Here is a 50106-nt window from a genome sequence, read left to right as displayed (position 1 = left end):
TGTTATTGTTACCAGCACCGACCCGAACAACCCATCATGTCCATCGGATCCGGTTACTTCTATTGTAGAAGGCCATACTGTTGGAACGATAGCGTCTTTAATTCCAAGTGTTGCGTTTGATGAAAACGGTTCGATCACGGTTGTGATGGCTGGAGGTACCGGAGGTTATTTGTATGCTTTGAGTCCAAGCGGTCCATGGCAGGAATCTAACGTGTTCACAAACTTGAATACTGGTAATACGTACACAGTATATGTTACGGACGAGAATGGATGTACCAGCGATAGCCAAAGTATTTACCTAATCGGTTATCCGCACTTCTTTACACCGAATGGAGATGGTGCTAACGATACTTGGAACATCTGGGATTTGGAAGACCAACCTAGTGCTGAAATTCATATCTTCGACCGTTACGGAAAACTGATCAAGCAGATCACTCCGGCAGGCGGCGGATGGGACGGAACTTTTAATGGGGAACCATTACCATCAACGGATTACTGGTTCACGGTGAAGTTTATTGATCCTACTGATCAGGCAGAAAGAGTTTTCAAGGCTCACTTCTCTATGAAGCGCTAGAAAATATAAAAGAGCAGATACAACAAAAGCCACTCATTTGAGTGGCTTTTTTATTTTTTTATAAAATTTTGTGGTAAAGTCATCATAAATTAAATTTTACAGAAACTAGTTTTTCTAACTTTTTGTTAGAATTGTATTTTAAAAAGCATAAAAAAATGATGATTATTTAATGCTAAGAATAATTTGAAGAAAATAAAGTAGCATAATTACGGTATTATATGAAAAAATGGTATAAAATCTATTTGTATAATTATTAATAAATTTGCATAGTGGTAATAACTCTTATTCAACGTATTATAGCTAAAGGAAAATGAGAAACCGATTAACGCAATTTTATTTTTTATTCCTTGTTGTTTTTTCTCAGATAGCCTCGGTAAATCAGGCTTTTTCGCAATCGGAGTCTAAACGAGAAGTCTTGTACAGTGAATCGGAAAAGTTGATGCTTTCCAAACCAAATGAAGCTTTAAAAGTAGGGGTGCATTTGTTGAAAAACAGTGATGAAGGAGAAGATAAAGCTAAAATTAACTTTCTTATTGCAAAAATCTATACCATAAAAGCAGATTATAACAATGCACTTATCTATCTTTTTGATGCAGTAAAACTCAGTAAAAACACAAAACTTATTACAGAGATAAATATTTATAAGGCAAGGGTTTTAAGACTTTTGTATCTGGACAAGCAATCGAAAATTTGTCTTGATGAGGCAGAAAAGGAATTGATTAATATAAAAGACGATGCTGCGTTTACATACTGTTACAGTTTGATTGTGCTGGAAAAAACTCTGATGGATTTAGATAGACAAAAGTACAAACTTGCATTAGCAACAATTGAAAGTACTGATGTGAAATTTCAAGCCGGATTAAAAATTGCTGAAATACAATTGTGGACTTCAATTATAAAGGGAAAAATTCATATTGGCTTGGGGAATTATACAGAGGCTCAAGAAAATTATACAGTCGCCGAAGAAATTCTAAATAAGTCAAATAGTACAAATTATTTTGCGAAATCGTATCTTTTGTTAGGGAAATCTACGGTGTTTTTCAATCAGAAAAAGCACGAAAAATCGCTTTCTGCTCTTTTGGAAGCTTATGATATATCAAGGCCTCTGGAAAATATGTATTTGGATGAGTCGATTGGTAATCAGATGGCTATTAATTATATAGCATTAAATGATCGGGAAAACTATAAAAAGTATACTGCTGATACAAAGAAAATTATTACCAGGATTGACAATGCGGAACAGGAATCTGTAAATACTGCATACAATCTTTTTTCACAACAATTTGAAACTAATTTTCAGCAGGCAAAGCAAAAAAGTGTGAAGCGATTTTACACTGTTTTAAGTCTTGCAGTTTTGTTGATTTTTGGATTTGTTGTATTTTGGTATCGATTCGTCTCAAAGAAAAAAAGGCTGAATGAAATTATTAAGTATTTGGAAGTTACCAGAAAAAGTATAATTATCCCTGTTGAGAAAAAAGAAGAAGGTAAGAAAATTTCAATACCACTGGAAACGGAACAAACGCTTTTGAACAAGTTGAAGCGTTTTGAAAATTCGGTGCGTTTTACCAATAATGATATTTCGCTTGCCGTTTTAGCAGGGCAGTTTGACACAAATACAAAATATCTTTCGGAGATTATCAATAAGCATTACAATGTGAATTTTAATACTTATATCAATAAGCTTCGCATTAATTTTATTGTTGAAAAATTAAAATCGGATCCTAATTTTATGAATTATAAGATTAGTTATCTGGCTGAAGTTTCTGGATTTTCCTCCCATAGTAGTTTTGCAACTGTCTTTAAATCCATAACAGGAATTACGCCAATTACCTTTATCGATTTATTGAAAAATGAAAGAGAAGCATTAATTCAAAAAAATGATGCTTATGAGAAATAATAGCAGCATATTATTGTTTTTAGTGACAGTATTGCTAACTGTTGCTGGTGATCTTTATGCCCAAAAAGAGCAAAATTTCGACAGTATTATTAAGGCGAATACCTTATTGATGTATAAAGATCCTGATAAGGCGATATTGGCCGGACAAAATATTGTGAAAGTTGCAGGAGCCAATATTGATGCTAAAATCCTTGCTTACAAGTTGATATCTGACGGATATTCCTCAAAAAGAGATTATGAAAAATCGTTGTTATATCTTATTAAAGCGAATGAAATACTATCACAAACAGATAATAAATTGCTGAAAATAAGTATTATAACGAAAGCAGGAATACAATACCATCAGCTTAAAATTTATGACAAGGCGATTAAATACCTCGATCAGGCCGAACAGCTTGCCATGGCATTTCCACAAAGAGATTCAGTACATGGCAGTTTAGGGGTTAATTATGTGGTTAGAGGTTTTATTTATAAGGATAAACTAAATTGCGACATTGCCATTAGTTTTTTTGATAAAGGCATTAAAGAATTGTTGACATCACAGGCTATTTTGAAAAGTCCTACCGCGAATGCCAGCAGTTTGAGTATTGCTAAATACAATAAAGGAAATTGTTATCTGATGATGTCCGATAATAAAAAGGCCATTAAAAGTTTTGAGGAATCCATTCAATATGCAAAGTATATTAAGGCTAACAGTCTTCAGGCTTTTGCTCAAAAAGGGCTTTCTCAGGTTTATTCTTCGGAAGGTGATTACAGAAAAGCCATAGCGATATTAAACGATGCTGTAAGACTTTCAAAAGATGTTGATGATTTAGTTTTAGATGAAGAACTCTACAGATTACTTTCTGAAAATTATCTGGCTGTAAATGAATGGGGGAATTATCAGATTGCACGATTTAAATACCATCAGACCCAGAATGATTTAAAGAAAAGAGAGCGTAAATCGGTTAGTGATTCTTTAGATGAAAAAGAAAATATAGAGAAAAAAAATATTGAAAATTGTATTTCTAAATTTTGGGGTGGTGTTACTTTGATTGTAATAGCTTTATTTATCGTTGTCGGGTTGTTAATCCTGTCTGTAAAGCGAATAAAAGTAAGTATTGAAAAACTTGAAGAAACAATCATCAATATTCAAAACGAAAAGCAGTAGATAACTTCATCATTAATGCTGTTTGTTTTAAAAATCATGAAATTTTCACCTGAAAATATATTTTCAATCCTTGTAATTTATGATTAAAAATCTTTTTATTGCATTGATTTTTAATGACTTGTGATTTTTGTAGTTTTTGAAATTCAGTAATTAACAAAGTGTTGTATTTTTTTAGTGTCTAACGAGTAGGTATATTTGCATTGTTAATCGTAAAAAAGGAATTTATAATTCTGTTATAAGTTCTACTTAACAATTTTAATTAATTCAATTTCATAATGTCTAGTCAATAATGGAAAGCTTTTCATTAATAGGATATAGAAAATTTAGGTAATTGTATTATGTTTGTTGGTACCTCCGTTTTTTAACGGAGGTTTTTTTTTGTCGAATTTAGCGAAAGTACCTGATAGGAAATAGTATCGGAAGTAATTTTTGTCCAGATGAATTCCAATAAAAACCTTCGGGAACTACTTGACGATTTAAACTAAAAAACATTAGGCTCATTCAATATACTTTGTTATTTTTGTGACACTTTTTATTAAAGAAACACAATCTATTATGAACTTACACGAGTATCAAGGGAAACAAATATTAGCAAGCTACGGAGTGCGTGTACAACGCGGTTATGTGGCTCATAATGCTGAAGAGGCGGTGGTTAAAGCAAAACAACTTACTGCAGAAACAGGAACAGGATGGCATGTAATTAAGGCACAAATTCACGCAGGTGGTCGCGGAAAAGGCGGTGGCGTTAAGTTGGCTAAAAACTTAGACCAGGTTCAGGAAATTGCAGGACAAATCATCGGTATGGATTTGATTACGCCTCAAACACCTCCAACAGGTAAAAGAGTTCACAAAGTTTTGGTTGCTGAGGATGTTTACTATCCTGGAGAAAGTGAAACAAAAGAGTTTTACATGTCGGTATTGTTAAACCGTGGTAAAGGTCGTAACATGATTATGTATTCTACTGAAGGTGGAATGGATATCGAGGAAGTAGCAGAGCACACTCCTGAAAAAATCTTCACCGAAGAAATCGATCCTGCTGTAGGACTACAAGGTTTCCAAGCAAGAAGAATTGCTTTCAACTTAGGTTTATCCGGTGAAGCATTCAAAGAAATGGTGAAATTCGTAGATTCATTATACAAAGCATATATCGGTTCTGATTCTTCAATGTTTGAAATCAACCCGGTATTGAAAACTTCGGATAATAAAATTATGGCTGTTGACGCTAAAGTTACTTTAGATGACAACGCTTTATACCGTCATGCAGATTTAGCAGAGATGAGAGACATCACAGAAGAGCGTCCAATCGAAGTTGAAGCTAAAGAAGCAGGGTTAAACTATGTAGACTTAGACGGAACAGTAGGGTGTATGGTAAACGGTGCTGGTTTAGCAATGGCTACTATGGACTTGATTAAATACGCAGGTTACGAGCCGGCTAACTTCTTAGACGTAGGTGGTACAGCAGATGCTAAACGTGTGGAAACAGCTTTCCGTATCATCTTAAAAGATCCGAACGTAAAAGCAATCTTAATCAACATCTTTGGAGGAATCGTTCGTTGTGACCGTGTGGCGCAAGGAGTTGTAGATGCTTACAAAAACATGGGTGATGCTATTAAAGTGCCAATCATTGTTCGTTTACAGGGAACTAATGCTGAAATCGCTAAAGAATTAATCGATAATTCCGGTATGCCGATTTTATCTGCAGTTCAGTTCCAGGAAGCTGCTGATCAAGTAAAAGTCGCTTTGAGTTAATTATAAGACGATTTTGTCAAAATATAGAAAAAGCCTTAGTAATTACTGAGGCTTTTTTTGTTAGTTAAATGTAAAGTTTAAGAAAATATGGCTTTTAATTTTACGCTAATGTTTTTTGAAAAAGGTATTATTTTTAAGAAAATTCCACCATTTTTATGTTTAATCGTAGAAGATTGACAATTGGTCGGGACATTTATTGCGATTTGTGAAATAGAGGTGGTTTAGAAGTTTAAATATCGGTTAAGTTATTGAGATTCAGTTTTTTGTAATGGTGTATTTTCTAATTTTGGAATGTAATCTTAAATCATAAAACATGAAAAATTTAATCGCATTAGTTGTTGTTTTAGTAATGAGTACAACAATTATGTCGGCAAAGAATTTTAATTCGGCTGAAGATTTACCTAAAGCCGTGAAAAAAGTGGTGAAGTTGTTGGAAGCAACACGTTTTGACGAGGAACTTGAAAAAGAGGTAGTGGTAAAAGTTGATATTAAGGTTAATACGGCTAATGAAATTGTGGTTCTTTGCGTAGGAACTGATAAGGTTAATATTAGAAGGTTTATTGCTAATAATCTTAATTACAAGAAAATTGATGCCGGTCAGTTAAAACAAGGCAGTGAGTATTCGTTCTATGTTACTTTCAAGCCTAATATTTAAAAGAAAGTTTTGAGAATAAAGAATCCCGAGGGCAAACCCGGGATTTTTATGTTTAATTGATTATGACTTTTTCAGTTTAAAATAATCAAGTAATGCTAAGTACGGATCACCTTTCAGGTTCAGCAAACGTGCAAAAGCAGGTTCGGTTTTTATGCCGTTCTGTTTTAAGCGAATAATCTCATTTTTGAAGTTTTCGTCATTCTCCTTCAAAATCTTTGCTTCGATTAGCATATGACGATAGCCCATTTGTTCTTTAACCGGAACATTCTGTCCGAAGATTTCGACTTCAAATCTATCAATAAAAAAGTTGGCCAACACAGTTTCGTTTTGATTTATGATAGTTTCAGAAATCGTAAAATTTAAATGGTGCGAAAAGCTGGATGTTACTGTTTTAATGAAATCATTTTTATTAGTCCAAAAACAAGCAATATCCAAATCACTGTTTTCAATAGCAATGTCAATGGGAATAGTGCCTACAAGTATAGGGGAAAAAGGAATAAGCGCATCAAATACTGCAAACCTGGTTAAAACTTCATAGCTTTTTTGCTGTAATGGATTTCCAAAGGCTAAATAGTCCAGGGTATCAAATTTGCTCAAAAGAATTCGTAATTAAGATTTCTTATTCTTTCCGTTTTTGAATTTAACATTCTGAACAACAGGTTCTTTTTTAGGAGCAGGTTTCCCTTTTCCGGCAGGTTTTTTAAAAGTATTTTTTGGTTTTTCGTTAGCTGTTTTCGCTTTTTCTGTATCGTTTTTTTGCGCTTCGGCTTTATGGCCTTTTAAAACATCCATCGGGTTTTTAGGATTTTCTTTCGTTCCGCGTAAGTGAAGAACCAACCCGTTAAGAAAGTTACGTAATACCTGATCCCCGCAATCCATGTATTTTGGGTGATCTTCATTGCGGAAAAAGTTGCCCAATTCGCCTTTTGAAATTCGAAAATCCACCAATTCTAAAATCTCCACAATCTGTTCGTCACGCAATTGAAGCGCAACACGTAATTTTTTTAAAATATCGTTGTTGTTCATAGCCTGTAAATTCTTAAACAAAGATACTGTTTTCAGGATTGGGAATTTAGTTTTATTTTAGCAAAAAATAATTCGATGGATACGTACGAAGAAAAAATAAGCCTACTTTCCGAAATGATAGCTTTTGCTGTAGTTGATGGAGAATTACACGACAGAGAGTACGATTTTCTTTGGATTGTGGCGCAAGAGCTGGATATACCTAAAGCGGTTTTTTTGGAACTGTTTGGTAAGCGCGATTCCGTTAAAGTTATTAAAGACGAGCTTCACCGCATCATGCAATTTTACCGCTTAGCGTTATTGATGCATTGTGATGATGTTCAGCATGAACGTGAAATTAAAGCAATAAACGAGATTGGCATCACCATGGGACTAAACCCAATGGGGATTAAAAAAACACTGAAAGCAATGGCACAATCACCAGACCGAATGGTGGAACCGGAATTTTTATTATGTGCTTTTATGGAACAGCATAATTAAAATAATATCAAAAAAGACGGAAGCAATTCCGTCTTTTTTGATATACTATGGCAACCGTAATGATATTGGTTTTGACTATAACTATAACTGTTTTTGTTAGTCTTTAATTTTTTTTAAAGGCTGAAATTTAGGGTGGCCAGTGTGTTGTAGCGCAAAAGTATGCATATCGGCAACGGATTCAAAAAATGTTGATTTACCATCTCCTATTCCGTGTCCTGCTTTGAAGTCAGTATAAAGAAGTATAGGTTTGTCAGAAGCATTTGCATTTTGAAGTTTCGCAGCAAATTTTGCAGGTTGCCAGGCTATTACTCTTGAGTCATTAAAGCCGGCTGTGACTAAAGTTGCCGGGTATTTTGTTCCTTTTTTAATATGATGATAGGAATCCATCTCGAGTAAAGCCTTAAATTCTGTTTCATCTTTTACAGTGCCGAATTCAGGAATATTAACAGGGCCATTTGGGGTAATTTCCATGCGAACAGTGTTCATAGCACCAACTTCGGGTATTGCAGCGGCAAATAAATCAGGTCTTTCTGTCATGGCGCGACCTACTAAAATTCCACCGGCACTACCGCCACAAATTGCAATTTTTTCAGGAGATGAGATTTTCTCTTTCACTAGGTATTCCGCGGTTGCTATAAAATCTTTCCAAGTGTTGGGTTTGGTCGTTTTATATCCGGCTTTGTGCCATTTATCTCCCAATTCGCCACCGCCTCTAACATGCGAAACAACAAAAATACCACCATAGGTAGTGTAATTTAAAATATAATCGGGAACGAACGCTGGGTTTAAAGCTATTTCATAAGCGCCGTAACCAACCATAAGCACTGGATTATTGCCATTTAGATTTGTTTTTTTATCATAAATAATTGACACCGGAACCATCACGCCATCATGAGAAGGAATCATAATTTCTTTTGAGACTACATCTTTAAATTCTGGAAAATCGATGACTTTGTTTAAATCCTGTGGGATGAATTTATTAGATTCTGATTCGTATAAATAGCGTCTTTCTGGCGATGTCCATCCTGAAATGGTTATCCATATTTCTTTACGTTTCTCATCAATAGTTGATAATTTTGCTGTTCCGGCCTGAAAAGGAAGTTGTAGTTCAATTGGGGAAGTTTTACCATCAGCCAGAAAATATACTTTAGCCTGAATTCCATTTTCTATAACGGAATAATACAGTCCTTCATTTGTGATTCTAAAATTAGTAATATTACCATTTTTGGGTTCATCAATCACAGTAGTTGCATTGCTAACTGCAGGATTTGAAATAGGGGCTTTAGTTATTTTATAATTAGGGGCATTTTTATAGGTTAGATAATAAATGAAATCCTTGCTAAAATTATAATCGGCTACTTCATCATTTTTTGAAGCCAAAAGGAACCATTTTTCTGGTTTAAAGTTTTCTTTTAAAGCGGAATTGTATAAAATAATATTTTTTGCAACAGTGGTTACCTCACCATAGTATTTGTTTGAATTTTTGTGATAATAGTTGTGTGGTTGTTCATCAGGAGAAATGTTGAGTTCCGGATTGGTTGAATTTGAAAAAATTGCAATATCATTTTTAGGGTCATCACCTAGTTTATGATACAATACTTTGGAGTTTTTTTTTCGATTAACATCGGTTACATCAGAAGAATTAAACCGTCTGTAAGTAAATGAATTTTGATCCGGTAGCCAGGAAACATAACCATTACCAACTTTGTCAATGATTTCTGGATATAATTTTCCTTGGGTATCAATTATAAGTAATTCAGGAGTTTCGGAGCCGTTGGCAGCAATTTTAAAAGCAATTTTGTTTCCTTTTTTGTCTGGATAAATATCGCTTATATCATAATTTTTTCCATTCTCTTTTTTGAAATTTTTGGGATTGAAAAGTAATTTTTCAGTTCCGTTGTATCCATTTCTATAGTATATACTTCCGTTTTCTTCGTCCGCGTTTCTTTTTAAATAGAAATAAACATCATTTTCTGTTATTTTAACAGAGTAAACTTCATATCCTTTTCGAGTATCGTATTCTCGAAGTTTTTTTATTATGTTTTGTCTTTCGGGAATTTCGTTGAGTTGTTTTCTTGCATAATCAGCATTACTTCTTAACCAATCGGTTACTTTGGAATCTTTTAGATTTTCCATGTAGCGATAGGGATCCTCAAGCGTAACGTTGTGATACGTGTCTTTGATTACAATTTCTTCAGCCGGTGCTGGTTTAATTTGTGAGAACAGTAAAGAATAGGAATTTAAAGCGAGAAACAACAAACTAGTTTTCATATTCAGATGATTTAATTAAAAACTAGGTAGATTTGAGTGGAATAAAGATATTAAAAATAATTGAAAATTAGATAGTTATATTTTTTCTTGTAAGTGTTTTATCTCATCACGCAATTTAGCAGCCTGCATAAAATCCAAATCTTTTGCGGCTTTTTCCATCGATTTGCGCAATTCCCTGATTTTCTTTTCGATTTCCGGTTTGGATAAGTACAAACTTTCTGGTTCAGCGGCTTTTAAGGCTTGGTTTTCAAAATATTGCGTAGATACGGAATTGCCCGCTAAAGCATTTCCCAAACTCTTATTCAAGGCTTTTGGAACTAAGTTGTTTGCCTTGTTGTAATTCATTTGTTTTTCGCGACGGTATAGGGTTTCGTCAATGGTTTTTTGCATCGAAGCTGTAATTTTATCAGCATACATGATGGCTTTCCCGTTTACATTACGAGCTGCACGACCAACCGTTTGGGTAAGCGATCGGTGGCTTCTTAGAAAACCTTCTTTGTCTGCATCCAAAATGGCAACCAGCGAAACTTCCGGTAAATCTAAACCTTCTCGTAAAAGATTTACTCCGATTAAAACATCGAAAATTCCTTTTCTCAAATCCTGCATGATTTCCACGCGCTCTAAAGTATCCACATCAGAATGAATGTAGCGGCAACGAATGGCAACTTTGGTTAGGTATTTGGTCAGTTCTTCCGCCATACGTTTGGTTAATGTCGTAACCAAAACACGTTCGTCAGCTTCGCAGCGCAATTGTATTTCTTCGATTAAATCATCAATCTGATTCTGGCTCGGACGAATTTCAATGATTGGATCCAGCAATCCGGTCGGTCGAATTACTTGTTCCACATAAATACCTTCCGATTTCTGTAATTCATAATCTGCAGGAGTAGCCGAAACATAAATCACCTGATTCTGTAAACTTTCAAATTCTTCAAATTTTAACGGTCTATTGTCCATCGCGGCTGGTAATCGGAAACCATATTCCACCAAATTTTCCTTTCTGGAACGGTCGCCTCCGTACATGGCATGCACCTGAGAAATGGTCACGTGACTTTCATCCACTACCATTAAATAATCATCTGGAAAATAATCTAACAAACAGAACGGTCGTGTGCCTGGTTGTCTACCATCCAAATATCTTGAGTAATTTTCAATTCCGGAACAATAGCCCAATTCGCGAATCATTTCCAAATCGAAATTCGTGCGTTCTTCCAAACGTTTGGCTTCCAGATGTTTTCCAATTTCTTTAAAATAGTCGACTTGTTTCACCAAATCCTGCTGAATTTCCCAAATCGCATTTTGCAACACATCCGGCGAAGTCACGAACATATTGGCCGGATAAATGGTCAGTTTTTCGTATTTTTCAATTACCTGAGCCGTTTTGGCGTCGAAGGCTTCAATTTCTTCGATATCATCCCCAAAGAAATGCAGGCGGAACGGTTCATCAGCATAACTTGGAAAAATTTCCACGGTATCGCCTTTAATTCGGAAAGTTCCGGGTGTAAATTCGCCTTCGGTTCTCGAATACAAACTCTGTACTAAACGGTGTAATAATTTGGTACGGGAAATCGTCTGGTCACGTTCAATGGAAATCACGTTTTTCTGGAATTCCACCGGGTTTCCAATACCGTACAAACAGGAAACGGAAGCTACCACCAACACATCACGACGTCCTGAAAGCAGGGCAGAAGTGGTGCTTAAACGCAATTTTTCCAATTCATCATTAATGGATAAATCTTTTTCAATATACGTTCCGGTTACCGGAATAAAAGCTTCGGGTTGGTAATAGTCGTAATAAGAAACGAAGTATTGTACGGAATTGTTCGGAAAAAATTGTTTGAACTCTGAATACAACTGGGCTGCCAATGTTTTGTTGTGCGCCAGAACCAAAGTCGGTCGTTGTACTTCCTGAATTACATTGGCTACTGTAAATGTCTTTCCTGAACCGGTTACCCCCAAAAGCGTCTGGTACTTTTCTTCATTGATAATGCCGTTTGCCAATTTTTTGATGGCTTGCGGCTGGTCACCCATGGGTTTGTAATCGGATACGACTTGGAATTTCATGTTAAAAAGTAACTTAGCTGCAAAGATAAGCAATTGCAATGCAAAAAAATAGCGTTGTGAAGCTTTGCAATCATGGATAAAAAAATACTGCAATTACACAGTTTTCTTAAAAAAGGATTTCTATGTATTGCAGTATTTAAAGTGGTTAAGTTAAGTTTATGGAGTCGATTATTTAAATCGGAGGGCCAAAGTTACAATATGAGAATCCAATCCGTTATCTCGTGAGTAAAAGCCATAACGCAATTCCAGACTGTTGATTCTTTTTATATGGAAAATACCTTTATCAGCATCGGTGATTTTATAGCCGAGCCCAATCATATGACTGCTGAACTTGGACAAATCGTAATCGCTGGTATAGTATTCCTCTTCCAATCCGTGTAAAAATATCGGTTGGAAATAATCGGCTGCACTTTGCGTGTAAAAACGATACGGTATTGAAATTGATGAAAAAGCGGATAGCTTATAACTTGGCTCAAAGCTAAATGTGTGGGAATTGATGCCCCAATTATCCCAATAGTATCGGTAAAATGACCTTAACACAATGTTGTCCCCCAGAAAATAGTTTGCCCTCACACCAACCGGAACTTTAAAACGGGTGTCGGGTAATTTTTCAGACTTCACGGTAGCATTGACAATATCGAGAGCATCATTAAAATATACCCGATTGAATTTCGTTGCTAATAAGCCTTGCTGATAACCTAAATCGGTCATGAAAGCCATCTGGAAATCTTTGTTGATCACTTGTGAAAGCGTTAAACCTAAGTTGTAAGAAGTCCTGGGTTTGGTATCGCCGTGATTGGCATCGTTGTCAGAAGGTGTATTTCGCAGTTCAATGGGTAAAATCACTTTCCAGGTATCGAAAAAGGCCATTGCTTTGGCTGAAAATTCCCGATTTTTGTCTTTCGAGATTTTTGTGAAGCCGAAGTTTCCACCAATGGAGGTATAATCGAATTCCGCAGAAAAGGAAAGTCCTCCGTTAAGGATGAAATTCTTTTCTTCGTTTTCAAAGCTGTAGTTTATTGACGGATACACACGAACGTCTTTATACGAAGCTGATGAAACCGTATTTGGGTCAATTTTATCCGAAGAAGCCGAAGTATACGAATCAATCCCTATTTCAAATCCAAAATTATGCTTGTGATTGTTTTTGTCTCTTTTGGACACTTTAATTTCAAACGTAGTGGCCAAATCTGTTAATTTTTCAGTCCCTTGTCCGCCGGTTACAGCAGAATTGTTTCCATCCTGAGAGTAATAACTGGAAATGAAATTCACTTCTTCAATTTTCAGTTTCTGCTTTTTATATGCTGAGCTGTCCGTTGAAGTGTTGTCTTGGGCTTTCATGTTGTTTTCGAACAGAAAGGCCAGTATTGATGCGGCAAATATCTTTCGTTTCATAATTCTTTCTTATAGCATGTTAATTACAACCACAGCCACCGCCGGTTTTGCCGCCATTAGCTCCGGAACTTCCTTCACGGTACAATTGGAAGGTGTTTTCAAATTTTTCCGTTTTTTTGGCAGACAAAGCCATATCAGAATCATTCACTTTGGATTTCTGATATTCCTTAACCGGTTTACATCCGACACTCAGCACAAGTGCGGATACAAATACAATTCTTTTCATGATTATTAATTTTGAGGTTAAGTGAGTTTTATGTTATGGGAGAAATATTTAGTGTCGTTATCATCAATAATGATGCATCCGATATTTTTTAATTGATTGATAAAATCCAATCCGACTTCGATGCCCATCACGGTCACTGGTGTGGCTAATGCGTCGGCAATTTCTGCGTTTTCGGCTATGATGGTTACACTTTTTATACCGCTTACCGGAAAGCCCGTTTTCGGATCGATGGTGTGGGAATACCGTTTTCCATCAATCATTACGAATTTTTCATAGTTTCCTGAAGTAGCTACAGCAGTGTTGGTAATTTTGAACGTAGAGAAAATATCATTCCGCAAATTTGGATTGGCAATTCCGATGGTCCAAGGTTCACCGTTTTCCTGATAGCCCCAAGCCGATAAATCCCCGGAAGCATTCACGATGCCACTTTCCACGCCGTTTTCAATGAGTTTTTTCTTGGCCATTTCAGCGGCATATCCTTTTCCGATACCGCCAAATCCGATGCGCATTCCTTTTTTTTTCAAATAGATCGTTTTTTCAGTTTCATCAAGGATGATGTTTTCATAATTAATCAATGCCACTGATTTTTTAGCGTCTTCCGCATCAGGAAGAGCAGTCATGTTAACATCGAAATTCCAGAATTTTTTATCGATGCCCCCGTAACTGATGTCGAAAGCGCCTTGGGTAATCTTGGAAATCATCTGACAGCGTTGTATCAGGCTAAAAACTTCATCAGGAACTTTTATCGGTTTGATGCCTGCGTTTTTATTGATTTCATAAGTAATACTTTCCGTTGAAAAAGTCGTGAGCAGTTTTTCAATCCGGCGGATTTCTTCAATAGCCAAATTGATTTTTTCGGCACACCATTTTTCATCGGGCCCCAAAACGGTGAACTCGAAACGGTTTCCCATTAATTTTTCAATCCTTTTTTGCAGCATTATCCTTTGAGATTTGCAATGAAATTTTCAAGCGTTTCGGCAGGGTATTGTTCCCATTTTTTTAGAATTTCCCCTTTGCTGTTCAATAGCAGGATTAAAGGAAATATCCCTTTGTTGTTGTATTTTTCTGCAAGTTTTTCATTTTCAACTGCCTGGTTTTCAGGAAGCTGATTTTTCTTTAAACGTGGAAAATCCGCATTGAATAATATAAGGTTTTCACTGCTGTACTGTAGAAATAAATCGGTATTTACAAAGTGTTTTTTGAATTTTACACAAGGGGCACACCAATCAGAACCGGAAAAATACAACAGTACATTTTTGTTTTCAGTTTGTGCTTTTTCGAGCGATTGGTTAAAAGTTAATTTTTTCATTTCCTGTGCTGAAACAGCCAGTGAAAGAAACAACAAGAAGCCTACAATTTTCATTTTCATGGTGATCCATTTTTGTTGTTATAAAAGCAATCCATTTTTTTTTGAAGATATTGTAATGTCTTCATTTTGTGTTGATTACTGATAATGTAAATGTAGGGAGTTAAAACGGAATAAAAATGGGGCTAATCTAAAGATTCGATTAAGATTAAGTCGCCTTCTTCGTGGGTTATGGATACGATACCATCTTCTGAAGCATGATTACTGCTTCCGGTTCTGTAGCCAATAGTTAGGCTGTCGTCTTTTAAAGAATAGAACAAATTCTCAGAATGAATACCACTTACCTTGCCAATGGGGATTAGGGAAATAATACTGTTTTTAGTATACCATTTTTGAAAATGTTTTGGCAAAAGAAAGATTTTGGAATGATCATCCAGGATAACAATTTTCAGATGATCACGGTAGCGAACAATGTTAGTGATATTAGTGATGGTATGATCGGCACGTTTTCCGGTTGCCCAAACTACGTTTACGGCTTTATGACCTTTTTCAATCAGATAGTCGAAGGCTTTTTCCAGATCGGTTTTGTCCTGATCCGGAGCGTGTACGATTTCAATTGGGTATTGTTTTTCGCGATAGTATTCTGCATCAAAACCTCGGTCGAAATCGCCTAAAAGTACATCAATCTTAATGTCTAAATTCAGGACACGTTCGATAGCGGAATCCAGAACAACTACTAAAGGAGACCATTCTAATAATTGTCCCAACAACTCGTTACTGCATTCGGCTCCGTTGGCAATGATTAAGGCGGGTTCCTGATCGTCGCGAACTATGTGATGTGAAGACATATTATGATCTTTTCTATGCTCGTGTAAAAGTATAAATTATTATTGAACAGAATAGTCTGTCGTATCTACTTCTGATAAGTTAAAATATCCCAAAGCATAATTATTTTCATTTGTCGGATTAATTATGTTTCCACGAACTGTTGCCGGTGGTGATTGGAACGGACTTCCGCCATTGCTTCCGCCAAGAGCCAACAGGACACTCATATAATTGTAATATTGACGTGATATTCCATAGAGTTTGATGTTAATGAGATTGCCGGGCGCTAAATCTTCGTCGGAATACAGACCGAACATTTGGTTGCCTTGAAAGAAGCGGTCTTCCAGGACATCATAATCCGGAAAAGGTTTGTAATCGGGCTTGAAACTAATCATGTAAAAATTATCTTCTAAACCATTGTCCTGATAAAAAAACTTGATTTCGATTTCGTCACCCGTAAATCCACCTTCGTTGTTTTGTTCGATGGTATCTTCGATATCAGGAACCCCAGTCATTACTTCGGTTGCGATAAAGGTTTGACCGTTATGTATTACTTTTAAAGTATATGTTTCACCAATAACCGGTTGAAAATCATTGCATACATATTCTCCAGCAGTACCGGATTCGGGAAAATTAAAAACCACATTTGAACTGTTGGTAATGAAAACAGTGGCGCCTGATACTGCCGGGACAGTAGTGTTGTAATAGGCTGTAGTAGTGGTCAGTTTTATTTTTTGTTCATTTCCCGAAGTATTTTTAATCCATTGAATGGATGCGTCAACCACCAGTCTTGGAGCGGCAGTGTCTAAATCAGCATCAACGACCTTTTCACAACTCAGAACTGAGAAAACGAAGATTAAAAGGAACGTGTTTTGAATTATTTTTTTCATCGCATTAAAATTTGAAGTTGTAAGTTACACTCGGAACAGCTCCGAAAATAGACAATCGGACAGCTTCATTATTTCCGGTGTCTGAATTTTGTCGGAAGGTAATGGAAGCAGTATTCATACGGTTATATACGTTATAGATGCTGAAAACCCATTCACTTTGCCATTTACGGTTTTTATTTTTCCTGGGCGTTAAGGTTGCGGAAACATCAAGGTGATGGTAGGTTGGCAGTCTGTTTTCGTTACGGTTTTCATAACTTGGAATCTGAATGCCCTGATAAACGTAATATCCATTGGGAAAGGTAACCGGTTGTCCGCTTTGTAACGTGAATATCGAACCAAATGACCATTTTTCATTGAGTTTATATAAACCGGTTACCGACAGATTGTGTGTTTTATCATAACCGGATTTATACCAGTTTCCGTTATTGATTCCGTATTCATCCGATGTTCTTCCGGGAGTTTGCTGTTCTGCTCTGGAAAGAGTATAGGAAATCCAACCGCTCAGATTCCCTGTGTTTTTACGCAGTAACACTTCCAGGCCGTATGCTCGGGCACGACCGTTTAAAACTACCTGTTCGATAGCGTTATTGGCGATTAAATCGGCTCCGTCAATATAATCAATTCGGTTTTTTACTTTTTTATAGAATGTTTCAATTTCCAAAGAATACTTGTCTTTGCTGAAGTTTTTGAAATACCCTATAGCCACCTGATCCAACAATTGAGGTTTGATGAATTTATCGCTCGGTGTCCAAACATCCAATGGAGTAGGAGAAGCCGTATTGGAAATCAGGTGCAGGTATTGCGCCATGCGATTGTAACTCGCTTTTATTGATTGGTTGTCGTCTAAAGTATATGCAACGGCCAAACGAGGTTCCAAATTATTAAAATTGGCCATTGTTTCGTTTTTACCGAATTTTTCCGTTCCGGTTGGTGTGGCTTTTTCATAAATTTTCAGATTATTGTTCCAAACTACGGCTTGATTGTTGGCATAGGTGTTGATCTCCTGACTTCCCAATCGGTAAAACATGCTGTAGCGCAAACCGTAATTCACAGAAAATTTATCGGAAAGTTGCTGTTCTGCCTCAAGGTAGAAGGAGGGTTCAAAAGCGTATTTTTTATCCAGTTGATCCGGATTGATGCCTGATTTGGAATCGGTCGGTTCTATGGTGCCTGGATTGAAATCGTAATAAACGGTATTTAGTCCGTAAGCTAATTTGAATTTATCTGATAAATAATGTTTTAAATCGTATTTGAAGTTGTAATTTCGGATGCCGCTGTCCCAATTAAACCCTACAAAATCCAATGTTAAACCATAATAGTAATCACTGTAAATAAAGGACATGTTGGAGAATAATTTATCTGAAAACAAATGATTCCAACGCAGGTTTAAAACGGAATTCCCGTAGGTATTCTTAAAATTGTCGTTAATATTGAAAACGTCACGACCGAAATAACCTGAAACGAATATACTGTTGCTCTCATTGAGTTTATAACTCAATTTGGTGTTTAAATCATAAAAATAAGCCGAGTTGTCGTTGTCGGTAAGTTTTAAAAATAAATGCGCATACGAACTTCTTCCCGCTACAAGAAATGACCCTTTGTTTTTTACGATGGGGCCTTCAGCTAACAATCTGCTGGAAATTAAGCCAATACCGCCATTTATGTGAAAGTCGTTGCTGTTGCCTTCTTTCTGGTAAATGTCTAAAACAGAAGCCACGCGTCCGCCAAAACGCGCTGGGATTCCGCCTTTATACAACTTTAAATCTTTAATTGCGTCCGAATTGAAAACAGAAAAGAATCCGAAAAGGTGTGAAGAATTGTAGATGGTAGCCTCGTCTAATAAAATCAAATTCTGATCGGCCGCACCACCTCGAACATTAAATCCGGATTGACCTTCTCCGGCATTAGTCACTCCGGGAAGCTGAAGAATCGATTTCAAGACATCGGTTTCACCTAAAATTACGGGCATTTTTTTTATTTCTGCTATCGTAAGCTTGTTAACACTCATTTCCGGTTTTCGGATATCGACTTTCTTTCGGTTTTCCACAATCAGCACTTCCTCCAGTTCCTGTGTGTTTTCTGTTAGAGCAATATTTTTCTTTATGTTTTCGAATAGGTTTATTCTTTCTTCTATACCGTTATAGCTGACGTATTTGTACTGAACCAGATACTCACCTTTGGGTAATGAAATGGAATAGAATCCGTATTCATTGGTGTTTGTCCCAATCTTTAGCTCCGGAATGTAGACAGTTACCCCAATGAGGGTTTCGTTGTTCTTTGCATCAGTAACGAAGCCACTGAGTGTCAATTTATCCTGAGCCTGAAGAGTAAAGCTGAAAATGAACAGCAGAAGGCATGAAACGGTTTTGTTCCAGATTATCATCGTGTTTTTTATTTTGACAGCTGTAAATGTCGTTTTTTTTGTAGCGAAAAACTGTTAAGAATGGGTTAATAAAAAAAGACGACTCTGAGGAGTCGTCTTTTTGTGAAAAAACAGTTATTCTGTTATGATAATTTTGCCAAAATTGTATTGAAAGTTGTACTTGGACGCATAGCGTTAGTCGTAGCAGTTGCAGAAGGTTGGTAGTAGCCACCAATGTTTTGCTCTTTTCCTTGTGCGGCAATTAATTCTGCGTCGATTTTAGCTTCGTTTGCAGTTAATTCTGCTGCGATTGGAGCGAATTTAGCTTGTAATTCCGCATCTTTCGTTTGGTTTGCCAAGGCTTGAGCCCAATATAAAGCCAAGTAGAAGTGTGAACCTCTGTTGTCGATTTCCCCAACTTTACGCGCCGGAGATTTATCGGTAGCTAAGAATTTAGCATTCGCTTCGTCTAAAGTATCGGCTAAAACCTGTGATTTTGGATTGTTCTGCGTTTGCGCCAAATGTTCTAAAGATGCCTGTAACGCTAAGAATTCCCCTAGTGAATCCCAACGTAAATAACCTTCTTCTGTAAATTGCTCAACGTGTTTTGGAGCCGATCCACCAGCACCGGTTTCAAATAAGCCACCACCATTCATCAATGGAACGATAGACAACATTTTAGCCGAAGTTCCTAATTCTAAAATCGGGAATAAATCGGTTAAATAGTCACGCAATACGTTTCCGGAAACAGAAATAGTATCTTTTCCTTCGCGGATTCTTCTTAAGGTTTCCGTCATCGCGTCTTTTACGTCCATGATGCGGATGTCTAAACCTGTCGTGTCAAAATCTTTTAAGTATTTTTCTACTTTTTTGATGATTTCTCTATCGTGTGCTCTGTCTTTGTCTAACCAGAAAATTGCTGGCGTATCAGACAAACGCGCTCTGTTCACCGCTAATTTAACCCAATCCTGAATTGGAGCGTCTTTGGTTTGACACATTCTGAAGATGTCACCCGCTTCAACATTTTGCGATAACAATACGTTTCCGTTTTCGTCTTCTACTTTTACTGTTCCGGCAGCGGTCATTTGGAAGGTTTTGTCGTGTGAACCGTACTCTTCCGCTTTTTGCGCCATCAATCCAACGTTTGGAACCGATCCCATAGTTTTTGGATCTAAAGCACCATTCTTTCTCATGTCGTCGATAACCGCCTGGTAGAAACCAGCATACGAACGATCCGGAATAATACAGATGGTGTCTTCTTCTTTTCCTTCTTTGTTCCACATTTTACCACCACTACGAGCTAAAGCTGCCATGGAAGCGTCAACAATAACGTCTGAAGAAACGTGGAAGTTGGTGATTCCTTTATCAGAATTTACCATCGCTATCCTTGGTCCGTTCGCTAACGCATCAGTAATAGCTTGTTTGATTTCTGCTTCTTGAGGAATTCCTGCAATTTTGTTATATAAATCTTGTAAACCGTTATTGGCGTTAATATCTAACGATTTGAATACATCTGCATATTTTGTATAAACATCTGCAAAGAAAGTCTCAACGATAGCTCCGAAAATAATAGGGTCGGAAACTTTCATCATTGTAGCTTTTAAATGAGCCGAAAGCATTACGTTTTTAGCTTTTGCATCTGCGATAGTTGCAGCCACAAATTGTCTTAAAGCGTTTAAGTTCATTACAGAACTATCAATCACTTCACCGGCTTTTAATCCTGAGAAATCTTTTAAAACTTGGGTTGAACCGTCAGTTCCGGCGAAAACAATTCTGAATTTGCCTTCGCTTCCAACTGTTGTAGAAGTTTCAGTTCCGTAGAAATCACCCGCAGTCATGTGTGCTACGTTTGTTTTGCTGTCGGTAGCCCAAGCGCCCATTCTGTGAGGGTTTGCTTTAGCATAGTTTTTAACGGCTTTCGGTGCGCGACGGTCGGAGTTTCCTTCACGTAAAACAGGGTTAACTGCAGATCCCAATACTTTGGAATATTTCGCTTTGATGTTTTTCTCCTCATCGTTTTGAGGTTCTTCCGGGAAGTTAGGAACTGCAAAACCATGTGATTGTAATTCTGCAATTGCTTCTTTTAACTGTATTACAGAAGCGGAGATATTTGGTAATTTGATGATGTTCGCTTCCGGGGTTGTGGCCAATTGACCAAGTTCCGTTAAGGCATCACCAATTTTTTGGTCGTCTTTTAAAAATTCAGGAAAGTTAGCTAAAATACGTCCTGCTAAAGAGATGTCTCTTAATTCGATATCGATGTTGGTAGGCGCTGTAAAAGCTTGTACAATTGGTAAAAATGAATGCGTGGCTAACATTGGAGCCTCGTCAGTCAAAGTGTAATGGATTTTTGATTTTTGTGCCATTTGGATGAATTTTAAATGCTATAGCTGTGTTTTTAAAAGGATTTGTTGAAAGATGCTTAAAAAAAGCGTAGCAAATATAAGAAAAACAGTCCGAAAAGCTGAGGGGAAAATCTCGGGAAATGAACGAATTATGAGATTGTTATTTTGGGAGTTTTAATTTATCAAAATGATAATTTAGCGGTAGATTTTTTGCATAAAAAAAGCCCCGAGGTTATCGAGGCTGATTTTATAAACGTCAGAAAGGGAATTATCTTCTTCTTTCTTTGATTTTTGCTTTTTTACCAGTAAGTTCTCTGAAGTAGAAGATACGAGCTCTACGAACTTTACCTCTTTGGTTTAATTCAATTTTCTGTAAAGCAGGCATGTTTACTGGGAAGATACGCTCTACACCAACAGCACCAGACATTTTACGGATAGTGAAAGTTTCAGTCACACCAGCACCTCTTCTTTGGATAACAACTCCTTTGAAGAACTGAGTTCTTGTTTTTTCACCCTCTTTAATTTCGTAGTAAACTGTGATAGTATCACCAGCTGCGAAATCAGGGAAATCTTTTTTAGTTACGAATTCGTCTTGAACAAATTTTAATAAACTTGACATGATCTTTTATATTAAATGTTTGAATCAGAGCAACATGCACGGTTATCGTCAGAGGTTGGGCTGAATGTGGCTGCGAAATTACGTATTTTATTTTAAATTACAAACTTCTTTGGAAAGTTTTCAGCAGCAGTCGCCTTTTCAGGGAGTTTTTTTGTTGATAAATTCTGTTAACTGTGACTGAAAATTGCGACTTTTTTATTCGTCTAACAAATCCGGTCTACGGGTTTTAGTATGTTCATATGCCATGTTTTCGCGCCATTTTTCAATTTCCGGTGTGTTTCCGCTTAATAAAATGTCGGGAACTTTCCAGCCTTTGTATTCTGCAGGTCTAGTATAAATTGGCGGGGAAAGTAAATTGTCCTGAAAACTATCCGTTAAAGCGGATGTTTCATTACTCAAAACTCCGGGAATCAATCGGATAATTGCATCACATAAAACAGCTGCACCCAATTCACCACCGGACAAGACATAATCGCCAATAGAAATTTCTTTGGTGATAAACTGGTCCCGAACTCGTTGGTCTACACCTTTATAATGCCCGCAAAGAATAATGATGTTCTTTAAAAGCGACATTGAATTGGCCATTTGTTGGTTCAAAGTGGCGCCGTCCGGAGTCATGTAAATTACTTCGTCGTAGTCGCGCTCGCTTTTCAGTTTAGAAATACAGGCATCAATCGGTTCGATACTCATCACCATACCGGCACCACCACCAAATTGGTAATCGTCTACATTTTTGTGTTTGTTGGTGCTGTAATCACGAAGGTTGTGCATATGAACTTCCACCAAACCTTTGGCAATGGCTCTTTTCAGGATGGAGGCTTCAAATGGGCTTCGGATTAAATCCGGTAAAACGGTAATGATGTCAATGCGCATATTTCTCAGTTATAAAGTTGCAAAGATATAAAGTCATTAAGTATCTGCAAACTGAACACTGCTACTACAGACTGTTTATACTCCAAACTGTCTCAAATGATGGTCTAAATGTTTCCATTGAATGTTATCCCATTCTTCATTAGTCATCGGGCCGAAGAACGGATGTTTGTTGGTTTTGATGACTTGTGGACCTTCTTGGAACTTTTTTACTTTTTCGATCAATTCGGTTCTTGTAGCCTCGAAGTCATAATGACCGGTTCGGATAAATGCCGGAGCAGTCGGACTGTCTTTTTGGAAAGGTTTCGGTCCTATAACTTTTTTTCGGATGATGGTTCTTCCTAAAAATGCCATAATCGGATTCATTTTTAAGTGAAGATTTCCAAACACTACATCAAGAGGTCCAATGCAGTGTGACATCATTTGATCCACAGTCATTTTTCCCCATTGGGATAAAGTGGTGGGCTGTAATTTATTAATTCGGTCGATAATGTTTTGATTGCCTTGTGGCGTAAATAAACTTTCCATGAATTATTGCGGTTTTTTGATTGCGGTTAACGAATAAACCATCGGAATTTTATTTTCCAGATGTTTAACTCTGAATTTATTCGGTTCAAATTCTTCAATGTTATTAAAACAATTATAAGGTGAATAATCGAATTCCTCAAATGAAGTAATTTCCAGATTGTTTTTAAGCAAAGCCGAAAAAACTTCAGATAAAGGATGGTTCCAGCTTACAGTTTTGTTTGCAATCGGGGCATTTTTGTCGGCATAGGTTCCTTCTTCGACTTCAATAATCGGTTCGGTATTGAAATAACTGTATCCTATTTCTTTAAAATCGTAATCGAACATCCAGACCAAAGGATGGAATTCAGCAAAAATAAATTTTCCGCCCGGTTTTAAGAATCGAGCAACTACTGCGGCCCATTTGTCTAAATCGGGAAGCCAGCCAATGGTGCCGTAGCTGGTAAAAACGATGTCAAATTCTTCGTTAAGATGATTTGGCAAATCGTAAACATCGGAACAAATAAACGTTGCATCGGCATTTAATTGTGTGGCTAACTCTTTTGCTTTATCAATAGCGGCATCGGATAAATCCACACCGGTAGTACTTGCGCCCAATCGGGCCAATGAAATCGTGTCCTGTCCAAAATGGCATTGCAGGTGAAGGATTCGCTTGCCGGAAACATCACCTAACAAAGAAAGTTCAATGTCGTTTAATGTTGATTTTCCGTTGAGGAAACTTTCCATGTCATAAAAATCGGAAGCAACATGAACCGTGGTTTTCTGATTCCAGGTAGCTTTATTTATATCGAGATAATCTTTCGGGATTTCCATGTTTTTTTCTTTAAAGATACAATTCCATTTGGATATCTGCACGATGATAATCGGTTTCATCTAACGGTGTTTCTGTAAAACCATATTTCCGGTACAGGTTCAGGGCCGCATCCAACTTGGTACTCGAAACGAGCATGAGCGTTTGGTAGTGATGTTCTTTGGCGAAAGCAATACAGGTTTCCACCAGTAAATTGCCAAGTTTTTTTCCCTGATGTTTTTTGTCGACGGCCAGTTTTGCCATTTCAATTACCGAATCGTTTACTTTTTGCATCGCAACGGTTCCAACCACTTCGTTATCGATTAAACAGAAGAAAATTTCGCCGCCCGGTTTTAGGATAATGTCTTCCACATTTTCAAAAACATCTTTGTCGTGCTTTTCCACAAAAAAATATTCTTCCAGCCAGGCAGTGTTCAAATCGATAAAGTCTTGCTTGTATTGCGGTTGATAAGTAATGATTCTTGGTTCCATGATGATTTTACTTCCTAACAAAGATACTTGTATTACATCAAATGCTGTTAGCCTTGTGATAATTTTCAAAAATATTTATGATTTAATTAAGACTGCTCCCTAGTAATTTTACGCCATGAATTTATCCAGAACCGATGTTGGCTTTATGGCCATCTGTACAGGCCTTATTGTAGCGAACTTATATTATTGTCAGCCTCTTATTGTTTTAATTGCCAAAGAATTTTCCATTGCTGAAAATATAGCCGGGCGTGTAACCTATTTAACCCAGGCAGGTTATGCAGTTGGTATGTTTTTTATGGTACCGCTTGGTGACAAGTTAGAGCGTAAGAAGCAAATATTGGTAACTACTTTTGCTGCTGTTTTGGCATTGTTCATGGCAGCAACCGCTAAAAGTTTTGTAATGCTTCAGATTGCGAGTTTTCTAATTGGAGCTTCATCGATTGTTCCTCAGTTGATTCTACCGTTATCTGCAACTATGGCTTCTCCCGAACAAAGAGGAAAAGTAATTGGAACCATCATGAGTGGTTTGTTGTTAGGAATTTTGTTATCCCGTACAATTAGTGGTTTTATCGGTGAATGGTTAGGATGGCGTGGCATGTTTTGGATTGCGGCGGGGTTGTGTTTGCTGATTGCTTTAATCATTCAAAGAAAGTTTCCAATCAATAAACCGGATTTTAAAGGGACTTATGGTCAGCTTTTGTTATCATTGTTCACACTGATTAGGGAACAACCTATGTTGAGAGAAGCAACGCTTATTAATGCGCTGAGTTTTGCCCAGTTCGGAGCTTTTTGGACAACGATGGTGCTATTACTTTCGGGAGAACCTTTTAATTTTAACAGTGCTACCATTGGATTGTTTGGAATAGTAGGAGCTTCCGGTGCTTTGGCCGCTCCGTTGGTTGGGAAAATGGGTGATAAGGGTAATCCGAGAAAAGTAATTGGCTACGGGCTTTTGTTTTTACTGTTGAGCTTTGTGATTTTTTATTTTTCTTCGGAAAGTGTTGTCGGTATATTAATCGGCATCGTGTTTATTGATGTCGGACTGCAATCGGTTCACATTTCAAATCAAACGCGTGTATATGCTCTTTTACCTGAAGCAAGAAACCGGATGAATACGGTTTATATGTCTTTCAGTTTCTTGGGGACGGCTTTAGGTTCAGCTTTCGGATTATGGCTTTGGGCTATCGGGAAGTGGGAATTTTTTTCGATAGGTGGTGTAGTTCTTTCCATAGCTTCAATAGTGGTTTATCTTGCTACCTATAAGCAGAAGTAGTATTTGAAAAGGAAATAAAAATTCACAAAATAGCCTTATATTTGCAATTCAAAATTTAAATTAAAATACGATGCAAGACGGAATTTACGCAAAATTCAATACCTCAAAAGGTGTGATTTTGGTGAAATTAACTCATGATAAAACCCCGGGAACAGTTGGAAACTTTGTTGGTTTAGCTGAAGGGAAATTAGAAAACGATGTAAAACCACAAGGAAAGCCATACTACGACGGATTGAAATTCCATAGAGTAATTCCTGATTTCATGATTCAGGGAGGTTGTCCGTTAGGAACAGGAACTGGCGATGCCGGATATAAATTTGATGATGAGTTCCACCCGGAATTAAGACACAACGGACCAGGTGTTTTATCTATGGCAAATGCAGGACCAGGTACAAACGGTTCTCAGTTTTTCATTACACATGTTGAAACTTCATGGTTAGACGGAAAGCACACTGTTTTCGGTCATGTGGTTGAGGGACAAGATGTAGTGGATGCTATTGCTCAAGGCGATATGATTGATTCTTTAGAAATCGTTAGAGTAGGTGCAGAAGCTGAAAAATGGAATGCTGTAGAAGCTTTCAGAACTTTCGAAGGTTCAAGAGAAAAGCGTTTAGCAGAACAAAAGCGTCTGGCTGAAGAAGCTTTAGAGAAATTAGCAGCAGGTTTCCAGAAGACTGACAGCGGTTTGCGTTACCAAATCATTCAAAAAGGAAGTGGTAAGCAAGCGGAAAAAGGTAAAACTGTTTCGGTTCATTACCAAGGTTCACTTGATAACGGAATGGTTTTCGATTCGTCATACAAAAGAAAACAACCTATAGAATTCCCATTAGGAAAAGGGCATGTTATCGAAGGTTGGGACGAAGGTATTGCTTTGTTGCAAGTTGGAGATAAGGCACGTTTCGTGATTCCATCTTATTTAGGATACGGTTCTCGTGGTGCAGGTGGTGTGATTCCGCCGGATGCTACCTTGATTTTCGATGTTGAATTGATGGATGTGAAATAATTCAAAATATTCTTAAAATAATGAGGCTCTCTTTTTTAGAGAGCTTTTTTTATTAGATTTACAATCTAAAACCAATGAAACTATGAAATTTAATGTATTTGGAGTAGCAATTGCTTCCCTGTTTATTTATTCCTGTGCTTCAAAACAAGTGGTGCAAACGGAAAAGAAAGAAGATGCAGTGAAGGAAACTGTTGTTCAGAAAGAAGTTGTGAAACAAGAAGCGGAAGCTGCTGTTATGTTAACGGAAAACCAGCTTCACGGGAAAAAGGTTTATGAGAACAACTGTGCAAAATGTCACAAATTGTTCGAGCCTTCAAGTCATTCTGCAACGGAATGGAAACCAATTTTAGAAAGAATGCAGAAAAAAGCAAAAATTTCAGATGAAGAAACAGCCAGTGTTTACAATTATCTGACAGCTCAAATGTAATCGAAATTATAGTATTGTTAAATCCCAGAGGCTTAGGTTTTTGGGATTTTCTTTTTTTATGTAGTCAGCTTTTGTATTTTTGAAGCAAATCTATTTTCATGCGCTATTTGTTTTTTTTACTGTTTTTGGTTTCTTCTGCAAATGCTCAGATTAATGCGATGCATTGTGGCTACGATTTTACGTCTTATCTGGTTTTAGATGTACACGAAAACGGAAAAAAAGAAACTATAAAAGGACTGAAAATTACAGTGGTGGATAGTTTGGGAAATGATATTATAAATATCAACAATCTATACAGTTGGAAAGAAAGTAACAAGCCGTTATTATTTAGCTTAAATTATCAGATAGATGAAAAAGGAGATAAAATAACTGCGGAAAATCCTAAAGCCCGTTGGTTTTTTCCTTATGCCAAAGACAATTACCTGTTGTCTGTTGCGAACACTTTTCCGGCCGATGATTTTCGTCTGAAAGTGGAAGATCCGAGTAAAAAATACAGAACACAGTTGGTTCAGCTTTATGCTTTTAATATGTATGTTTTGTGTGCCAGCCAAAGCGAAAAAGCGGTTCAGTTTGGTAAAAAGCAAAACCGGCCTATCGATATAGTGCTGGAGAAAAATAAATAAAAAAACACCGTCATTACAGATGAGGTGTTTTTTTATGAAAAGTTAATTGTTCGTTTCATTTTTAACGGAAATGACTTTGAAAGTTTTGGTTCCGGCCGGTAATTCCCAATCAATCTGATCTTCTTCTCTAAAACCAATGATCGCGATACTCAAAGGCGCTAAAATCGAAATTTTGTTTTCCCTTACATTGGCCATCGAAGGCAATACTATTTGAAACGTGACTTTTCGTTTCGCAGAAAGATCTTCAACGGTAACCTGTGAATTTAAGCGGATAAAATTGTTACTTTCGGTATTGTCTTTTAAAACAATTCCACGATCGAGTTCTTCATTTAAAAGCATAATGTCTTTAGAATTTGACGTGTTAATGTTTTTCTTGGCTAATTCCCGTAATAATTGATGCTCAGTTTTTGAGAATGTTGGAATAGGTTTCATACACATATTAATTTAAGTTAATAGATTCTTTTTTAGAATTTTGAGCAGTATTGGAAAAATAGATTTCCGAAAGACTCTGGTTTGAATTGTGTGCTGTTCTCCTGAAAAAAGCATCCGGTTTTATTTCTTTAGGATTGGTAAAACCACAAGCTCCGATAAATTCAGTCAATGCTTTCAACGTGTTTTTATGGAAGTTTGCCACCCGAAGACTTTTATCTGTAATATCTAAGCCTTTGTATAAGGATTTGTTTTGTGTTGCGATGCCGACGGGACATTTACCACTGTCACATTGTAATGCCTGAATACAACCTAATGCGAACATCATACCACGGGCGCTGTAACACGCATCGGCACCCAAAGCCATAGCCTTGGCTATATCAAAGGCCGAAATGATCTTTCCAGATGCCATGATCTTAATATGTTTCCGAAGACCAAATTGCGTCAAAGTCCGATTTACAAAAACAATTGCATCCGAAAGAGCCATGCCCATGTAGTCGATAAATTCCAAAGGTGCGGCACCGGTTCCGCCTTCTGCACCGTCGATGGTTATGAAATCCGGATAAATTCCTGTAGTAAACATAGCCTCTACAATTTCAATAAACTCATCTTTTCGGCCAATACAGATTTTGAACCCTACTGGCTTTCCTTTGGATAATTTGCGGAGTTTTTCCAAAAACAACAGCAAGCCTTCCGCGTCTGTAAATGCGGTGTGTGCTGATGGCGAATGCACGGCAGTATGCGGTTTAATACTTCTGATTTTAGCAATTTCCTCCGTATTTTTTTCTGCCGGAAGCAAGCCGCCGTGTCCTGGTTTGGCGCCTTGGGAAAGTTTTAGTTCAATCATTTTTACTTGTGGATAATTGGCTCTTTCAGAGAAAAGCTTGTCCGAAAAATTGCCTTCTTCATTTCGGCAGCCAAAATAGCCTGTTCCGATTTGCCAGATTAAATCACCACCTTGTAAATGATACTCGCTGATACCGCCTTCTCCGGTGTTATGTGCAAAATTTCCCAATTGTGCGCCTTTGTTTAAGGAGGTTACAGCCGTTTTGCTTAAAGCACCATAACTCATTGCGCTAATGTTGTAAATGCTGGCATTGTAAGGTTGTGTACATTGTTCGTTTCCGATAACGGTCCTGAAATGGTTTTTATCAGCTTTTTTCGGATACACAGAATGTGCGGCCCATTCATACCCAATCCGGTTCGGGTCGTCCTGCATACCAAAGGAAATGGTTTGTTTTTCGTTCTTCGCCCGTTGATAAACAATAGAACGTTGTCTTCGGTTAAAAGGTTTTCCATCCAATTCGCCTTCAAAGAAATACTGACGGAATTCCGGCCGAATCGATTCGAAAAAATACCGTAGCCTACCTATAAATGGATAGTTTTTTAATAGTGTGTGCTTGGTTTGTATATTGTCGAGTGCCACAATTGAAATGATAACCAAAGGTGCTATCAGAAACGTGAAATATTCTTTATGGAAAAATACAGCAACCGAAGCAATTACTAAAAAAGTTACCGCGATGAACCAGATAATCTGGCGCGCCACAAGTTTGTCAAAAACTTTTTTTAATGACATAATTATAAATGTAAGGGAGCGAACCTCAAACTGAAGCCGCTTTGTTAGAAAAATAAATTTTGGATTGTAATAAAGAAATCCTCCGTCCTAGAAAAATATATAAAGTTAGACGGAGGCCTAATTGATGAAGGCCTTGTTGTGTGAAAACAGCACAGTTAGCCTACATTTTCTGTAAGCAGTTGTAATTATGTATGTGCTATTGTGGTTCAAGTTTTATAGGATATGATGTTTCAAATTTAGGAAAAGAAAAACAAAATGGTTAAGAATTTAACTTCCATTTAATATTGCAGCCTAGACTTGGCTTTTGTTCCGGATTGATGCTTCGGTTGTAAATTATGCCGTCAATTGCACTACGCAAATCACTGCCGCTCAACGGAATTCCGTTTCCTGGTCGGCTGTTATCCAATTGTCCTCGATAAACTAATTTGTCAGAAATGTCAAAAAGATAAAAATCAGGGGTACAGGCTGCGTCATATGCTATGGCAACTTCTTGTGTTTCATCATATAAATATGGAAATTCAAAACGATGTTGTAAAGCGAAATCCTGCATCAGTTCCGGGGCATCTTGCGGATAGTTGATAATGTCGTTACTGGATATGGCAATGATTCCTAAACCTTGCACTCTGTAATCGTTTGCAACTCGAACTATTTCTTCAATTACATGGTGTACAAACGGGCAATGGTTACAGATGAACATGACTAAAGTTCCCTTTTTACCTTTCAAATCCGCAAAGGAATAGGAGTAGCTGGAATTGGTATCTTTCAGGTAAAATTCCGGTGCAATCGTGCCTAGGGGCAGCATGTTAGAAGGTGTTCGGGCCATAACGAATAAGAAATAAGGTTAAAAGTACTAAAAAAAATGAATTTTCTCACCGAATTTGTACTTTAGCCAAAAAGAATAAAAAATGCTCACCTGGGAAGAATTTGAAAAAGTTGAAATGCGCGTAGGTACCATCATTGAAGTGAATGATTTTCCCGAAGCCAGAAAACCGGCTTTTCAGCTTACAATAGATTTTGGCACTGAAATTGGTATTCGAAAATCATCGGCACAAATTACCAAGCGCTATCAAAAAGAAGAATTGGTTCATCGTCAGATAATTGCGGTTGTAAATTTTCCGAAAAAACAAATCGGTAAGTTTATGAGTGAATGTCTGGTAATGGGGTCGGTAGGTGCTGACAACGATATTGTATTGTTAGCTCCCGATTTTAAAGTGGAAAATGGTTTGCGAATAGGATAGCGGATTAACAACTTGAGGCAATAATCTTAAAGGCTTCAATTTGCTTCATAAAAAAAGTCCAAATTAACTTTGGACTTTTTGTTTTGAACACTTTGACTGTTTATTAAATATCATCAAAGTCAATATCGGTATAGCTTCCGCCAGCTTTAACTTCTTCTAGTTTTTCGGTATAGAATTCTTTTTTGAAATCTTTCTGATGTCTTTCCGAAATCACTTCTTCTCCTTTTTGGTTTAGAACATAATCGGTCATTTCGGTTAAAATTTCCTGGAAGGCTGCAAAATCCTCTTTGTATAAATAAATTTTGTGTTTTTTGAAGTGAAACGAACCGTCTTCTTCCGTGAATTTTTTGCTTTCTGTAATGGTGATATAGTAATCGTCAGCTTTAGTAGCTCTTACATCAAAGAAATATGTTCTTCGCCCGGCTCTTAAAACTTTAGAAAAGATTTCTTCCTTTTCTAATATTTCATTTTCTCTCATAGTCCTTCTATCTGGTTAATTGTGTTTAGATGAAACCAAAAATCTAAAAAAAAACTGTAAAAACCAATATTTTATTGTAATTCTTTTTCGGAAAGTTGTTTGTAATATAACTCTTTGTAATAACCTTCCTGATTTACAAGCTGATAGTGAGAACCTTGCTGGATGATTTTACCATCTTCAAGGATAATAATCTGATCGGCGTTCTTGGCAGATGAAACCCTGTGGCTGACAATGATGGTAGTTTTGTCTTTGCAGAATTCAGATAAATTATTTAGGATGGCCTCTTCGGTTTCTGTATCGACAGCTGATAAACAGTCGTCTAACAATAGGATAGGGGCATTTTTAATCATCGCTCGGGCAATGGAAACCCTTTGTTTTTGACCGCCGGAAAGTGTGATACCGCGCTCGCCTAAAACAGTATCGTATTGGTTTTTAAACTTTACAATGTTTTTATGAACTACCGCTTTTTTAGCAGCATCAATTACTTCTTCATCCGTAGCATCTTCTTTCCCGAATTTGATGTTGTTCTTGATGGAATCTGAGAATAAAAATGCATCTTGAGGTACGAATCCGATATGATCCCGTACATCGTATAAGTTAAGTTGTTTAATATTGTTTCCGTCAATTTTAACCGCACCGCTTTTTACATCATACAAACGGCTGATTAAAGAAAGTACCGTCGATTTACCCGAACCTGTTTTTCCTAAAATCGCAAGCGTTTCCCCTTTATTGATACCGAACGAAATGTTTTTTAAGGCTTCAATATTGGTGTCTTCATAAGTGAACGAAACATTTTCAAAAGTAATTCTTCCTTCGATATCGGTTTTGGTTTCTACCGTATTCTGGATTTCAGGCACCACTTTTAAAAATTCATTGATTCGTTTTTGTGAGGCTTCTGCTTCCTGAACCATTGAGGAAACCCAGCCTAATGAAGCAACCGGCCAGGTTAGCATATTAATATAAAGGATAAATTCGGCAATTACGCCAATATCCGGTATTGACCCGTTGATGTACATCATTCCACCTACATAAATTACAACAAGGTTGCTTAAGCCAATCAGTAAAATCATAAAAGGTCCGAATAACGATTGAACTCTTGCCAAATCAAGGTTTTTGGTTTTGCTTTCAATTGATAAATTCTTGAAGTCGTCTTGTTTTTGTCCTTCTAAGGCATAAGCTTTGATTACCCGAATGCCTGAAAACATTTCCTGGGTAAAGGTAGAAAGTTTAGAAAGGTTTTGCTGATACGCCGTGCTACGTTTGTTGATTTCTGAACTGATTTTGAAGATACTGTACGCCAAAATAGGTAGAGGCAGCAATGAATAAAAAGTAAGTTTTGGTGAAACCAGATACATCTGGACGGTTACAACGGCAAATCTGATGAATGTATTTATAGAATACATCACAGCCGGGCCTACATATTGACGAACCTTTCCAACATCTTCGCTGATGCGGTTCATTAAATCGCCGGTACGGTTTTGTTTGTAGAAATTTTGGGTGAGTCTCTCGTATTGCTGGAAGATTTCGTTTTTTAAATCGAATTCAATATGGCGTGACATTACAATTAATGTTTGGCGCATTAAAAAAGTAAGGAAGCCTGCAATTAAAGTTGTAACTAAAATTAATAAAATATTGTCGAGTAAAGTTTTTTTAACAATTTCGGCCGATAAATTATTGTGTTCTAAAACCTTAATAGAATCTCCAACCAATTTTGGTGTATACAATGTAAAGAATTGCGCTACAATTGTAATGAAGATCCCAAGAAGAAAACGATATTTATATTTGACGAAATATTTGTTTAAATATTGAAGTTCTTTCATTGTGTTTTGAATCTATTGATAATATCTTTTTTTAAATGTTAAAAAAATGATTTTTTCTTTAAAAAAGATAAAAATTATTCTGAAAATAAATATTAAAAAAAAATTAATTTTTCGCGATTACGTTGAAATATTCTGAATAAAATTGTAATTTTGCATCCTGTTTTTGAATATAATTCAACCTATAAAAACATTTTACAACATGATAACAGAAGTTACAAACGCTAATGAGCTTCACAAAATCGACCCGGTTTTCGGTCAGGTTTCCTTTGATAATCATGAGCAAATCGTATTTTGTCACGACAAAGATACTGGTTTAAAAGCAATAATCGGTGTTCATAACACAGTTTTAGGACCTGCTTTGGGAGGTACCAGAATGTGGAAATATACCAACGAATGGGAGGCTTTAAATGATGTATTGCGTTTGTCTCGAGGAATGACATTTAAATCGGCTATTTCCGGCTTAAACCTTGGTGGTGGAAAAGCGGTTATTATTGGTGATTCTAAAGTAGATAAAAACCCGGAATTGATTGCTAAATTCGGTCAGTTTGTAAACTCCCTAAGCGGAAAATATATTACAGCGGAAGATGTAGGTACTACTACTGCCGACATGGACTTAATCAAACAACATACAAATTACGTAACGGGAATTTCAGAATCGATTGGAGGTTCCGGAAATCCTTCACCGGTAACGGCTTACGGAGTTTATATGGGAATGAAAGCAGCTGCGAAATACCAGTTCGGTTCCGATAACTTAGAAGGTAAGAAAGTATTAGTTCAGGGTATCGGTCACGTGGGTGAAACTTTGGTTGAATTAATCACTAAAGAAGGTGCTTTGGTTCAGATTGCAGATATCAATGAAGCTCGTTTACAAGAAGTTGGTGCTAAATATGGCGCTAAAGTTTTCTCAGGAGGTGACTTGTACGGAGCAGATGTTGATATTTATGCGCCATGTGCATTAGGAGCAACCATCAACGACGATACTATCGAAAAACTTAAAGCAAAAGTTATTGCCGGTGCTGCAAATAATCAATTAGCTGTTGAGCAGATTCATGGTGCAAGATTACAGGAAAGAGGGATTTTATACGCTCCGGATTTCTTAATCAACGCAGGTGGTATCATCAATGTTTACGGTGAAATTGCCGGTTACGGAAAAGATGAGGCAATGCGCAGAACTCAAAATATCTACAACACTACGTTGGATATTTTCAACTATGCCAAAGAAAATAACATCACTACGCACCAAGCGGCTATGAGAATGGCTCAGGAGCGTATCGATGCTAGAAAAAAAGAAAACGCAGGAAAGTAATTTTCACTGTCAATAATATTTCATAATTTTGCGGAGCGGAAGAGAACCTTTCGCTCCGTTAATTTTTAAAGTTCTTACCAAGATGTTAAACAGAAGACATATCCGTGTGAAAGTGATGCAATCTATTTATGCTATGCATCAAAACAATTCCGATAATCTTGAAAAGGAAGAGAAATTCCTGTTCCAAAGTATCGAAAACATTCAGGATTTATATCTGATCATGATTTCCGCGCTGGTGGAAATACGAAAAGCTGAAGATGATTTCATCGACAAATCCAGTAAAAAACATCTTGCCACCAAAGAAGAACGCAATCCCAACAAAAAGTTTATCAATAACAAAGTTTTACTGCTGTTAGACGACAATAATTCGTTGAGCATGGCTTTGGAAGATCGTAAAATTACCAATTGGAAAAATAACGATGATTACATCCTGTTGCTTTTGGAGGAAATCAAAAATTGTGAATTGTACAGCAAATACATGAGCAATTCTAAAAACGATTTTGAAGAAGACAAACAGTTTGTAGTGGATTTATTTACCGAAGTTATAGCGCCTAACGAAAAATTATATGATTATTTAGAAGATCATAAATTAACATGGGTAGATGATATTCCATTAGTCAATACTATGATTGCTAAGCAATTGAAACAGGTAAAATCTGCTGATGATAATTCGTTTTTTGTGCCGAAATTGTATAAAGATATCGATGATAAAGAATTTGTCCGAAACCTGTATCGTAAAACGGTTTTAAACGATGCTGAGCTTACCAAAGAATTTATCGATAAAACCCCGAACTGGGATGCAGACCGTATCGCTGAAATTGACGCGATTATCCTGAAAATGGCGATTTGTGAATTTTTGAAATTTCCATCCATTCCGGTAAAAGTTACAATTAACGAATATTTAGAATTAGCGAAAGAATATTCTACACCAAAAAGTAGTATTTTTATCAACGGAATTCTGGACAACCTTGTGAAAGAATACCAAAAGGAAAATAAATTAGTAAAAACCGGAAGAGGTTTAATGTAATTAACTTTAAAAAAATATGATCAGAAAAACTTTCGGAATGTTGGCTGTTACTGCTTTGGTATTGTCAACATCTTGTAAAAACGAAAATGCTTCGGACAAAATAAGCCCGGAGAGTGTTGCTAAAATGGAACAGGAAAATGCCGCATCAGGAAAGCTGCCGGTGGTTAAGTTTAATGAAACGGAACATGATTTTGGAACCATTAAAGAAGGTGAAAAAGTAGAAACGGTTTTCAAAATCACCAACGAGGGTGAGGCAGACTTAATTATCATCAATGCGCAGGGAAGCTGTGGTTGTACAGTGCCGGAGTGGCCAAAAGAACCAATCAAACCGGGCACATCAGCAGATATGAAAGTAACTTTTGATTCTACTAACAAACCTGGGCAACAACAAAAAACGGTTACTTTAACCACCAACACAAAAGAAGGTTCGGAAAAAGTAACTATCAATGCAAATGTAACACCTAAAGCTGGCGGAGCTGCTCCGACGGCACACTAAAAATAAAAATATGGGACAAATGGGTCAATTTTTACCGTTATTGTTAATGTTTGTGGTTGTTTATTTTTTAATGATCAGACCGCAACAACAAAAAGCTAAGAAAGAGAAAGAATTTGAAGCTGCCTTAAAAGTAGGCGATAAAATTATTACCAAATCCGGGATTCACGGGAAAATTGCTGAATTGTATGAAGATTCAGTAGTTGTGGAAACTATGGCAGGAAAAATTAAAATGGAGCGTTCAGCGATTTCATTAGAGTTGAGCCAAAAAGCTAACGCAGCTAAATAATTTCAATTAGTTATAAAGATAAGCCCCGATGATTCGGGGCTTATTTATTTTCTAAGCCAAATTTTCAGTATCGCTGTCGGGAAAGAAAACTTCAGCTTTTACTAACCATGAAAAAGCAAAGGCCCATAAAGCAAGGATTTCAAAAGCAATAAAGTAATGGGTTTCTTTTACTAAATCGTTAATGGCTGGGGCATTGTAAAGCAATAACATTAAAATCGCAAACAAAATTATATAACCACATATGCGATATATCAGGTTTCGCAGCAGCTTCCTGTTTTTAGGGTCATGTTCTAATTTGGTTTCGTCTTCAGACGATTTAATAAACTGGCTTAAACAAAAGTACGCTAAAGAACAAAAGAACAGTCCGGCACAAATATAATGTATCCAGCTGATTGTGCTTTGTACGGCACCGGTTTCAGCAGTCGGAAAAAAGGCTACACCTAGTGCAAAAATACAAGCGAGATTTCCGGTTACACTGTCTGATAGGATTTCATCTTCTTCTTTTTCATGTCCTTTGTAGGTGAAGAGGAAAATAGCCACAGTACAGAGCAAGCCTACAAAGACATCTCCCATGGCAGTATGGTAATAATGACTTACCGATTCTTCGAGTAGAAAGCGTCCTTTGACAATGCAGTTTCCAAGTATTATTATAACTGGAAGAAAAAAACCTGTCAGTCCGATAATGAATCGTAATTGTCTGTACGAGATCAGTTCGGGTTTGGTTCTGGTATTGCTCATATTTCAAAAATTGACGATACTCAAATATAAGTAATTGTCTTACAAAAAGCAAAATTTAGAATTAAAAAAATCCCAGCTGAATTGGGATTTTGTGGTTGGTAATATTTGTTATCGGTATTTGTCATTTAAACCTTTGCCTTCCAAAATCATCGGTTTTATTTTTTCAATACGGGTTAGTTTTGTCTTTTCTTGTTTGGCGGATTCTACATACTCTAAAAATTCTCTTTGTTTGTAGGGTGTGAAAGCTTCAAATGCTGTTTTGAGTTTTCCGTCTGATTTGAATTCGGCATTTAACAATTCAGAAACGATTTCTTCTTTCTTTTCCGGTTTGATAACCAAGCCCGCTTTTTCATTGGCAATGGCTTCATTGATATAATGGAGAATGAATTTTTCGTTTTTCAGAATTTCGTCTTTCGATTCAAATCGCCATTGACGTAATCCACGAGTAACACCTTCATTAGCATTAACCAAAACGTTCTTTTCATCTTTCAGGAAAACGCCGTTGAAAAACCAAATGCCAACATACGATTTAAAACCACCGATGCCAACAACGTTCTTTTTGTTAATGGTATACACCGGACCGCCCCATTTGGTCATTTCCTCCAGTTCGGTTTTATCGATAATGGATTTCAGAATACCCAATTCTTCTTCCCATTGGTTGGCTTTGTTCCACGGATTTTTGTCTTCTTTCATCAGAAATAAAATTGTTATGATAAAAATAAGAATTTAGGAAAAACAAAAACCGCAGATTCACAGATTTTAAATTAATAATCTGCAAATCTGCGGTAAAATTTATTATATCAGCAGACTAATCGCTGACCACTGAATACTGTTCTACTTCTTATACTTCTCAGCGGTAAGTTCAGCAATTCGGATGATTACATCAATAGCTTTCTGCATGCTTTCCACCGGAACGTATTCGTATTTACCGTGGAAGTTATGACCGCCTGCGAAAATATTTGGGCAAGGTAATCCCATGAAGGATAAACGTGAGCCATCGGTTCCACCACGAATCGGTCGAATGATGGGTTTGATGTTCAAATCTTTCATAGCTTGTTCAGCCAAATCCACAATGTGTTTTACTGGTTCTACCTTTTCGCGCATGTTGTAGTATTGGTCTTTAATTTCAATTTCTACGATATCGCCTCCGAATTGTTTTGCGTATTTTTTGTTCAGTTTATCGGCAATTTTCTGAACGTATTTTTTGCGTTTTTCGAATTTCTTACGGTCGTGGTCGCGGATAATCAATTGAACGTTTGTCTCCTCAATGCTTCCGTCTAAATGCACCACATGGAAGAAACCTTCGTAACCTTTGGTTCTTTCCGGCACTTCGTCTTTCGGTAATTTGGAAATGTATTTGGTTGCCAAAAGCATGGAGTTGATCATTTTTCCTTTAGCGTAACCCGGGTGAACGCTTTTTCCTTTGAACTTCAGTTTTACTCCAGCGGCGTTGAAGTTTTCATACTCCAATTCGCCAATCTGGCTTCCGTCCATGGTATAAGCCCACTCGCACCCGAATTTTTCCACGTCAAAAAAGTCGGCACCGCGACCGATTTCCTCATCAGGAGTGAACCCTACTTTTAAGGTTCCGTGTTTGATTTGTGAGTTTTTAATCAGATATTCCATCGCTGTAACAATTTCAGTTACACCGGCTTTGTCATCGGCACCTAATAAAGTGGTTCCGTCTGTGGTAATTAAGGTTTGTCCTTTATATAAAAGTAAATCTTCAAAATAACTTGGCGAAAGTACGATGTTTTGCTCTTTGTTCAGAATGATATCGCCACCATCGTAATTTTTAACGATTTGCGGATTCACGTTCGCTCCTGTAAAATCTGGAGTCGTATCAAAGTGCGCCACGAAACCAATCGTAGGAACCTCGTAATCTAAATTGCTTGGCAAAGTTGCCTGAATATAGGATTTGTCGTCGATGGTTACATCTTGTAAACCGATCGCTTTTAATTCGGCTACTAATTTATTGGCTAAATCCCATTGTTTAGCGGTACTGGGTGTTGTGTTTGAGTTCGGATCAGATTCCGTATCAACAGTAACGTAACTGATGAAACGGTCGATTATGTGTTGCATAAGTGTATTTTTTAAGAGTAACAAATATACGGTTTATTTGAAATTCGAAAAGGCACAAAAAGACCTTCTTATATTCTTTAAGGATATAATTGTAAAATGAGAGGATTCAAAAATCAGCCAATTTGCTTAAGAATTTCCCTTTGCGAATGACTCACAAAGGGCTTGAAGCGCTCGTACCAGTCTTTCCAGGCTTCGGCGTTCAATTCTTTTGTCAGATCGGCTTCGAAATCGGCTAGTGTTTTATAAGGTGATTCGAAAATCAGGCGATAACCGGGGCCCGTGAAGTCTGTGAGGATTCGTCCTCCTTCGGGTTGTGTCATCAATCCTTTGGTTTTAGCTTCGTCTATCAAAGTTTTGGCTTCTTTATAACGGCCAAACTGCAAGTGAAAAATTTCCCTGACGATGTACATGATTTCGATGTATTAAGTTGGACATAAGTGAATTACAAAGGTACTGATAAATCTCCCTATTGAATTTAAATCATTGATTAACAATTGTTTAAAATTTTGTAAGATGGAATGTGGCATATTAGTGTGTTCAAATGCTGAAATTCTGAGTTCTAATGTCTAATTTTGTACCACAACACAACACTTTATGTACAAACAATTCATTCGTCCGATCTTATTCTGTTTCGATCCTGAAGCAGTGCATTATTTTACTTTTTCAGCGGTTCGTTTCGCGAATAAAATTCCAGGTTTTTCATCATTATTCAAATCGATTTATGAAGTGAACGATAAACGTTTGGAACGTGAAGTTTTTGGTTTGAAATTTAAAAATCCGGTTGGTTTGGCGGCTGGTTTCGATAAAGATGCCAAATTGTATCAGGAATTATCCAATTTTGGTTTTGGTTTTATCGAAATCGGAACACTTACCCCAAAAGGACAGGAAGGAAACCCGAAACAGCGTTTGTTCCGTTTGTGTGAAGATTCGGCCATCATCAATCGTATGGGCTTCAATAATGGAGGGGTGGAAGATGCGGTTAAGCGTCTTAAAAAGAACAGCGGAGTTTTAATCGGTGGCAACATCGGGAAAAATAAAGTAACACCAAACGAAGAAGCGGTAAAAGATTATGAAATTTGTTTCAACGCTTTGTTTGATTATGTGGATTACTTTGTGGTGAATGTAAGTTCCCCAAACACACCAAATTTAAGAGCATTGCAGGATAAGGAGCCGTTAACGCAATTGTTGCAAACGCTTCAGAATCTGAATACTGCCAAATCCAATCCGAAACCGATTTTATTGAAAATAGCTCCGGATTTAACTGATGAGCAACTTTTGGACATCATCGATATTGTAAAAGAAACGAAAATCGCTGGGGTAATTGCTACCAATACAACGATTTCACGTGAAGGATTGCAGTCGGTAAATAAAATTGAAGCTGGCGGTTTGTCTGGAAAACCACTAACCAAACGTTCTACGGAAGTGATTCGTTTTCTTTCCGAAAAGAGCAACAAAGCGTTCCCAATCATTGGAGTAGGAGGAATCCATACTGCGGAAGATGCAATTGAGAAACTAGAAGCAGGTGCAAGTTTGGTTCAGTTGTATACTGGTTTCATTTATGAAGGGCCGGCACTTATCAAAGCCATCAACAAAAAGATTTTAGAAAAAGCATAAATAGTTTTACATTTGGCTTCCATGAAAACAGAACAGGTAAAAATCATCGAATGTCCTCGTGATGCCATGCAAGGGATCAAAGACTTTATTCCTACGGATAAAAAGGTTCAGTACATCCAATCGTTATTGCGGGTAGGATTTGATACGATTGATTTCGGAAGTTTTGTTTCGGCGAAAGCCATTCCACAAATGCAGGACACGGCAGAAGTTTTAGCCAAGTTGGATTTGTCGAAAACCCAAAGTAAATTATTAGCAATTATTGCCAATACGCAAGGTGCTGAAAATGCTTCCATCCATCCGGAAATTCAGTATTTGGGTTTTCCGTTTTCGATTTCGGAGAACTTTCAGATGCGAAATACCCATAAAACTATTGCCGAATCTTTAGTGACACTAGACGAAATATTAAACATCGCCGATAAGTCGAATAAAGAAGTGGTAACGTATATTTCCATGGGCTTTGGTAATCCTTACGGAGATCCTTGGAATGTAGAAATTGTTGGAGAATGGACGGAAAAACTGGCGAACATGGGTGTCAAAATCCTTTCGCTTTCCGATACGGTGGGAAGTTCTTCGCCAGAAGTTATTGATTATCTGTTTTCTAATCTGATTTCAAAATACCCAAATGTTGAATTTGGAGCACATCTGCACACTACACCGGACAAGTGGTTCGAGAAAGTGGATGCTGCATATAAAGCAGGGTGTCGTCGTTTTGACGGAGCAATTCAGGGGTTTGGCGGTTGTCCGATGGCGAAAGACGATTTGACCGGAAATATGCCTACTGAAAAAATGCTTTCTTATTTTACTGCGAATAAAGCCGATACTAATTTAAGTGCAATGAGCTTCGAAAGTGCTTATAATGAAGCGCTTAAAATTTTTACAGTTTATCATTGATAAATCTTGTTAAAATTATTTAAAAATAATCTAAATAAAATTTGTCTTATTTAGAATGAGTAAATATATTTGCAAACGAAAATTATTTTAACTCAATCTAAATAAAACATAACAATGAGATTTAAAAATGTTCTTTTAGCGTCATTGCCTGTTGTGGCTTTGTTTACTGTATCATGTTCAGATAATGATGATACAACGCAGGTACCAAGCTTTAATTACACTGTTCCTGCTACTTATGTCTTTGAAAGAGATGGAGCTACTACAGTAGATCACGGAGGGCAAACCAACAGACTTTTAATGTTGGATGAAATGGGAGCTGAATTTAAAAACAGAGCTGCTGATGGGACTGTTCTTAGTGCATCGAAATTGTCTGATATGTATAGCAATGTAAATAGTCAATTTACAAATACTGCCCTAAATGCTGCTACAGATAAGCAATTGAAAAATAAAACCGCTGCTTCGAGAGATTTCTTCGTAAACTTTAACGGAGGTGGTTCTACAGCTGAACAAGTGAGTGTAAGGTCTTTCTTTGAAGCTCAGTTTACAGAAGGGAACGCGGCTAGTGGTGGTCAAGTGGCTTCTGCTGGAACTGCTGGAACTTATTTAGATGGATCTTCTAAACGTTTATTTGCTGCTAACGGATTAGAGCCTCAGCAAGTACTTTTAAAAGGTATGATGGGAGCTTGTTTCATGGATCAGATTGTAAACAACTATTTAAGTGTAGCTGTTCTTGATGAAGGAAGTAACCGTGATAACAATACTAACAAAGTGTTGGAAGCGGGTAAAAACTACACTAAAATGGAGCACTTATGGGATGAGGCTTATGGGTATATTTATGGTGCTGATAATTTAGCGGCTTCACCTCAGGTTTTTAAATTTTGGAGTAGCTATATCAATCAGGTTGATGCAGATTCAGATTTCGGAACTTTGAAAGAAGATGTAGAATTAGCTTTCAGAACCGGTAGAGCAGCTATCGTTGCAAATGATTATGCAACGCGTGATGCGCAAATTGCTATCATCAAACAGAAATTAGCTTTAGTTTCGGCAGTAAGAGCTGTATTCTATTTAAAAGAAGGTAAAGCTAAGTTAGTTGATGATTCTGGTAAAAAAGCGTTCCATGCGTTATCAGAAGGATATGGTTTTATTATGAGCTTACGTTATACAAACAAACCAGGAACAAACGCTCCATATATGTCAAAAGCTGAAGTGGATGCCATTTTGAGCGAATTGATGGGTGGAACGAATGGTTTATACGATGTTGATTATCTGAATGCTCATATTGATGATTTAGCAACAGAAATCGCGACACGTTTTGGATTTACAGTGGCTCAGGCACAAACGGTAAACTAAAAAACAAATAAAAAGAAAAGCAGAAGACGAACTCTTCTGCTTTTTTGTACTTTTGCAAAAATTTTTTTAAGATGAAAAAAATACTTCTTTTATTAAGTTTTACAGCATTTTTTGCTGCTTGTTCTTCCAGTGACAGTGGCTCAGATGCTTCAGGTGACGGATATGACCGAACAGCACTTTTAACCGAATGGGCAGATAATATTATCATTCCTTCTTTTGAAGATTATCAGTCGAAAGTAACGGTTCTTCAAACTGAAGTTGCAGATTTTAATACTGCACCCTCAGAAGTGAAGTTAACAGAAGTAAGAACAGCTTGGTTAGAGGCTTATAAAGCATTTCAGCACGTTTCGATGTTTGAAATTGGTAAAGCGGAAGAAGTAGCCCTTGTAAGTTGTACAAATATTTATCCTACCAATGCTACAGGAATTGAAAGCAATGTAGCTGCGGGAACTTATAATTTAACGTTATTGTCACAATACGACAAACAAGGGTTTCCTGCTATCGATTATCTGATTAACGGTTTAGGGGCAGATGATGCTACCATCGTAACATTTTATACATCAAACGGAAATGCTGCGAAATACAAACAATATTTAACCGATTTAACCGTGCGTCTTAAATCCAATGCAGATTTAATCGTAAACGACTGGAACGGAACTTACCGAAGTGCTTTTATCAGCAGCAACGGTAATTCGGTGAGCAGTTCGGTAAATCGTATGGTGAATATTTTTGTAAAGAATTACGAAAAGAACATCCGCGCCGGAAAAGTGGGAATACCTGCGGGCGTATTTTCTACCGGAACCACTTATACCAATAAAGTGGAAGCGTATTATAAAAATGATGTGTCTAAATTATTGTTGAATGAAGCTGTAAAAGCCTCTCAGGATTTTTTTAACGGAAAACATTTCGGTTCTTCGGTAACTGGTTTAGGGTTGAAATCGTATTTAACGTATTTGAATGTGGTAAAAGATGGACAACCTCTAAGCACCATTATTAATAATCGATACACAACTATATACACTGCTAACGGCTTGTTAAGTGATAGTTTTTCCGAGCAGATTTTCAATGACAACAGTAAAATGCTTACTGCTTACGATGAGTTACAACGTAATGTAATCAGCTTCAAAGGCGATATGATGCCAGCTTTAAATATCACAGTAGATTATGTAGATGCTGATGGTGACTAGTCATGATTAAAGCTTTTAAAGAATATTTTAACAGAACAACAGAAACTGCAACGCTGGCTTTTTTTAGGCTGGCGTTTGGTTTAATGATGCTTTTCAGTATCGTCCGTTTTTTGAGTTACGGATGGGTGGAAAAAATGTACATTAAGCCACAATTCCATTTTACGTTTTACGGTTTTGAATGGGTTAAACCTTTTGGTAATTTCACGTATGTGTTGTTTTTTATTTGTGGTCTTTCAGCAATTATGGTTGCCATAGGGTACAAATACAGAATCGCAATTATACTGTTTTTCCTGAGTTTCACCTATATCGAACTGATAGATAAGACTACCTATCTAAATCATTACTATTTTATTTCACTGGTAAGTTTTATCATGATTTTTCTGCCGGCGAATGCAGCGTATTCGGTAGATGCTTACAGGAATAACAAAATCACTTTTCAGAAAATACCAGCCTGGACTGTAGATGTGTTGAAACTGATGCTTGGCATCGTTTATTTTTATGCGGGTTTAGCCAAACTGAATTCCGATTGGTTATTCGAAGCACAACCCCTAAAAATGTGGCTTCCTATGAGTGGCGGCATGCCTTTGGTGGGCAGTTATCTTAGAGAAAATTGGGCACATTATTTTTTTAGTTGGTGTGGTGCCCTCTACGATTTAACCATTCCGTTTTTATTGTTGTACAGAAGAACCCGAATTCTTGGCTTTGTACTGGTAGTCGTTTTTCACGTGTTTACCAAAATGCTTTTTCCAATTGGGGTTTTTCCTTATGTAATGATTATCAGTACACTGATATTTTTCGGATCCGGTTTTCATAAAAAAGTACTGCAACAGCTTTTCACTTGGATGAAAGTTGATACGTCACGATTTGAAAATAACAAGGTAAAAACACAAGAATATAATAGCGTGAACCAATTTAAATTAGGTTTCATTGCTGTTTTTATGGCGTTTCAATTGTTGTTTCCGTTTCGTTATTTATTGTATCCCGGAGAGCTTTTCTGGACTGAAGAGGGCTTCCGTTTTTCATGGCGGGTAATGCTGATGGAAAAATCCGGTTATACCCAGTTTAAGGTAGTCGATGCCATAACTAAGAAAGCGATTCATATCGATAACAGTTTGTTTTTAACGCCTTTTCAGGAAAAGCAAATGTCGTTTCAGCCCGATTTTATATTGGAATACGCTCATTATCTGCATAACTATTATAAAGATTTAGGGTATAATGAACCGGAAGTGTACGTAGAAAGTTATGTAGCACTTAACGGTCGTTTGAGCCGTCCCTATATCGACCCCAAAATAAATCTTGCTCAAGAAAATGAATCATTCAAACCCAAATACTGGATACTTCCGTTTACCGATGAAATTAAAGGATTATAAATTTTTACTTGTTTTATTGTTGTCGTTCAATGCGTTTTCCCAATTTAAATTTTCGGGAAATGTTACTGATACGAAAGGAAAACAGCTTGTCGGTGTTGAAGTAATCAATAAAGCAAATGGAAGAAGTGTTTTTACCGATAAATCAGGGAATTTTACAATGCAGTTTTCCGCAAAAGGTGATTACACCGTTTTGTTTTTTTTCGAAAATTATGCGATACAGGAAAAGCAAATTTCCGTATCTGATAACCAAACGTATTTAAGAATAGTTCTGGAACCTTTAGCCAAAACGCTTTCGGAAGTTGTGATTAATCAACAACGTGAAAAAATTTCGGCAATTCGAAAACTAAAAGATATTGAAGAAACAGCAATCTACGCCGGTAAAAAAACAGAAGTGGTTTTGTTGGACAAAGCGATAGTGAATAAAGCCGCGAATAATGCACGTCAGATTTTTTCTCAGGTGGTTGGTTTGACCATTAATGAAAGCAACGATGGTGGTTTACAGCTTTCTATCGGAGGACGCGGTTTGGATCCAAATCGTACCTCAAATTTCAACACCCGTCAAAATGGTTATGATATCAGTGCCGATGTTTTGGGTTACCCGGAAAGTTATTATGCCACACCAACCGAAGCTTTAGAAGAAATTCAAATTGTTCGTGGAGCAGCATCTTTACAATACGGAACACAGTTTGGAGGAATGATTAATTTTAAATTGAAAAGTCCGAGTAAAAAAGAAATGGAGTTCACGCAACGTTTAACAGGAGGTTCGTATGATTTTTTTACGAGTTTCACCAGTTTAAGCGGCACTAAAGGGAAATTCAGCTATTATTCCTTTTACAATTACAAACAAGGAAACGGTTTTCGTCCGAATTCACAGTTTGATGCCAAAAACTTCTTTGCGAATCTGAATTATCAGTTTACCGAAAATACGTCTTTGCATTTTGATTATACTCATTTCGATTATTTGGCAAAACAACCGGGTGGTTTAACCGATTATATGTTCAATCAGGATCCTAAGCAAAGCAACAGAAGTCGTAACTGGTTTGGCATCGACTGGAATTTATTCGCTCTTCGATTAAAACACAAATTCAAGCACAATGCCGATTTTTCATTGCAGCTATTCGGTCTTGATGCTTCCAGAAAAGCATTGGGTTATCGTTCTAATCGCGTAGCAAATCCGGATACTCCAGGGACAGAAAGAGATTTAATCGTAGGAGATTTTGTGAATTGGGGAGCAGAAGCACGTTATCTTAAAAAGTATACTTTCTTTAAAAATCCAAGTGCTTTTCTTGTTGGAGCCAAATACTATCAATCCAGAAATACAGGGATTCAAGGACCTGGAAGCTCCGGAGAGGATGCAAATTTTGATTTGGCAACCAATGAATTTCCGTTTTACGGAACGCAATCCTCTTATACTTTTCCAAACCTGAATATAGCGGTTTTCGGAGAAAATATTTTTAGAGTTTCTTCCAAGTTTGCCGTAACGCCCGGTTTTCGTTATGAAAGTATCAAAACACAGGCCGATGGTTATTACCGAAGAATTAACAGGGATTTGGCCGGTAACGTAATTCTTGATGAAACAGAATATGAAAATAATATCAAAGAACGAAACTTTTTATTATTGGGATTAGGACTCAGCTACAAACCTGTTAATGGAATTGAAGTTTACGGTAATTTATCTCAAAATTATCGTTCGGTAACTTTTAACGATATTCGAACGGCGAGCCCGAGTCAGGCAATCGATGAAAATATTACCGATGAAAAAGGTTACTCATCAGATATCGGAATAAGAGGGAAAATCAAAAATACATTATCGTTCGATGTAAGCGCATTTGCCTTGTATTATGATGATAAAATTGGGGAGTATGAGACCCTTAATCCAGATGGAGCAGCAGCTTTGGTGCGTTTGAGAGATAACGTGGGAACCGCAATTACATATGGAGCAGAAGCACTACTGGATTGGAATCTGGCAAGAACATTTTTAAGCGATACTGAAAATTACATTTGGAATGTTTATACAAATGTTTCGGTAACAGAATCGGAATATTTAAAATCCGATATCCCTAACATTAAAGGGAATAAAGTAGAATTTGTACCACTTTATAACTTTAAATCGGGTATGGGCTTCGGATATAAAGATTTTCTTTCTCATTTACAATTTACGTATTTGTCTTCTCAGTTTACCGATGCCAAAAATAATGCAACGGTTGAAAATGATAATATTTACGGTATTTTCGGTGAAATTCCGTCATATTACGTGATGGATTTTTCGACTGCCTACAAATGGAACAGATTCAAATTAGAAGCGGGTGTTAACAACTTAACGAATAATTGGTATTTTACCAGGAGGGCAACAGGGTATCCGGGTCCTGGGATAATTCCTTCGGAGCCAAGGACTTTTTATACCTCTTTGGAATTTGTTTTTTAAAGATAAGTTAAAACCGTTTTCGTAAACTGGATAATTTTGCTATATTTGCATGCAATTTAACTACAATTGCAACATGAACGCACATTCAACAAAAATCGTTGGCGAAGGTTTAACTTACGACGATGTTCTACTGGTTCCAAATTACTCCGAAATACTTCCGCGCGAGGTAAGCATCAAAACAAAATTTACTAAAAACATAACGTTAAATACTCCTGTAGTATCAGCGGCTATGGATACGGTTACGGAAAGCGCTATGGCGATTGCGATGGCTCAGGAAGGCGGTATCGGTGTTTTGCATAAAAACATGACTATTGAGCAACAGGCTGCTGAAGTACGTAAAGTAAAACGTGCGGAAAGCGGAATGATTATCGATCCGGTTACTTTACCGTTAACAGCAACGGTTGGCGATGCTAAACAAGTTATGCGTGAATTTAGCATTGGAGGGATTCCGGTAGTGGATGAAAATCAGGTGTTGAAAGGAATTGTTACCAACCGTGATTTGCGTTTCGAGAAAAACAATACCAGAGCCATTACCGAAGTAATGACGTCTCAAAATTTAGTAACAGCTCCTGAAGGAACTACATTGGCACAAGCAGAAGAAATTCTTCAAGGCAATAAAATCGAAAAACTACCGGTAGTAAACGCGGATTATAAATTAATTGGGTTAATTACCTTCAGAGATATCACAAAACTTACCCAGAAGCCAAACGCAAACAAAGACAAGTTCGGACGTTTACGCGTTGCAGCAGCTTTAGGCGTAACGGCCGATGCAGTGGAAAGAGCTTCCGCTTTAGTTACAGCTGGTGTTGATGCAGTAATCATCGATACAGCGCATGGGCATACAAAAGGTGTGGTAACTGTTTTAAAAGAAGTAAAAGCTAAATTCCCGGAATTGGATGTAGTAGTTGGAAACATCGCTACACCAGAAGCTGCCTTATATTTAGCAGAAAACGGAGCCGATGCTGTAAAAGTAGGAATCGGACCTGGTTCTATCTGTACGACTCGTGTAGTTGCAGGAGTCGGTTTTCCACAGTTTTCAGCGGTATTGGAAGTGGCTGCGGCTTTACGCGGTACAGGAGTTCCGGTAATTGCGGATGGAGGGATTCGTTACACAGGGGATATTCCAAAAGCGATTGCAGCCGGTGCAGACTGTGTGATGTTAGGGTCTTTATTGGCGGGAACAAAAGAATCTCCGGGCGAAACTATCATCTTCGAAGGAAGAAAATTCAAATCCTACCGAGGAATGGGATCTGTAGAAGCCATGAAAGAAGGTTCGAAAGACCGTTACTTCCAAGACGTAGAAGACGATGTGAAAAAATTAGTTCCAGAAGGAATCGTAGGTCGCGTACCGTATAAAGGAGAATTGAATGAAAGCATGTTACAGTTCATCGGAGGACTTCGCGCCGGAATGGGCTACTGTGGTTCGGCTTCCATTGAAGAGTTACAAACTAAAGGACGTTTCGTAAGAATTACAACCAGTGGAATCGGAGAGAGCCATCCACACAATGTAACCATTACCAAAGAAGCTCCGAATTATTCGAGATAATTTTATAGCGATATAACAAAGCCTTCAGTTTACTGGAGGCTTTTTTGTTCCGTTACTTTTGGGAGCATCATGTTTTGTAATTCAACACACTAATTGCTCCTGCTGTCCGTTATATTTTTTGTCCCGTTAAAAAAAACGGAACAAAAAGATGCCACTCCCATCAGGGCTATAACATCGTTTGGTATTTCATAATAACGTAAAAAACAGCATTAAAATAAAAAGCCACTCGTTTAAGTGGCTTTTTATTTTAATGCTGTTTATAATTTCTAGCGCTTCATAGAGAAGTGCGCTTTGAATACTCTTTCTGCCTGATCAGTAGGATCAATAAACTTCACGGTGAACCAGTAATCCGTTGATGGTAATAACTGGCCGTTCATCGTTCCGTCCCATCCGCCGCCTGCCGGAGTGATCTG

49 protein-coding genes are annotated in these 50106 nt (G+C 37.2%); 22 read left to right on the top strand and 27 right to left on the bottom strand.

Annotated features, from left to right (window positions below; translation table 11 throughout):
• From ABGT15_RS13750 to ABGT15_RS13730, 5 genes are all read left to right on the top strand, one after another.
• On the top strand, positions 1–574 hold a 574-nt coding region (locus ABGT15_RS13750), incomplete at its 5' end, for a T9SS type B sorting domain-containing protein (RefSeq protein ID WP_367232031.1).
• 310 nt (positions 575–884) lie between these two features.
• Entirely contained in the window at positions 885–2471 is a 1587-nt protein-coding gene (locus tag ABGT15_RS13745) for a helix-turn-helix domain-containing protein (RefSeq protein WP_367232030.1), read from the top strand.
• On the top strand, positions 2461–3621 hold the full coding sequence (locus ABGT15_RS13740; protein ID WP_367232029.1) for a tetratricopeptide repeat protein: 1161 nt from the start codon (positions 2461–2463) through the stop codon (positions 3619–3621). The genes ABGT15_RS13745 and ABGT15_RS13740 overlap by 11 nt, the downstream gene beginning before the upstream one ends.
• Before the next feature lie 555 nt (positions 3622–4176).
• A complete protein-coding gene (gene sucC / locus ABGT15_RS13735; RefSeq protein WP_367232028.1) occupies positions 4177–5370 on the top strand; it encodes an ADP-forming succinate--CoA ligase subunit beta in 1194 nt (397 codons plus the stop codon).
• Between the two features lie 313 nt (positions 5371–5683).
• Positions 5684–6025: a hypothetical protein gene (locus ABGT15_RS13730; protein ID WP_367232027.1), complete on the top strand. Its 342-nt coding sequence runs from the start codon at positions 5684–5686 to the stop codon at positions 6023–6025.
• Between the two features lie 60 nt (positions 6026–6085).
• Here the strand turns inward: ABGT15_RS13730 and ABGT15_RS13725 are convergent, their stop codons facing one another.
• Together ABGT15_RS13725 and ABGT15_RS13720 are read right to left on the bottom strand one after the other, a co-directional pair.
• Complete coding sequence (locus ABGT15_RS13725) at positions 6086–6622, bottom strand: DUF4269 domain-containing protein (protein WP_367232026.1); 537 nt, start codon at positions 6620–6622, stop codon at positions 6086–6088.
• Between the two features lie 12 nt (positions 6623–6634).
• A complete protein-coding gene (locus ABGT15_RS13720) occupies positions 6635–7051 on the bottom strand; it encodes a DUF1456 family protein (protein WP_367232034.1) in 417 nt (138 codons plus the stop codon).
• A gap of 9 nt (positions 7052–7060) precedes the next feature.
• On the opposite strand from ABGT15_RS13720, the gene ABGT15_RS13715 reads away from it, so the two are divergent.
• Positions 7061–7528 carry a TerB family tellurite resistance protein gene (locus ABGT15_RS13715; RefSeq protein ID WP_367232033.1) on the top strand — a complete coding sequence of 156 codons (468 nt, stop codon included), beginning with the start codon at positions 7061–7063 and terminating at the stop codon, positions 7526–7528.
• Positions 7529–7624: 96 nt separating this feature from the next.
• Here ABGT15_RS13715 and ABGT15_RS13710 read toward each other — a convergent pair whose 3' ends face one another.
• The 15 genes from ABGT15_RS13710 to ABGT15_RS13640 all read right to left on the bottom strand — a co-directional run bounded on the left by ABGT15_RS13710 (position 7625) and on the right by ABGT15_RS13640 (position 24508).
• Positions 7625–9799, bottom strand: coding sequence for a prolyl oligopeptidase family serine peptidase (locus ABGT15_RS13710; protein ID WP_367232025.1), 2175 nt, complete (start codon positions 9797–9799; stop codon positions 7625–7627).
• 75 nt (positions 9800–9874) lie between these two features.
• Entirely contained in the window at positions 9875–11863 is a 1989-nt protein-coding gene (uvrB, locus tag ABGT15_RS13705) for an excinuclease ABC subunit UvrB (RefSeq protein WP_367232024.1), read from the bottom strand.
• Positions 11864–12031: 168 nt separating this feature from the next.
• Positions 12032–13258 carry a DUF3570 domain-containing protein gene (locus tag ABGT15_RS13700; protein ID WP_367232023.1) on the bottom strand — a complete coding sequence of 409 codons (1227 nt, stop codon included), beginning with the start codon at positions 13256–13258 and terminating at the stop codon, positions 12032–12034.
• Between the two features lie 19 nt (positions 13259–13277).
• Positions 13278–13484, bottom strand: a complete 207-nt coding sequence (locus ABGT15_RS13695; protein WP_367232022.1) for a DUF4266 domain-containing protein — start codon at positions 13482–13484, stop codon at positions 13278–13280.
• Between the two features lie 17 nt (positions 13485–13501).
• Positions 13502–14395: an FAD:protein FMN transferase gene (locus ABGT15_RS13690; RefSeq protein ID WP_367232021.1), complete on the bottom strand. Its 894-nt coding sequence runs from the start codon at positions 14393–14395 to the stop codon at positions 13502–13504.
• Between the two features lie 26 nt (positions 14396–14421).
• The gene (locus ABGT15_RS13685; protein WP_367232020.1) at positions 14422–14853 is read right to left on the bottom strand and encodes a thioredoxin family protein; all 432 of its coding nucleotides are present in this window, start codon (positions 14851–14853) and stop codon (positions 14422–14424) included.
• 122 nt (positions 14854–14975) lie between these two features.
• A complete protein-coding gene (locus tag ABGT15_RS13680; RefSeq protein WP_367232019.1) occupies positions 14976–15638 on the bottom strand; it encodes a thiamine diphosphokinase in 663 nt (220 codons plus the stop codon).
• Between the two features lie 39 nt (positions 15639–15677).
• Positions 15678–16505 (bottom strand): DUF4249 domain-containing protein, encoded by an 828-nt coding sequence (locus ABGT15_RS13675; protein WP_367232018.1) that lies wholly within the window; start codon positions 16503–16505, stop codon positions 15678–15680.
• A 4-nt stretch (positions 16506–16509) separates the two neighbouring features.
• Positions 16510–18888 carry a TonB-dependent receptor gene (locus ABGT15_RS13670; protein ID WP_367232017.1) on the bottom strand — a complete coding sequence of 793 codons (2379 nt, stop codon included), beginning with the start codon at positions 18886–18888 and terminating at the stop codon, positions 16510–16512.
• Between the two features lie 122 nt (positions 18889–19010).
• Positions 19011–21233, bottom strand: a complete 2223-nt coding sequence (locus ABGT15_RS13665) for an NADP-dependent isocitrate dehydrogenase (protein ID WP_367232015.1) — start codon at positions 21231–21233, stop codon at positions 19011–19013.
• A gap of 247 nt (positions 21234–21480) precedes the next feature.
• Positions 21481–21831: a 50S ribosomal protein L19 gene (gene rplS, locus ABGT15_RS13660; protein ID WP_367232014.1), complete on the bottom strand. Its 351-nt coding sequence runs from the start codon at positions 21829–21831 to the stop codon at positions 21481–21483.
• Positions 21832–22026: 195 nt separating this feature from the next.
• Positions 22027–22704, bottom strand: coding sequence for a tRNA (guanosine(37)-N1)-methyltransferase TrmD (trmD, locus tag ABGT15_RS13655; RefSeq protein ID WP_367232013.1), 678 nt, complete (start codon positions 22702–22704; stop codon positions 22027–22029).
• Between the two features lie 75 nt (positions 22705–22779).
• Entirely contained in the window at positions 22780–23229 is a 450-nt protein-coding gene (locus tag ABGT15_RS13650) for a DUF1569 domain-containing protein (RefSeq protein WP_367232012.1), read from the bottom strand.
• A gap of 3 nt (positions 23230–23232) precedes the next feature.
• The gene (locus ABGT15_RS13645; RefSeq protein ID WP_367232032.1) at positions 23233–24039 is read right to left on the bottom strand and encodes a class I SAM-dependent methyltransferase; all 807 of its coding nucleotides are present in this window, start codon (positions 24037–24039) and stop codon (positions 23233–23235) included.
• 10 nt (positions 24040–24049) lie between these two features.
• Positions 24050–24508, bottom strand: coding sequence for a GNAT family N-acetyltransferase (locus ABGT15_RS13640; protein WP_367232011.1), 459 nt, complete (start codon positions 24506–24508; stop codon positions 24050–24052).
• 115 nt (positions 24509–24623) lie between these two features.
• On the opposite strand from ABGT15_RS13640, the gene ABGT15_RS13635 reads away from it, so the two are divergent.
• From ABGT15_RS13635 to ABGT15_RS13620, 4 genes are all read left to right on the top strand, one after another.
• The gene (locus ABGT15_RS13635; protein ID WP_367232010.1) at positions 24624–25781 is read left to right on the top strand and encodes an MFS transporter; all 1158 of its coding nucleotides are present in this window, start codon (positions 24624–24626) and stop codon (positions 25779–25781) included.
• Between the two features lie 70 nt (positions 25782–25851).
• Complete coding sequence (locus ABGT15_RS13630) at positions 25852–26784, top strand: peptidylprolyl isomerase (RefSeq protein WP_367232009.1); 933 nt, start codon at positions 25852–25854, stop codon at positions 26782–26784.
• Positions 26785–26866: 82 nt separating this feature from the next.
• Positions 26867–27211 (top strand): c-type cytochrome, encoded by a 345-nt coding sequence (locus ABGT15_RS13625; protein ID WP_367232008.1) that lies wholly within the window; start codon positions 26867–26869, stop codon positions 27209–27211.
• 98 nt (positions 27212–27309) lie between these two features.
• Positions 27310–27834 (top strand): hypothetical protein, encoded by a 525-nt coding sequence (locus ABGT15_RS13620; RefSeq protein ID WP_367232007.1) that lies wholly within the window; start codon positions 27310–27312, stop codon positions 27832–27834.
• 42 nt (positions 27835–27876) lie between these two features.
• Here ABGT15_RS13620 and ABGT15_RS13615 read toward each other — a convergent pair whose 3' ends face one another.
• The 3 genes from ABGT15_RS13615 to ABGT15_RS13605 form a co-directional block, all read right to left on the bottom strand.
• The gene (locus tag ABGT15_RS13615; protein WP_367232006.1) at positions 27877–28266 is read right to left on the bottom strand and encodes a GreA/GreB family elongation factor; all 390 of its coding nucleotides are present in this window, start codon (positions 28264–28266) and stop codon (positions 27877–27879) included.
• Between the two features lie 7 nt (positions 28267–28273).
• Positions 28274–29839 (bottom strand): FMN-binding glutamate synthase family protein, encoded by a 1566-nt coding sequence (locus ABGT15_RS13610; protein WP_367232005.1) that lies wholly within the window; start codon positions 29837–29839, stop codon positions 28274–28276.
• A 259-nt stretch (positions 29840–30098) separates the two neighbouring features.
• The gene (locus ABGT15_RS13605) at positions 30099–30662 is read right to left on the bottom strand and encodes a thioredoxin family protein (protein ID WP_367232004.1); all 564 of its coding nucleotides are present in this window, start codon (positions 30660–30662) and stop codon (positions 30099–30101) included.
• 82 nt (positions 30663–30744) lie between these two features.
• On the opposite strand from ABGT15_RS13605, the gene ABGT15_RS13600 reads away from it, so the two are divergent.
• Entirely contained in the window at positions 30745–31077 is a 333-nt protein-coding gene (locus ABGT15_RS13600; RefSeq protein WP_367232003.1) for a tRNA-binding protein, read from the top strand.
• 103 nt (positions 31078–31180) lie between these two features.
• On the opposite strand, the gene ABGT15_RS13595 is transcribed toward ABGT15_RS13600, so the two are convergent.
• Positions 31181–31555 (bottom strand): PUR family DNA/RNA-binding protein, encoded by a 375-nt coding sequence (locus ABGT15_RS13595; protein WP_367232002.1) that lies wholly within the window; start codon positions 31553–31555, stop codon positions 31181–31183.
• Positions 31556–31626: 71 nt separating this feature from the next.
• On the bottom strand, positions 31627–33375 hold the full coding sequence (locus ABGT15_RS13590) for an ABC transporter ATP-binding protein (RefSeq protein ID WP_367232001.1): 1749 nt from the start codon (positions 33373–33375) through the stop codon (positions 31627–31629).
• Positions 33376–33574: 199 nt separating this feature from the next.
• Here ABGT15_RS13590 and ABGT15_RS13585 point away from each other — a divergent pair, with 199 nt between their 5' ends.
• The 4 genes from ABGT15_RS13585 (at position 33575) to yajC (ending at position 36490) form a co-directional block, all read left to right on the top strand.
• Entirely contained in the window at positions 33575–34681 is a 1107-nt protein-coding gene (locus ABGT15_RS13585) for a Glu/Leu/Phe/Val dehydrogenase dimerization domain-containing protein (protein WP_367232000.1), read from the top strand.
• 82 nt (positions 34682–34763) lie between these two features.
• Positions 34764–35708 (top strand): transcription antitermination factor NusB, encoded by a 945-nt coding sequence (gene nusB / locus ABGT15_RS13580; RefSeq protein WP_367231999.1) that lies wholly within the window; start codon positions 34764–34766, stop codon positions 35706–35708.
• A 16-nt stretch (positions 35709–35724) separates the two neighbouring features.
• Positions 35725–36204 (top strand): DUF1573 domain-containing protein, encoded by a 480-nt coding sequence (locus ABGT15_RS13575; RefSeq protein WP_367231998.1) that lies wholly within the window; start codon positions 35725–35727, stop codon positions 36202–36204.
• A 10-nt stretch (positions 36205–36214) separates the two neighbouring features.
• Positions 36215–36490, top strand: a complete 276-nt coding sequence (gene yajC / locus ABGT15_RS13570) for a preprotein translocase subunit YajC (protein WP_367231997.1) — start codon at positions 36215–36217, stop codon at positions 36488–36490.
• Between the two features lie 51 nt (positions 36491–36541).
• Here the strand turns inward: yajC and ABGT15_RS13565 are convergent, their stop codons facing one another.
• The 4 genes from ABGT15_RS13565 to ABGT15_RS13550 form a co-directional block, all read right to left on the bottom strand.
• On the bottom strand, positions 36542–37228 hold the full coding sequence (locus tag ABGT15_RS13565) for a hypothetical protein (RefSeq protein ID WP_367231996.1): 687 nt from the start codon (positions 37226–37228) through the stop codon (positions 36542–36544).
• Positions 37229–37336: 108 nt separating this feature from the next.
• Positions 37337–37921 carry a YdeI/OmpD-associated family protein gene (locus ABGT15_RS13560; protein WP_367231995.1) on the bottom strand — a complete coding sequence of 195 codons (585 nt, stop codon included), beginning with the start codon at positions 37919–37921 and terminating at the stop codon, positions 37337–37339.
• Positions 37922–38062: 141 nt separating this feature from the next.
• Positions 38063–39310 (bottom strand): peptidase T, encoded by a 1248-nt coding sequence (pepT, locus tag ABGT15_RS13555; RefSeq protein ID WP_367231994.1) that lies wholly within the window; start codon positions 39308–39310, stop codon positions 38063–38065.
• Between the two features lie 113 nt (positions 39311–39423).
• Positions 39424–39720: a hypothetical protein gene (locus tag ABGT15_RS13550; RefSeq protein WP_367231993.1), complete on the bottom strand. Its 297-nt coding sequence runs from the start codon at positions 39718–39720 to the stop codon at positions 39424–39426.
• 184 nt (positions 39721–39904) lie between these two features.
• Between ABGT15_RS13550 and ABGT15_RS13545 the strand changes: the two genes are divergently transcribed.
• From ABGT15_RS13545 to guaB, 7 genes are all read left to right on the top strand, one after another.
• Positions 39905–40924 (top strand): quinone-dependent dihydroorotate dehydrogenase, encoded by a 1020-nt coding sequence (locus ABGT15_RS13545; RefSeq protein ID WP_367231992.1) that lies wholly within the window; start codon positions 39905–39907, stop codon positions 40922–40924.
• A gap of 21 nt (positions 40925–40945) precedes the next feature.
• Complete coding sequence (locus ABGT15_RS13540; RefSeq protein ID WP_367231991.1) at positions 40946–41815, top strand: hydroxymethylglutaryl-CoA lyase; 870 nt, start codon at positions 40946–40948, stop codon at positions 41813–41815.
• A 114-nt stretch (positions 41816–41929) separates the two neighbouring features.
• Positions 41930–43165 (top strand): DUF4856 domain-containing protein, encoded by a 1236-nt coding sequence (locus tag ABGT15_RS13535; RefSeq protein ID WP_367231990.1) that lies wholly within the window; start codon positions 41930–41932, stop codon positions 43163–43165.
• A gap of 71 nt (positions 43166–43236) precedes the next feature.
• Positions 43237–44352, top strand: coding sequence for an imelysin family protein (locus tag ABGT15_RS13530; protein WP_367231989.1), 1116 nt, complete (start codon positions 43237–43239; stop codon positions 44350–44352).
• Positions 44353–44354: 2 nt separating this feature from the next.
• Complete coding sequence (locus ABGT15_RS13525; RefSeq protein ID WP_367231988.1) at positions 44355–45722, top strand: HTTM domain-containing protein; 1368 nt, start codon at positions 44355–44357, stop codon at positions 45720–45722.
• Entirely contained in the window at positions 45661–48147 is a 2487-nt protein-coding gene (locus ABGT15_RS13520; RefSeq protein WP_367231987.1) for a TonB-dependent receptor domain-containing protein, read from the top strand. The genes ABGT15_RS13525 and ABGT15_RS13520 overlap by 62 nt, the downstream gene beginning before the upstream one ends.
• 73 nt (positions 48148–48220) lie before the next feature.
• Positions 48221–49693: an IMP dehydrogenase gene (gene guaB, locus ABGT15_RS13515; RefSeq protein ID WP_367231986.1), complete on the top strand. Its 1473-nt coding sequence runs from the start codon at positions 48221–48223 to the stop codon at positions 49691–49693.
• A gap of 266 nt (positions 49694–49959) precedes the next feature.
• Here guaB and ABGT15_RS13510 read toward each other — a convergent pair whose 3' ends face one another.
• Positions 49960–50103, bottom strand: coding sequence for a T9SS type B sorting domain-containing protein (locus ABGT15_RS13510; protein WP_367231861.1), 144 nt, complete (start codon positions 50101–50103; stop codon positions 49960–49962).
• Positions 50104–50106: the final 3 nt, after the last annotated feature.

The sequence above is a fragment of the Flavobacterium enshiense genome (assembly GCF_040750275.1).
Classification (GTDB): Bacteria; Bacteroidota; Bacteroidia; order Flavobacteriales; family Flavobacteriaceae; genus Flavobacterium; species Flavobacterium enshiense_B.
This window is presented reverse-complemented; position numbering and strand designations above follow the sequence as displayed.

Excerpts from the sequence above, each read along its gene's own strand:
- ABGT15_RS13650 (WP_367232012.1), bottom strand. The coding sequence starts at position 23,229 with ATGGAAAGTTTATTTACGCCACAAGGCAATCAAAACATTATCGACCGA.
- ABGT15_RS13605 (WP_367232004.1), bottom strand. The coding sequence starts at position 30,662 with ATGGCCCGAACACCTTCTAACATGCTGCCCCTAGGCACGATTGCACCG.
- ABGT15_RS13535 (WP_367231990.1), top strand. The coding sequence starts at position 41,930 with ATGAGATTTAAAAATGTTCTTTTAGCGTCATTGCCTGTTGTGGCTTTG.
- yajC (WP_367231997.1), top strand. The coding sequence starts at position 36,215 with ATGGGACAAATGGGTCAATTTTTACCGTTATTGTTAATGTTTGTGGTT.
- ABGT15_RS13730 (WP_367232027.1), top strand. The coding sequence starts at position 5,684 with ATGAAAAATTTAATCGCATTAGTTGTTGTTTTAGTAATGAGTACAACA.
- ABGT15_RS13540 (WP_367231991.1), top strand. The coding sequence starts at position 40,946 with ATGAAAACAGAACAGGTAAAAATCATCGAATGTCCTCGTGATGCCATG.
- uvrB (WP_367232024.1), bottom strand. The coding sequence starts at position 11,863 with ATGAAATTCCAAGTCGTATCCGATTACAAACCCATGGGTGACCAGCCG.
- ABGT15_RS13630 (WP_367232009.1), top strand. The coding sequence starts at position 25,852 with ATGCAAGACGGAATTTACGCAAAATTCAATACCTCAAAAGGTGTGATT.
- nusB (WP_367231999.1), top strand. The coding sequence starts at position 34,764 with ATGTTAAACAGAAGACATATCCGTGTGAAAGTGATGCAATCTATTTAT.
- ABGT15_RS13685 (WP_367232020.1), bottom strand. The coding sequence starts at position 14,853 with ATGAAAATGAAAATTGTAGGCTTCTTGTTGTTTCTTTCACTGGCTGTT.
- ABGT15_RS13560 (WP_367231995.1), bottom strand. The coding sequence starts at position 37,921 with ATGAAAGAAGACAAAAATCCGTGGAACAAAGCCAACCAATGGGAAGAA.
- ABGT15_RS13675 (WP_367232018.1), bottom strand. The coding sequence starts at position 16,505 with ATGAAAAAAATAATTCAAAACACGTTCCTTTTAATCTTCGTTTTCTCA.
- sucC (WP_367232028.1), top strand. The coding sequence starts at position 4,177 with ATGAACTTACACGAGTATCAAGGGAAACAAATATTAGCAAGCTACGGA.
- ABGT15_RS13565 (WP_367231996.1), bottom strand. The coding sequence starts at position 37,228 with ATGAGCAATACCAGAACCAAACCCGAACTGATCTCGTACAGACAATTA.
- ABGT15_RS13545 (WP_367231992.1), top strand. The coding sequence starts at position 39,905 with ATGTACAAACAATTCATTCGTCCGATCTTATTCTGTTTCGATCCTGAA.
- ABGT15_RS13680 (WP_367232019.1), bottom strand. The coding sequence starts at position 15,638 with ATGTCTTCACATCACATAGTTCGCGACGATCAGGAACCCGCCTTAATC.
- ABGT15_RS13585 (WP_367232000.1), top strand. The coding sequence starts at position 33,575 with ATGATAACAGAAGTTACAAACGCTAATGAGCTTCACAAAATCGACCCG.
- guaB (WP_367231986.1), top strand. The coding sequence starts at position 48,221 with ATGAACGCACATTCAACAAAAATCGTTGGCGAAGGTTTAACTTACGAC.
- pepT (WP_367231994.1), bottom strand. The coding sequence starts at position 39,310 with ATGCAACACATAATCGACCGTTTCATCAGTTACGTTACTGTTGATACG.
- ABGT15_RS13530 (WP_367231989.1), top strand. The coding sequence starts at position 43,237 with ATGAAAAAAATACTTCTTTTATTAAGTTTTACAGCATTTTTTGCTGCT.
- ABGT15_RS13695 (WP_367232022.1), bottom strand. The coding sequence starts at position 13,484 with ATGAAAAGAATTGTATTTGTATCCGCACTTGTGCTGAGTGTCGGATGT.
- ABGT15_RS13640 (WP_367232011.1), bottom strand. The coding sequence starts at position 24,508 with ATGGAACCAAGAATCATTACTTATCAACCGCAATACAAGCAAGACTTT.
- ABGT15_RS13615 (WP_367232006.1), bottom strand. The coding sequence starts at position 28,266 with ATGAAACCTATTCCAACATTCTCAAAAACTGAGCATCAATTATTACGG.
- ABGT15_RS13700 (WP_367232023.1), bottom strand. The coding sequence starts at position 13,258 with ATGAAACGAAAGATATTTGCCGCATCAATACTGGCCTTTCTGTTCGAA.
- ABGT15_RS13525 (WP_367231988.1), top strand. The coding sequence starts at position 44,355 with ATGATTAAAGCTTTTAAAGAATATTTTAACAGAACAACAGAAACTGCA.
- trmD (WP_367232013.1), bottom strand. The coding sequence starts at position 22,704 with ATGCGCATTGACATCATTACCGTTTTACCGGATTTAATCCGAAGCCCA.
- ABGT15_RS13620 (WP_367232007.1), top strand. The coding sequence starts at position 27,310 with ATGCGCTATTTGTTTTTTTTACTGTTTTTGGTTTCTTCTGCAAATGCT.
- ABGT15_RS13720 (WP_367232034.1), bottom strand. The coding sequence starts at position 7,051 with ATGAACAACAACGATATTTTAAAAAAATTACGTGTTGCGCTTCAATTG.
- ABGT15_RS13550 (WP_367231993.1), bottom strand. The coding sequence starts at position 39,720 with ATGTACATCGTCAGGGAAATTTTTCACTTGCAGTTTGGCCGTTATAAA.
- ABGT15_RS13690 (WP_367232021.1), bottom strand. The coding sequence starts at position 14,395 with ATGGGAAACCGTTTCGAGTTCACCGTTTTGGGGCCCGATGAAAAATGG.
- ABGT15_RS13710 (WP_367232025.1), bottom strand. The coding sequence starts at position 9,799 with ATGAAAACTAGTTTGTTGTTTCTCGCTTTAAATTCCTATTCTTTACTG.
- ABGT15_RS13610 (WP_367232005.1), bottom strand. The coding sequence starts at position 29,839 with ATGTCATTAAAAAAAGTTTTTGACAAACTTGTGGCGCGCCAGATTATC.
- ABGT15_RS13520 (WP_367231987.1), top strand. The coding sequence starts at position 45,661 with ATGAATCATTCAAACCCAAATACTGGATACTTCCGTTTACCGATGAAA.
- ABGT15_RS13575 (WP_367231998.1), top strand. The coding sequence starts at position 35,725 with ATGATCAGAAAAACTTTCGGAATGTTGGCTGTTACTGCTTTGGTATTG.
- ABGT15_RS13590 (WP_367232001.1), bottom strand. The coding sequence starts at position 33,375 with ATGAAAGAACTTCAATATTTAAACAAATATTTCGTCAAATATAAATAT.
- ABGT15_RS13740 (WP_367232029.1), top strand. The coding sequence starts at position 2,461 with ATGAGAAATAATAGCAGCATATTATTGTTTTTAGTGACAGTATTGCTA.
- ABGT15_RS13625 (WP_367232008.1), top strand. The coding sequence starts at position 26,867 with ATGAAATTTAATGTATTTGGAGTAGCAATTGCTTCCCTGTTTATTTAT.
- rplS (WP_367232014.1), bottom strand. The coding sequence starts at position 21,831 with ATGTCAAGTTTATTAAAATTTGTTCAAGACGAATTCGTAACTAAAAAA.
- ABGT15_RS13595 (WP_367232002.1), bottom strand. The coding sequence starts at position 31,555 with ATGAGAGAAAATGAAATATTAGAAAAGGAAGAAATCTTTTCTAAAGTT.
- ABGT15_RS13635 (WP_367232010.1), top strand. The coding sequence starts at position 24,624 with ATGAATTTATCCAGAACCGATGTTGGCTTTATGGCCATCTGTACAGGC.
- ABGT15_RS13745 (WP_367232030.1), top strand. The coding sequence starts at position 885 with ATGAGAAACCGATTAACGCAATTTTATTTTTTATTCCTTGTTGTTTTT.
- ABGT15_RS13665 (WP_367232015.1), bottom strand. The coding sequence starts at position 21,233 with ATGGCACAAAAATCAAAAATCCATTACACTTTGACTGACGAGGCTCCA.
- ABGT15_RS13645 (WP_367232032.1), bottom strand. The coding sequence starts at position 24,039 with ATGGAAATCCCGAAAGATTATCTCGATATAAATAAAGCTACCTGGAAT.
- ABGT15_RS13670 (WP_367232017.1), bottom strand. The coding sequence starts at position 18,888 with ATGATAATCTGGAACAAAACCGTTTCATGCCTTCTGCTGTTCATTTTC.
- ABGT15_RS13600 (WP_367232003.1), top strand. The coding sequence starts at position 30,745 with ATGCTCACCTGGGAAGAATTTGAAAAAGTTGAAATGCGCGTAGGTACC.